This is a genomic window from Cryobacterium sp. (assembly GCF_026786305.1).
Taxonomy (GTDB): domain Bacteria; phylum Actinomycetota; class Actinomycetes; order Actinomycetales; family Microbacteriaceae; genus Cryobacterium.
Genome location: NZ_JAJAYI010000089.1, coordinates 1 through 57,671, shown reverse-complemented (window position 1 = coordinate 57,671; position 57,671 = coordinate 1). Strand labels below are relative to the sequence as shown.

General features: G+C 65.4%; 56 protein-coding genes, 1 tRNA gene and 1 pseudogene (1 of these 58 running past the window's edge). 38 read left to right on the top strand and 20 right to left on the bottom strand.

The window, feature by feature from the left end:
• The 5 genes from LH475_RS11610 to mfd all read left to right on the top strand — a co-directional run.
• On the top strand, positions 1-662 hold the 3' portion of the coding sequence (locus LH475_RS11610; RefSeq protein ID WP_196843188.1) for a sugar kinase. The gene continues 298 nt to the left of window position 1, outside the view; 662 of the gene's 960 nt are visible here — the last part of the coding sequence; its start codon lies off the left edge, out of view; it ends in the stop codon at positions 660-662.
• 54 nt (positions 663-716) lie between these two features.
• The gene (gene manD, locus LH475_RS11605) at positions 717-1,946 is read left to right on the top strand and encodes a D-mannonate dehydratase ManD (RefSeq protein ID WP_196843189.1); all 1,230 of its coding nucleotides are present in this window, start codon (positions 717-719) and stop codon (positions 1,944-1,946) included.
• A gap of 247 nt (positions 1,947-2,193) precedes the next feature.
• Entirely contained in the window at positions 2,194-2,811 is a 618-nt protein-coding gene (locus tag LH475_RS11600) for a 50S ribosomal protein L25/general stress protein Ctc (protein WP_196843190.1), read from the top strand.
• 56 nt (positions 2,812-2,867) lie between these two features.
• Positions 2,868-3,452: an aminoacyl-tRNA hydrolase gene (gene pth, locus LH475_RS11595; protein WP_196843321.1), complete on the top strand. Its 585-nt coding sequence runs from the start codon at positions 2,868-2,870 to the stop codon at positions 3,450-3,452.
• A 42-nt stretch (positions 3,453-3,494) separates the two neighbouring features.
• Positions 3,495-7,139, top strand: coding sequence for a transcription-repair coupling factor (mfd, locus tag LH475_RS11590; RefSeq protein WP_297414147.1), 3,645 nt, complete (start codon positions 3,495-3,497; stop codon positions 7,137-7,139).
• A gap of 77 nt (positions 7,140-7,216) precedes the next feature.
• Here the strand turns inward: mfd and nhaA are convergent, their stop codons facing one another.
• Positions 7,217-8,587 carry a Na+/H+ antiporter NhaA gene (gene nhaA / locus LH475_RS11585; RefSeq protein WP_196843192.1) on the bottom strand — a complete coding sequence of 457 codons (1,371 nt, stop codon included), beginning with the start codon at positions 8,585-8,587 and terminating at the stop codon, positions 7,217-7,219.
• A 174-nt stretch (positions 8,588-8,761) separates the two neighbouring features.
• On the opposite strand from nhaA, the gene LH475_RS11580 reads away from it, so the two are divergent.
• Positions 8,762-9,559, top strand: coding sequence for a MazG family protein (locus tag LH475_RS11580; protein WP_297414145.1), 798 nt, complete (start codon positions 8,762-8,764; stop codon positions 9,557-9,559).
• Positions 9,560-9,578: 19 nt separating this feature from the next.
• Here the strand turns inward: LH475_RS11580 and LH475_RS11575 are convergent, their stop codons facing one another.
• The gene (locus tag LH475_RS11575) at positions 9,579-10,673 is read right to left on the bottom strand and encodes an ABC transporter permease (protein WP_196843193.1); all 1,095 of its coding nucleotides are present in this window, start codon (positions 10,671-10,673) and stop codon (positions 9,579-9,581) included.
• Entirely contained in the window at positions 10,670-11,662 is a 993-nt protein-coding gene (locus LH475_RS11570) for an ABC transporter ATP-binding protein (RefSeq protein ID WP_196843194.1), read from the bottom strand. Before LH475_RS11570 ends, LH475_RS11575 begins: the two co-directional genes overlap by 4 nt.
• A gap of 95 nt (positions 11,663-11,757) precedes the next feature.
• On the opposite strand from LH475_RS11570, the gene hisS reads away from it, so the two are divergent.
• The 7 genes from hisS (at position 11,758) to LH475_RS11535 (ending at position 18,645) form a co-directional block, all read left to right on the top strand.
• Positions 11,758-13,011, top strand: coding sequence for a histidine--tRNA ligase (gene hisS / locus LH475_RS11565; protein ID WP_196843195.1), 1,254 nt, complete (start codon positions 11,758-11,760; stop codon positions 13,009-13,011).
• Between the two features lie 142 nt (positions 13,012-13,153).
• Complete coding sequence (gene eno, locus LH475_RS11560) at positions 13,154-14,434, top strand: phosphopyruvate hydratase (RefSeq protein WP_196843196.1); 1,281 nt, start codon at positions 13,154-13,156, stop codon at positions 14,432-14,434.
• 125 nt (positions 14,435-14,559) lie between these two features.
• Positions 14,560-15,090: a septum formation initiator family protein gene (locus LH475_RS11555; protein WP_196843197.1), complete on the top strand. Its 531-nt coding sequence runs from the start codon at positions 14,560-14,562 to the stop codon at positions 15,088-15,090.
• Positions 15,087-15,659 (top strand): DUF501 domain-containing protein, encoded by a 573-nt coding sequence (locus LH475_RS11550; RefSeq protein ID WP_196843198.1) that lies wholly within the window; start codon positions 15,087-15,089, stop codon positions 15,657-15,659. Before LH475_RS11555 ends, LH475_RS11550 begins: the two co-directional genes overlap by 4 nt.
• Complete coding sequence (locus LH475_RS11545) at positions 15,656-16,972, top strand: S8 family serine peptidase (protein WP_297414141.1); 1,317 nt, start codon at positions 15,656-15,658, stop codon at positions 16,970-16,972. Before LH475_RS11550 ends, LH475_RS11545 begins: the two co-directional genes overlap by 4 nt.
• A 22-nt stretch (positions 16,973-16,994) precedes the next feature.
• Positions 16,995-18,494, top strand: a complete 1,500-nt coding sequence (locus LH475_RS11540; RefSeq protein WP_196843200.1) for an FAD-dependent oxidoreductase — start codon at positions 16,995-16,997, stop codon at positions 18,492-18,494.
• Between the two features lie 74 nt (positions 18,495-18,568).
• Positions 18,569-18,645 (top strand) — tRNA-Leu (locus LH475_RS11535).
• Positions 18,646-19,102: 457 nt separating this feature from the next.
• On the opposite strand, the gene LH475_RS11530 is transcribed toward LH475_RS11535, so the two are convergent.
• Complete coding sequence (locus LH475_RS11530; RefSeq protein WP_196843201.1) at positions 19,103-19,936, bottom strand: bacteriorhodopsin; 834 nt, start codon at positions 19,934-19,936, stop codon at positions 19,103-19,105.
• Positions 19,937-20,365: 429 nt separating this feature from the next.
• Between LH475_RS11530 and LH475_RS11525 the strand changes: the two genes are divergently transcribed.
• The 11 genes and pseudogenes from LH475_RS11525 (at position 20,366) to LH475_RS11475 (ending at position 29,143) form a co-directional block, all read left to right on the top strand.
• Entirely contained in the window at positions 20,366-21,565 is a 1,200-nt protein-coding gene (locus tag LH475_RS11525; protein WP_196843202.1) for a lycopene cyclase family protein, read from the top strand.
• A gap of 59 nt (positions 21,566-21,624) precedes the next feature.
• A complete protein-coding gene (locus tag LH475_RS11520) occupies positions 21,625-22,518 on the top strand; it encodes a Brp/Blh family beta-carotene 15,15'-dioxygenase (RefSeq protein WP_196843203.1) in 894 nt (297 codons plus the stop codon).
• Positions 22,519-22,904: 386 nt separating this feature from the next.
• Positions 22,905-23,618: a phosphatase PAP2 family protein gene (locus LH475_RS11515; protein WP_297414137.1), complete on the top strand. Its 714-nt coding sequence runs from the start codon at positions 22,905-22,907 to the stop codon at positions 23,616-23,618.
• The gene (locus tag LH475_RS11510) at positions 23,608-24,282 is read left to right on the top strand and encodes a response regulator transcription factor (RefSeq protein WP_297414135.1); all 675 of its coding nucleotides are present in this window, start codon (positions 23,608-23,610) and stop codon (positions 24,280-24,282) included. Before LH475_RS11515 ends, LH475_RS11510 begins: the two co-directional genes overlap by 11 nt.
• On the top strand, positions 24,279-25,286 hold the full coding sequence (locus tag LH475_RS11505) for a HAMP domain-containing sensor histidine kinase (RefSeq protein WP_196843205.1): 1,008 nt from the start codon (positions 24,279-24,281) through the stop codon (positions 25,284-25,286). Before LH475_RS11510 ends, LH475_RS11505 begins: the two co-directional genes overlap by 4 nt.
• A gap of 149 nt (positions 25,287-25,435) precedes the next feature.
• The gene (locus LH475_RS11500; protein ID WP_196843206.1) at positions 25,436-26,239 is read left to right on the top strand and encodes a hypothetical protein; all 804 of its coding nucleotides are present in this window, start codon (positions 25,436-25,438) and stop codon (positions 26,237-26,239) included.
• Between the two features lie 73 nt (positions 26,240-26,312).
• A complete protein-coding gene (locus LH475_RS11495; RefSeq protein WP_196843207.1) occupies positions 26,313-26,966 on the top strand; it encodes a DedA family protein in 654 nt (217 codons plus the stop codon).
• Positions 26,967-27,110: 144 nt separating this feature from the next.
• Complete coding sequence (locus LH475_RS11490) at positions 27,111-27,779, top strand: response regulator transcription factor (protein ID WP_297414131.1); 669 nt, start codon at positions 27,111-27,113, stop codon at positions 27,777-27,779.
• The gene (locus LH475_RS11485; RefSeq protein WP_297414129.1) at positions 27,779-28,171 is read left to right on the top strand and encodes a histidine kinase dimerization/phospho-acceptor domain-containing protein; all 393 of its coding nucleotides are present in this window, start codon (positions 27,779-27,781) and stop codon (positions 28,169-28,171) included. The genes LH475_RS11490 and LH475_RS11485 overlap by 1 nt, the downstream gene beginning before the upstream one ends.
• Before the next feature lie 9 nt (positions 28,172-28,180).
• Positions 28,181-28,731, top strand: a pseudogene (locus tag LH475_RS11480) (HAMP domain-containing sensor histidine kinase).
• Between the two features lie 103 nt (positions 28,732-28,834).
• Positions 28,835-29,143 carry a hypothetical protein gene (locus tag LH475_RS11475; RefSeq protein ID WP_297414125.1) on the top strand — a complete coding sequence of 103 codons (309 nt, stop codon included), beginning with the start codon at positions 28,835-28,837 and terminating at the stop codon, positions 29,141-29,143.
• 233 nt (positions 29,144-29,376) lie between these two features.
• On the opposite strand, the gene LH475_RS11470 is transcribed toward LH475_RS11475, so the two are convergent.
• From LH475_RS11470 to LH475_RS11460, 3 genes are read right to left on the bottom strand one after another with little or no spacing between them, the layout of a single operon-like run.
• Positions 29,377-29,541 (bottom strand): hypothetical protein, encoded by a 165-nt coding sequence (locus tag LH475_RS11470; RefSeq protein WP_297414123.1) that lies wholly within the window; start codon positions 29,539-29,541, stop codon positions 29,377-29,379.
• 46 nt (positions 29,542-29,587) lie between these two features.
• Positions 29,588-30,514 (bottom strand): Ppx/GppA phosphatase family protein, encoded by a 927-nt coding sequence (locus LH475_RS11465; protein ID WP_196843213.1) that lies wholly within the window; start codon positions 30,512-30,514, stop codon positions 29,588-29,590.
• 26 nt (positions 30,515-30,540) lie between these two features.
• Positions 30,541-32,865, bottom strand: coding sequence for a hypothetical protein (locus LH475_RS11460; RefSeq protein WP_297414116.1), 2,325 nt, complete (start codon positions 32,863-32,865; stop codon positions 30,541-30,543).
• A gap of 187 nt (positions 32,866-33,052) precedes the next feature.
• Between LH475_RS11460 and LH475_RS11455 the strand changes: the two genes are divergently transcribed.
• A complete protein-coding gene (locus tag LH475_RS11455; RefSeq protein ID WP_196843215.1) occupies positions 33,053-34,519 on the top strand; it encodes a family 1 glycosylhydrolase in 1,467 nt (488 codons plus the stop codon).
• A 41-nt stretch (positions 34,520-34,560) separates the two neighbouring features.
• On the opposite strand, the gene LH475_RS11450 is transcribed toward LH475_RS11455, so the two are convergent.
• Positions 34,561-35,295 carry an ABC transporter permease gene (locus LH475_RS11450; protein ID WP_196843216.1) on the bottom strand — a complete coding sequence of 245 codons (735 nt, stop codon included), beginning with the start codon at positions 35,293-35,295 and terminating at the stop codon, positions 34,561-34,563.
• Complete coding sequence (locus LH475_RS11445; protein ID WP_297414113.1) at positions 35,292-36,041, bottom strand: ABC transporter ATP-binding protein; 750 nt, start codon at positions 36,039-36,041, stop codon at positions 35,292-35,294. The genes LH475_RS11450 and LH475_RS11445 overlap by 4 nt, the downstream gene beginning before the upstream one ends.
• Before the next feature lie 161 nt (positions 36,042-36,202).
• Here LH475_RS11445 and LH475_RS11440 point away from each other — a divergent pair, with 161 nt between their 5' ends.
• The 4 genes from LH475_RS11440 (at position 36,203) to LH475_RS11425 (ending at position 39,092) form a co-directional block, all read left to right on the top strand.
• Positions 36,203-36,739 carry a GNAT family N-acetyltransferase gene (locus LH475_RS11440; RefSeq protein ID WP_297414111.1) on the top strand — a complete coding sequence of 179 codons (537 nt, stop codon included), beginning with the start codon at positions 36,203-36,205 and terminating at the stop codon, positions 36,737-36,739.
• A gap of 49 nt (positions 36,740-36,788) precedes the next feature.
• Positions 36,789-37,373 carry a heme-binding protein gene (locus LH475_RS11435; protein ID WP_196843219.1) on the top strand — a complete coding sequence of 195 codons (585 nt, stop codon included), beginning with the start codon at positions 36,789-36,791 and terminating at the stop codon, positions 37,371-37,373.
• Between the two features lie 252 nt (positions 37,374-37,625).
• Positions 37,626-38,192, top strand: coding sequence for a LemA family protein (locus LH475_RS11430; protein WP_196843220.1), 567 nt, complete (start codon positions 37,626-37,628; stop codon positions 38,190-38,192).
• A gap of 12 nt (positions 38,193-38,204) precedes the next feature.
• Positions 38,205-39,092 carry a M48 family metalloprotease gene (locus LH475_RS11425; protein ID WP_196843221.1) on the top strand — a complete coding sequence of 296 codons (888 nt, stop codon included), beginning with the start codon at positions 38,205-38,207 and terminating at the stop codon, positions 39,090-39,092.
• A 162-nt stretch (positions 39,093-39,254) separates the two neighbouring features.
• Here LH475_RS11425 and LH475_RS11420 read toward each other — a convergent pair whose 3' ends face one another.
• A complete protein-coding gene (locus LH475_RS11420) occupies positions 39,255-39,482 on the bottom strand; it encodes a hypothetical protein (RefSeq protein WP_297414108.1) in 228 nt (75 codons plus the stop codon).
• Between the two features lie 200 nt (positions 39,483-39,682).
• Between LH475_RS11420 and LH475_RS11415 the strand changes: the two genes are divergently transcribed.
• Together LH475_RS11415 and ilvA are read left to right on the top strand one after the other, a co-directional pair.
• A complete protein-coding gene (locus LH475_RS11415; protein WP_297414106.1) occupies positions 39,683-41,089 on the top strand; it encodes an AI-2E family transporter in 1,407 nt (468 codons plus the stop codon).
• 3 nt (positions 41,090-41,092) lie between these two features.
• A complete protein-coding gene (ilvA, locus tag LH475_RS11410; RefSeq protein ID WP_196843223.1) occupies positions 41,093-42,328 on the top strand; it encodes a threonine ammonia-lyase in 1,236 nt (411 codons plus the stop codon).
• 30 nt (positions 42,329-42,358) lie between these two features.
• Here ilvA and greA read toward each other — a convergent pair whose 3' ends face one another.
• Together greA and LH475_RS11400 are read right to left on the bottom strand one after the other, a co-directional pair.
• On the bottom strand, positions 42,359-42,850 hold the full coding sequence (gene greA, locus LH475_RS11405; protein ID WP_196843224.1) for a transcription elongation factor GreA: 492 nt from the start codon (positions 42,848-42,850) through the stop codon (positions 42,359-42,361).
• Between the two features lie 97 nt (positions 42,851-42,947).
• Entirely contained in the window at positions 42,948-43,424 is a 477-nt protein-coding gene (locus LH475_RS11400; RefSeq protein WP_196843225.1) for a DUF4307 domain-containing protein, read from the bottom strand.
• 100 nt (positions 43,425-43,524) lie between these two features.
• On the opposite strand from LH475_RS11400, the gene mca reads away from it, so the two are divergent.
• A complete protein-coding gene (mca, locus tag LH475_RS11395; RefSeq protein ID WP_196843226.1) occupies positions 43,525-44,373 on the top strand; it encodes a mycothiol conjugate amidase Mca in 849 nt (282 codons plus the stop codon).
• The gene (locus tag LH475_RS11390; RefSeq protein WP_196843227.1) at positions 44,370-44,633 is read left to right on the top strand and encodes a hypothetical protein; all 264 of its coding nucleotides are present in this window, start codon (positions 44,370-44,372) and stop codon (positions 44,631-44,633) included. Before mca ends, LH475_RS11390 begins: the two co-directional genes overlap by 4 nt.
• A 12-nt stretch (positions 44,634-44,645) precedes the next feature.
• Here the strand turns inward: LH475_RS11390 and LH475_RS11385 are convergent, their stop codons facing one another.
• Positions 44,646-45,347, bottom strand: coding sequence for a hemolysin III family protein (locus LH475_RS11385; protein ID WP_196843228.1), 702 nt, complete (start codon positions 45,345-45,347; stop codon positions 44,646-44,648).
• A 69-nt stretch (positions 45,348-45,416) separates the two neighbouring features.
• On the opposite strand from LH475_RS11385, the gene LH475_RS11380 reads away from it, so the two are divergent.
• The 3 genes from LH475_RS11380 (at position 45,417) to LH475_RS11370 (ending at position 48,985) form a co-directional block, all read left to right on the top strand.
• Positions 45,417-46,202, top strand: coding sequence for an isoprenyl transferase (locus LH475_RS11380; RefSeq protein ID WP_196843229.1), 786 nt, complete (start codon positions 45,417-45,419; stop codon positions 46,200-46,202).
• 73 nt (positions 46,203-46,275) lie between these two features.
• Entirely contained in the window at positions 46,276-47,397 is a 1,122-nt protein-coding gene (locus tag LH475_RS11375) for an aminotransferase class V-fold PLP-dependent enzyme (RefSeq protein ID WP_196843230.1), read from the top strand.
• 277 nt (positions 47,398-47,674) lie between these two features.
• Entirely contained in the window at positions 47,675-48,985 is a 1,311-nt protein-coding gene (locus LH475_RS11370; protein ID WP_297414177.1) for a PhoH family protein, read from the top strand.
• Positions 48,986-49,229: 244 nt separating this feature from the next.
• On the opposite strand, the gene LH475_RS11365 is transcribed toward LH475_RS11370, so the two are convergent.
• From LH475_RS11365 to xseA, 5 genes are read right to left on the bottom strand one after another with little or no spacing between them, the layout of a single operon-like run.
• Positions 49,230-50,654 carry a class II fumarate hydratase gene (locus LH475_RS11365; RefSeq protein WP_196843231.1) on the bottom strand — a complete coding sequence of 475 codons (1,425 nt, stop codon included), beginning with the start codon at positions 50,652-50,654 and terminating at the stop codon, positions 49,230-49,232.
• A 55-nt stretch (positions 50,655-50,709) separates the two neighbouring features.
• The gene (locus tag LH475_RS11360; protein ID WP_196843232.1) at positions 50,710-51,360 is read right to left on the bottom strand and encodes a carbonic anhydrase; all 651 of its coding nucleotides are present in this window, start codon (positions 51,358-51,360) and stop codon (positions 50,710-50,712) included.
• Positions 51,357-52,010, bottom strand: a complete 654-nt coding sequence (locus LH475_RS11355) for a DUF4245 domain-containing protein (protein ID WP_196843233.1) — start codon at positions 52,008-52,010, stop codon at positions 51,357-51,359. The genes LH475_RS11360 and LH475_RS11355 overlap by 4 nt, the downstream gene beginning before the upstream one ends.
• The gene (locus LH475_RS11350; RefSeq protein WP_196843234.1) at positions 52,007-52,276 is read right to left on the bottom strand and encodes an exodeoxyribonuclease VII small subunit; all 270 of its coding nucleotides are present in this window, start codon (positions 52,274-52,276) and stop codon (positions 52,007-52,009) included. The genes LH475_RS11355 and LH475_RS11350 overlap by 4 nt, the downstream gene beginning before the upstream one ends.
• Positions 52,277-52,281: 5 nt before the next feature.
• On the bottom strand, positions 52,282-53,529 hold the full coding sequence (gene xseA / locus LH475_RS11345) for an exodeoxyribonuclease VII large subunit (RefSeq protein WP_297414097.1): 1,248 nt from the start codon (positions 53,527-53,529) through the stop codon (positions 52,282-52,284).
• A 135-nt stretch (positions 53,530-53,664) separates the two neighbouring features.
• Here xseA and LH475_RS11340 point away from each other — a divergent pair, with 135 nt between their 5' ends.
• The gene (locus tag LH475_RS11340) at positions 53,665-54,717 is read left to right on the top strand and encodes a 4-hydroxy-3-methylbut-2-enyl diphosphate reductase (protein ID WP_196843236.1); all 1,053 of its coding nucleotides are present in this window, start codon (positions 53,665-53,667) and stop codon (positions 54,715-54,717) included.
• Positions 54,718-54,726: 9 nt separating this feature from the next.
• Here LH475_RS11340 and LH475_RS11335 read toward each other — a convergent pair whose 3' ends face one another.
• The gene (locus LH475_RS11335; protein WP_196843237.1) at positions 54,727-55,302 is read right to left on the bottom strand and encodes a DUF6264 family protein; all 576 of its coding nucleotides are present in this window, start codon (positions 55,300-55,302) and stop codon (positions 54,727-54,729) included.
• A 4-nt stretch (positions 55,303-55,306) separates the two neighbouring features.
• Entirely contained in the window at positions 55,307-56,332 is a 1,026-nt protein-coding gene (gene fbaA, locus LH475_RS11330; RefSeq protein ID WP_196843238.1) for a class II fructose-bisphosphate aldolase, read from the bottom strand.
• 211 nt (positions 56,333-56,543) lie between these two features.
• On the opposite strand from fbaA, the gene glpX reads away from it, so the two are divergent.
• Positions 56,544-57,476, top strand: a complete 933-nt coding sequence (gene glpX, locus LH475_RS11325) for a class II fructose-bisphosphatase (RefSeq protein WP_196843326.1) — start codon at positions 56,544-56,546, stop codon at positions 57,474-57,476.
• The last annotated feature ends 195 nt before the right edge of the window (positions 57,477-57,671 follow it).

The following is a 57,671-nucleotide window of genomic DNA, read 5'->3' as shown; positions in this document are numbered from 1 at the left end:
CGCGGGTGAACTATTACCGCAGCGATTCGGCCGGTTCGGCGCTCGGCCCAGCGGATGCCGTCGCCTGCCTGGCCGCGGCCCCGCGGCTTCTGCACGTCACCGGTATCACCCCGGCGCTCTCGAGCTCAGCCGCGGAGGCCGTGACCGAGGCCGTGCGGCTCGCCCGCGCGGCCGGCGCCCTCGTGTGCGTCGACGTGAACTATCGAGCCACACTCTGGAGCACGGACAGGGCCAGGACGAGCCTGTCGGCCCTGGCTCGCAGCGCGGACATCGTCATCGCCTCCGACGACGAGCTCGCACTCATTGCAACCAGCGCGGGTTCTCCCGAAGCGGAGGGCTGGGCAGCGGCCGAGCTTGCAGCATGTGGTGTCAAGGCGCTCATCATCAAACGCGGCGCCGACGGCGCCAGCGCCTTCACCGACGGGCAGGTTGTGCACGCGCCGGCAGTTCCGGTCACCGTGCGCGACACCATTGGCGCCGGTGATGCCTTCACCGCCGGTTACCTGTCCGGAGTGCTCGACGGGCTCCCTGTGGCCGCGGCGCTCGCTCGCGGCACCGTTACCGGTGCCTTCGCGGTCGCCGCCGTCGGTGACTGGGAGGGCGCACCGACCCGCGCCGAACTGGCCCTGCTCGCCGCACCGGCCGGAGCCACCCTGCGCTGACTCGGCATCCGCTTTCCGCGCATTCCCATCGCGTGTACGACCAAGGAGAACCCCATGAAGATCGACAGAGCAGAAGTCATCGTCACCAGCCCGGATCGCAATTTCGTGACGCTGCGGCTCACCACCGACGACGGGCTCGTTGGGCTCGGCGACGCCACCCTGAACGGCCGCGAACTGGCCGTTGTGGCCTACCTGCAGGAGCACGTCGTGCCGCTGTTGCTCGGCGCCGACGCGCACCGCATCGAAGACACCTGGCAGTTTCTCTACCGCAGCGCTTACTGGCGTCGGGGCCCGGTCACCATGGCAGCGATTGCCGCCGTTGACGTCGCGCTCTGGGACCTCAAGGCGCAGGCTGCGGGAATGCCGCTGTACCAGCTGCTGGGCGGAGCCAGCCGGGACAAGATCCTGGCCTACGGCCACGCCTCCGGGCGGGACCTGCCCGAACTGTTCGACTCCATCCGCAAGCACCAGGCGCTCGGCTACCGCGCGATCCGGGTGCAGACCGCCATTCCCGGACTCAAGGCCATTTACGGCGTCGCCGCGCAGACCCAGACCAGCGGCAAACGCTACGACTACGAACCGGCCCAGCGCGCTGCCCGACCCGCCGAAGAAGACTGGGACACGCACGCCTATCTGCGGCACCTGCCGACCGTGTTTGAGGGCGTGCGCGCCGAGTTCGGTGCCGAACTGCCCCTGCTGCACGACGGACATCACCGGATGACGCCGATCCAGGCCGCGAAACTCGGCAAGTCCCTCGAACCCTACGACCTGTTCTGGCTCGAAGACTGCACCCCGGCCGAAAACCAGGATGCTCTGCGCCTGGTGCGTTCGCACACCGTTACCCCGCTTGCGATTGGCGAGGTCTTCAACACGGTCTGGGACTACCAGACCCTGATCAAGGACCAGCTCATCGACTACGTTCGGTCGGCGGTCACCCACACCGGCGGTATCTCACCGATGAAGAAGATCCTCGACTACGCCGCCCAGTACCAGATCAAGTCCGGTATTCACGGTCCGACCGACATCTCCCCGGTGGGTATGGCTGCGGCGCTGCACCTCGACCTGGCCATTCACAACTTTGGAATCCAGGAGTACATGCAGCACGGTGACGCCACCAACAGTGTCTTCGAGCAGTCCTTCAGCTTCTCCAACGGCTACCTGCACCCCGGAAACAAGCCCGGTCTGGGCGTTGAGCTCAACGTCGACGAGGCTGGCAAGTTCCCGTACCAAACGGCTTATCTGCCCGTCAACCGGCTGGCCGACGGTACCGTGCACGACTGGTAGTCGTACCGATGCGACACGCCCGGGCTGCAGACGCGGCTCGAACTGTGTAAGCTTGGGAATCGAACTTCGGCGAGGGATGGTGCTGGGCCAGATCAGTGGACCGGCGGCATCCGTTATCGACGCGGCGGACGAGACCTTGGGCTTTTCCTCACGCTGACATGCGTTCGAGTTGAATCAGTACCCCGCTTTCTCGGGCTTCGGCCCGCGAACCACGACCTGGGCCTCACGCCCCGCAAGGAGAAATACCATGGCTAGAGAAGTTACCGCCGTCGCCGCTGAACTGCGCGAAAGCTTCGGCAAGGGCGCGGCCCGTAAGCTGCGCGTTCTCGGCAAGATCCCGGCCGTCATCTACGGCCACGGCACCGAGCCGGTGCACGTGTCGCTGCCCGCCCACCGCATCGCCCTGCTGCTGCGTCGCGCCAACATGCTCCTCGAGCTTGACATCGCCGGCGCCAAGCAGCTCGTGCTGGTCAAGGATGTGCAGAAGGACCCGGTGAAGGCCGTCATCGAGCACATCGACCTGGTCGTCGTGCGCAAGGGCGAAAAGGTGCAGGTTGAAGTTCAGGTGCACATGTCGGGCGAGTCCTTCGCCGGCACGGTCGCCGACTTCGACACCAAGACCCTGCTGCTCGAGGTGGAAGCGACCGACATTCCCGAGAACGTCACCGTGTCGATCGAAGGCCTCGAAGACGGCGCTCAGATTCACGCCAAGGACGTTCCGCTGCCCACCGGCGCCGTGCTCATCTCCGACGAAGACGCCCTCGTCGTGTACATCCACACGCCGCGTGGCGAAGACGAAGAAGAGGCCGAGACCGAGACCGAGGTCATCACGGCCGGCACCCCCGCCGCCACGCCCGACGCGTAGCACTCATTCTCAACTGGTTCCGTCTGGGCTATCACCCTCGCAAACGGAGGATTCCCCTGGATACGAACCTGTGGCTCGTAGTCGGGCTCGGTAACCCCGGGCCCGACTACGCCGGCAATCGGCACAACGTCGGACAAATGGTGGCGGCACAGCTCGCCGGCCGTCTCACGTCAAACTTCAAGCGTCACAAGACGGCCGCCCTCGTCGCCGAGGGGCGCTTCACGCCCGGCGGACCACACCTGGTGCTGGCCAAGCCCACCACCTTCATGAACGTCTCCGGCAGCCCGGTCGCCGCGCTGCTGAGGTTCTACTCGCTGCCCGTCTCGCAGCTCATCGTCGTGCACGACGACCTCGACCTTCCCTTCGACACCCTCAAAATCAAGGTCGGCGGCGGTCACGGCGGCCATAACGGCCTGCGCGACATCATCGCCGCCACCGGAACCAACGAATTCATTCGCATTCGCATGGGCATCGGCCGCCCGCCCGGCCGCCAGAATGCGGCCGACTTCGTGCTGCACGACTTCGTCGCAACCGAGCGTAGCATTCTGCCCAATCTGATAGCGGATGCCGCCGACGCGATTGAACTGATCGCCTCCGACGGTGTCGTGGCGGCGCAGCAGAAGTTCCATTCGCCGTCCTGAGGCCAGTTCGGCGCTGTCGGTGCCAGTGCGTAGACTCGTTCAGTGATCCTTCAGGGCTTAATCGCAGCGCTCGCGCGCGCCTCCACGTTCGACAACGCCCTCGCGTACGCCAGCCGGGACGCTGATTTCTCGCTGACCGAGGGCCTGCGAGCGCCGCTTCTCGCCGCGCTCCTCGACCTGCGTCGGGATGACGCCGAGGCTCTCTTCGTCATCACCGCGACCGGCCGGGAGTCCGAGGCGCTGCGCGAGAACCTCGGTTGCTTCGCCACGAGCGCTGAGATCATCGACTTTCCGGCCTGGGAGACCCTGCCGCACGAACGCCTCAGCCCGAGCGCCGAGATCGTCGGCAAACGCCTGCACGCCCTGCGTCGCATGCGCGAATGGCAGGAGGCGGACCCGGCCACGCGGCATCCGCTCATCGTCGTCGCCTCGGTGCGGGCCGCGTTGCAGCCGGTCGCTGACAACCTCACCGACTACGAACCGATCGAGCTCACCGTTGGCGGGCGCGGCCATGACCTCTCGGCGATCGTGCTGCAGCTCGTCAATGTTGCCTATGCCCGCGTCGACATGGTCACCCGGCGCGGGGAGTTCGCCGTGCGCGGCGGCATTCTGGACGTGTTTCCACCGGTCTCCTCCCACCCGTACCGGGTGGAGTTCTTCGGCGACGAGGTCGAGCAGATTCGACTGTTCAGCGTCGCCGACCAGCGCTCGCTGCCCGAACCGGTCGAGTCCGTCAGCCTGCCGCCGAGCCGCGAACTGCTGCTCAGCCCCGCCGTTCGGCAGCGCGCCCGCGAGATGCAGCACGAATTTCCGAGCCTGGCCGGCCTGCTCGCCAAGATCGCTGAGGGCATCCCGGTCGAGGGTATGGAAAGCCTCGCGCCGGCACTGGTCGACCGGCTGGTACCGGTCACCCACTACCTGCCGAGCAACGCCGCCGTCGCCGTGATCTCACCGGAACGGGTCGCGAGCCGCGCGATCAGCCTCGCCGAAACCAACCGCGAGTTTCTCGGCGCCGCTTGGAGCGCCGCCACTGTCGGCGCCGACGCTCCGATCGACCTCGAATCCGGCGATTTCCTCACGCTGGGCCGCCTGCGCGACAGCGTGAAGTACTCGGCACCGGGCGCATCGGCCTCCGGTCACAGCTGGTGGACCCTGAGTTCGTTCCAGGCCGCGCCGACCGCCGCGCCGGACGTGCCCGTGTTTCGACAGGCTCAACAACCGCTCGAGCTGAACGAACTGCTCACCATTCGCATCGAAGCGGATGCCGTACCCACTTTCGCCGGCAGCGTCGACGGCGCCGTGGGTCACGTCGCCTCCCGGCTGCACGACGGCTGGGTCGTCGGCATCGTCGCCCAGGGCGCCGGTCTGGTCGAGCGGGCCGCCCAGGTGCTCGCCGAGCGCGAGCTGCCGGTGCGCGTGGTGGACGTGTGGCCGCTGGAGCCGGAACCGGGTATCGCCTACCTTCTGAAGGCATCCGTCGATCACGGTTTTGAGCTGCCGCAGAGCAAGCTCACGCTGATCAGCGAGTCTGAGTTCTACGGCCGTACCGTCGGCTACTCCGAGCGGCAGATCAAGAAGCTCGCGAGCCGCCGCAAAAACGTCGTCGACCCGCTGCAACTCGTTTCCGGCGACCACGTCGTGCACCAGACGCACGGCATCGGCCGTTTTCTCGAACTGACCCAGCGGGAGGTGTCAGGCGGAGGCCGAAACCCGGTCAAGACCACCCGTGAATACCTCGTGCTCGAATATGCGCCGTCGAAGCGTGGGCACGCCGGCGACCGGCTGTATGTTCCGACCGACCAGCTCGACCTCGTCACCCGCTATGTCGGCGGTGAAGCGCCGACCCTGAGCAAGATGGGCGGCAGCGACTGGTCGAGCGCCAAGACCAAGGCACGCAAGGCGGTGCGCGACATCGCCGTTGAACTCGTCAAACTGTATTCGGCGCGCATGGCCAGCAAGGGGTACGCCTTCGGGCCGGACACCCCGTGGCAGCGTGAGCTCGAAGAGGCCTTTCCGTTCGTGGAAACGCCCGACCAGCTCACTACGATCGACGAGGTCAAGGCCGACATGGAACGGCCCATTCCGATGGACCGGCTGCTCAGCGGTGACGTCGGCTTCGGCAAGACCGAGGTCGCCATTCGCGCCGCGTTCAAGGCGGTGCAGGACGGCAAACAGGTCGCCATGCTCGTGCCGACCACCCTCCTGGTCAGTCAACATATGGAAACCTTCAAGGAGCGCTTCGCCGGATTTCCGATTCACCTGCGCGCCCTGTCGCGGTTCCAGACCGACAAGGAGTCGCGGGAAACCATCGCCGGCATGCTCGACGGCACCGTCGACGTCGTTATCGGCACGCACCGGCTGCTGTCGCCGTCGATCATTTTCAAAGACCTCGGCCTCGTCATCATCGACGAGGAGCAACGGTTCGGCGTCGAGCACAAGGACGCGTTGAAGAAGCTCAAAACCAACGTCGATATTCTCGCGATGAGCGCGACGCCCATCCCGCGGTCGCTCGAGATGGCGGTCACCGGCATCCGAGAAATGTCGATCTTGGCCACCCCGCCCGAAGATCGGCATCCGATTCTGACCTTTGTCGGGCCGTATTCGCAGCGGCAGGTGGCCGCGGCCATCCGTCGTGAGCTGCTGCGTGAGGGCCAGATCTTTTTTGTGCACAACCGGGTCACGAGCATCAATCGCATTGCCTCGCAGCTCGCCGAGCTCGTGCCCGAGGCACGCATCGCCATCGCGCACGGGCAACTACCCGAGGCGCAATTGGAACAGGTGGTCGGCGACTTCTGGGAGCGTAAGTTCGACATTTTGGTCTGCACCACGATCATCGAAACCGGCCTCGACATCAACAACGCCAACACCATCATCATCGACCGCGCCGACAAATTCGGTCTGAGCCAGCTGCACCAGTTGCGTGGCCGGGTCGGACGTGGGCGCGAGCGGGCCTACGCCTACTTTTTGTACGACGAGAACAAGCCGCTGTCGGAGACCGCGCACGACCGGCTCGCCACGATCGCAGCGAACAACGAGCTCGGCGCGGGCATGCAGGTTGCGCTCAAGGACCTCGAAATTCGTGGCGCCGGCAACCTGCTCGGCGGCGAGCAGGCCGGCCATATCGCCGGTGTCGGCTTCGACCTCTACCTGCGCATGATCGGTGAGGCCGTGAGCACGTTCCGCGGCGACGTCGCCGAGGGGCAGACGGAGCTGCGCCTTGAACTGCCAGTCGACGCGCACATTCCGCACGACTTCGTCGACAGCGAACGGTTGCGTCTCGAGGCCTACCAGAAGCTCTCGAGCGCGAGCTCGCCCACAGCGACCGTCGACCAGATCGACCTCGTGCTCGACGAACTCACCGACCGATACGGCGAACCGCCCGTGCCGGTGCAGAATCTCGTGGCCGTGTCGAGGCTGCGCTGGCAGGCGCAGCAGGCGGGACTCGGCGAGGTCGTGGCCATGGGCTCGAACCTGCGCGTCGCTCCGGCCGATCTGGCTGACTCGATTCAAGTGCGCTTGCAGCGGATGTATCCCGGCTCACGTTACGTCTCGTCCACCGGAGCGCTCAGCGTGCCGATGCCGCGCCCGAACGGCGAGCCACTCGACGACAACGCCCTGATCGAATGGACCAAGACGCTGCTGACGGCGATCTTCCCCCGCCCAGTGCCGGTCCCTGCCGCGTCCTAAAAAACCCGGTGGTCGAGTTTGTCGAGACCATATTTCCTGCACGCAGGGGGTCGCGACAGGCTCGACCGACGGATGTGCTAGTTGGACTGCGTCTTCGGCTCGGGCTCGAATACGTCGGGCACGCCGTCGTTGTCGGCGTCGAGCGCCTCTTTTTCGGCGATGAGACGGTAGTGGCGGTTGCGTGCGCGCAGAATCGCAGTGGCCAGCAGTGCAGCGAGCAACGAACCAACCAGGATGGCGATTTTGGCGTGGTCGTCGTGAGGGCTGCCCTGGCCGAAGCCGAGTTCACTGATCAGAAGCGACACGGTGAAGCCGACACCGGCCAGTGTTGCCACACCGATGACGTCGATCCAGGCAAGATCGGGGTCGAGTGTCGCCCTGGTCGTCTTGGTGACGATCCAGGTCGCCAGCAGTACCCCGATTGGTTTGCCGATCACGAGGGCGACGACGATTCCGACGGCGACCGGGTCGGTGATAGCGCGGAACAGGCCGTCGACGCCACCGATGGTGACTCCGGCCGAGAAGAAAGCGAAGACCGGAATGGCGATGCCGCTCGACAGCGGGCGGATGCGATGTTCGAGGGTCTCGGCGAGGCCAGGTCCGGCGTCCGGCCCGCCACCGCGCTTGCTACGCAGCACCGGGACGGCAAAGCCGAGCAGCACACCGGCGACGGTCGCGTGCACACCCGAGCCGTGTACCAGAGCCCAAACGATGAAGCCGAGCGGCAACAGGATCAGCCAAGCGCTCCAGGCGCGGGTGCCAAAGAAGTACGAGAACTTGTGCGTCAGGATCCAGAACAGAGCCAACGGAATGAACGCCACAATCAGCAGGATGAATGAAATGTCGGTGGTATAGAAGAACGCGATGATCGCAATCGCCAGCAGGTCGTCGACCACTGCCAGGGTGAGCAAGAAGATACGCAGCGCGGCCGGTAGACGAGAGCCGATGACGGCGAGCACAGCCACGGCGAAGGCAATGTCGGTCGCGGTGGGAATGGCCCATCCGCGCAGGGCATCCGACCCCGAATTGATGTTGATCAGCGTGTAGATGAGCGCGGGAACGATGACGCCGCCGACCGCGGCCGCGACCGGGACGATGGCCCGGTTGACGGTGCGCAGGTCGCCGGCGACGAATTCGCGTTTCAGTTCGAGCCCGGCCAGAAAGAAGAAGATAGCGAGCAGCCCGTCGGCGGCCCAAGTGCCGAGGCTGAGGTTCAGGTGTAGGGGTTCAAACCCGATCTTGAAGTCACGGGCGGCGTAGTAGGCATCGGCGAGTGGCGTGTTCGCCATGATGAGCGCTGCGACGGTTGCCACGAGCAGAATGGCTCCGCCGACGGTCTCCTTGCGCAGGATCGCCGAGATACGCACGAATTCGAGGTAACGGCCGCGGCGAAAAACGGGTTCGGCCGGCGGGCGAGGAGTGGTGGGCAAGCGTGCAGGTTTGGTCACAGGGATCCTCTGGTTCTGGGGCGCGACTTCTGGAGGCGCAGCGAAATTGTGCCGACCAGACTTCCCGGCTCACCATCAAGCAGGATACACGACCCGTCTGGGTGGGGCCCAGCGGGGGAGGAGGCCGCAGCCTACGATTGTGTGTGACCAGCCGATTGTTCTTGAGGAGTGCTTGTGACAAACCCCCTGTTCTCGAATCAGCCCGGCCCGTCGAATCAGCCCCGCATTCCGAGCCAGCCTGCTGGTGCCGCCGAGCCTCGTGTTGTCGCACCGCCGGCATCCGCTACCCCGCTTGAGACGGTGATCGCGACGGTCGCCCGGCTGCGCGCGCCCGGCGGATGCGCGTGGGACGCGGACCAGACGCACGCCTCGCTCGTTCGCCACCTGGTCGAGGAAACCCACGAACTGATCGAGGCGATCGAGGAAGGCACCCGCGACGATCTGCTCGAAGAACTCGGCGACGTTCTCTATCAGGTGATCTTTCACGCCGATCTCGCCGCGCACACCGCCGAGGAGAACTTCGATATTCAGGATGTCGCCGCACGCCTGACCGAGAAAATGGTGGGGCGGCATCCACACGTGTTCGGCGATGTGACCCTCGACACCGCCGCCGAGGTCTCGGCCGCGTGGGACGGTTTCAAAGCAGCAGAGAAGCCAGGGCGCACGAGTGTGCTCGACGGTATTCCAGCCGGAATGCCGGCGCTCGCCCTCGCCGACAAGGTCCTCGGCCGAGCCGAAAAGATCGGCCTGCTTGAAACGGATGCCGGCTTCCCGCTTCCGATCGAATCCGAAGCCGATCTGGGCCCCCTTTTATTGGCCATCGTCGCCTCGGCCCGGGCGCAAGGCCTCGACGCCGAGCGTGCCCTGCGCGCCGCCGTGCGGGACCTGCAGGGCGAAATTCGCGGCGCTGAGGCGCCGGATCATAACGACCCCGACGCCTTTGACGCCGGAATAATCGGTCTCCCCTCCTAACGCGGGCCGGGCAGAGCGTCTACGCGATGCGACTGCCAACGGGGAGTTTGGTGGCGGGGGTACGGGTGCGCCGCCACGCCCAGGCCAGGGCGCCCGCGCCGAGCAGCAGGTGCATCGCGAGCCCGATGAACCAACTCGGCACCGCGCCGTCGTAGGTCTCCTGCAGGGTGGGACCGTCTGAGAAGGCCTGGTCGCTGTACCCCTTGGCGGCGTCGTCACAGCCGTTGTACTCTTGGTACAACTCCGGCGGTGCCTGCGCGCTGCGCACGCCGACGGCGATCTGACCAAACAGGTCGGTCGGGTTGCCGCCGTCGTCGAAGCTGCCGGGCGCGGCATCCGCTACCACCACGTAGGGGTTCGCGGCGAGGATCCACCAGTAGGAGTCGAACCGCGGCACGTTATACGTCGAGGTCTGGGCCGTGGAGCAGACGATGTCCGACTGCTTTCCGGTCTGCTCGTCGTAGGTCGACGACACGACCTGGTAGTTCACGCTCGTGGCCTGCTGCTGCGTGGCAGCGCCGAGCAGGGCGAAAGCAATGAGCGTGCCGAGGCTGAGCGCCGCGACCACGAGATAGGTCAGCACGATGGAAAACAGCGGCCTGGTCAGAATGCCGGACAGCCCTACTCCCACGGCCGCAATGACACCCAGCTCGGCTGCCAGCACGAGTACCGACACCGCGATGGTACCGCCGGATACCTCGCCGAGAACGACCGCGAAGATAAGAAACGGCAGCGCCGCGGCGAGAAAGGCCAGCGCCGTGATCCACGCGGCCAGGAACTTGCCGAGCACCAGTTGCCCGGTGCTGATGAGCGTGACCTGCGTGGTGGCCAGGATGCCGGCATCCCGGTCGCCGTTGACAGCGTTGCCTGACAGCGCCGGCGACACCAGCGTGCCGAGCAGCAACACCAAGAAAATGATGGTCGAGAACACGCCGCCGCCGCCCGACAGCCAGGCCGAGGTGGCCAGCCAGAGCAAAAACGTGGCGATGCCCACGAGCAGCATGAAGACGCCGAGCAGCACGTACCACGAGACGCCGCGCACCCGCTGGCGCAGTTCGAGGGTGACGATCAGCCAGAGTCCGGTCAGGAAAACCCGGTTGCGGGAGTCGTTCATTTCGTGGCCTCCGAGTCGTTCGGGGCGATACCGTGGCCTGTTTCCCGCGTGAGGTCAAGAAAAGTGTGCTCGAGGTTGCCAACGGCAGGGCCGAAATCGCACACCGGAACCCCGCGCAGCACGAGATTGTGCAGAAGAGCGGCGGCGGAGGCTTCGTTCTCCACCCGCACGAGGGTGCCGAGCTGGTCGACGCCGAGCACCTGCACGAGCGCGCCGACCACGCCGGCCGCCGCCAGCGCACGTTCCAGCGCTGCCTCGTCCAGTGAGCGGATGCGCCAGGCCCGGGCGCTCGCGCCCGCCGCCGCCACCTGTTCCGGGCTCGCGGTGCGACCGTCGGCGAGGAACACCGCGGCATCCGCCATTTCGTCGAGTTCGGCGAGAACGTGGCTCGACACCAGAATGGCGGTGCCGTCGCCGGCCAGGCGGCGCAGCAGCTGGCGCAGCGAGGCACGAGCGGCGGGGTCGAGGCCGGAGGCCGGCTCGTCGAGCAGCAGCACGCCGGGGGAGTGCACGAGCGCCCGGGCCAGGCTCAGGCGTTGTTTCTGGCCGCGCGACAGCACCCGCGACGGCCGGTCGGCGAAATTATCGAGGTCGGTCAGGGCGATCAGCTCGTCGGCGCGCACGGCGGCCTGCTCACGGGTCATCCGGTACATGCGCCCGGTGGTCTGAAGGGCTGCGCGGGCGCTCAGGCTCGGCCAGGAACCGAGGGTGTCGGGCATCCATCCCATGATGGCGCGCACGCGTTCAGGCTCGGTGACCGGGTCATGACCGTTGATGCGGATGGTGCCCGTGGAGGGGGTGAGCAGCGTGGCGAGCATGAGCAGCAGCGTTGTCTTGCCCGAGCCGTTCGGTCCGATCAGGGCCGTGACCGAGCCGGCGGGAACGGTCAGCGTGGCATCAAGCAGCGCGAACACACTGCCGAACGCCCGGCTGACCCCGCTCACCGCGATACCGCTCGGCGTCCTGGCCGCCGAGTCTGAAACTGTCATGAATGACATACGTACTCCCCTTTGTCCCGAGTCTAGGGGGTGGGTTTTCGGTGCGGGCGGTGAATCGCGCCGAGAGCAACTGAGAGAATTACCCCATGGCTATTGCAGTGACCCCGCCGCGCGGCATGCGCGATTTTCTCCCCGCCGACAAGGCCGTGCGCGAGCGTTCCCTCGGTATCATCCGTGAGAGTTTTCGTGCGCACGGCTTTGACGAGATCGAAACTCCGGTCATGGAAGATTCCACCCGCCTGCATTCCGGGCTCGGCGGCGACAACGAGAAGCTCGCTTTTGCGGTGCTCAAGCGCGGACTCAGCGCAGCGGATGTTGCCGCCGCCGCCGAGCGGGACGACCTGCTGTCCCTGGCCGACCTGGGACTGCGCTTCGACCTGACGGTGCCGCTCGCTCGTTTCTACGCCACCCACCGCGCCGCGCTTTCGCCCGTGTTCCGGTCAATTCAGATCGCCCCGGTCTGGCGGGCCGAACGCCCGCAAAAGGGGCGCTACCGCCAGTTCATGCAGTGCGACATCGACATCATCGGTGAGGCCGGCCCGCTCGCCGAGATCGAACTGATCACGGCAACGGCCGCGACGTTGACCAAGCTCGGCCTCACAGGCTGCTCCATCCGCGTCAACGACCGGCGCATCCTCTCCGGCCTGCTCGCCCACTGGGGCGTCGCTCCAGGCCTGACCGAGCGGGCGCTGATCGTGATCGACAAGCTCGACAAGATCGGCGTCGACGGCGTGGCTACCGAACTGGGTACCCTCGGTATCGTCGCTCCCGGTCTGGCCGAGCTGCTCACCCGGCTCGGCAGCGGCGGCTGGACCCTCGGTGACAGCGCGCCCGCCTGGCTCGACCCGGAGGCATTCGCCGGCCTCACGGCACTGCGCGCCGCCCTGCCCGGCGTCGACCTCGAGTTCGACCCGACGCTGGTGCGCGGCATGGGTTATTACACCGGAACCATTTTCGAGATCTCCCACCCCGACCTGGGCTATTCCCTCGGCGGCGGCGGCCGCTACGACGGCATGATCGGCCGGTTCCTCGGCACCGACGTGCCAGCCTGCGGGTTCTCGATCGGCTTTGAACGCATCGTTGACCTGCTGCACGCGGATTCCGCATCCGCTGAGCAGGCGGTCGTGCTCGTGCACGACAAGGACGCCGATCCCGCCAGCCTGGTCGCCCTCAAACGCGACCTCGTGGCCGGGGGACTGCGTGTGCGGCTGGAACGCCGCACCAAAAACCTCACGGCCCTGCTCGACCGGGCCGGTGCGGCCGGCTACGGACGCTTCGCGTTCGTGACGGCCGACACCGATGCGGCCAGCGACCTCGATTTCAAACCGCTCGGCGCCTAAGCCAGCCGGGCCGGCTCAGCGGATCCGACGATGGGTTTGGCTAGACTGACATCGCCCGGATCACCCGGCACCCCCCACCTTCATCCCGCCCCATACCCCGGCGTCTACCCAGACGTCCACCCCGACAAATCAGGAGACAGTTGTGGCCCTAATTGAGGCAGTAGACGCACGCGAAATTCTCGACTCCCGCGGCAACCCGACCATCGAGGTCGAGGTTTTGCTCGGCGACGGTACGGTCAGCCGTGCCGCGGTGCCGTCCGGCGCGTCTACCGGCGTGTTCGAGGCGTATGAGCTGCGCGATGGTGACAAGGCTCGCTACCAGGGCAAGGGTGTGCTGAAGGCCGTCGAGGCCGTCATCGACGACCTCGGACCCGCGGTCGAAGACATCGACGCGACCGACCAGCGCATCGTCGACCTCGTGCTCATCGAAGCCGATGGCACCGATAACAAGGAGCGCCTCGGCGCCAACGCCATCCTCGGCGTGAGCCTTGCGGTGGCCAAGGCCGCCGCGAGCTCGGCCGGCCTGCCGCTGTTTCGCTACCTCGGCGGCCCGAACGCCCACACCCTGCCGGTGCCCCTGATGAACATCATCAACGGAGGGTCGCACGCCGACAACGATGTCGATATTCAGGAATTCATGATCGTTCCGCTCGGTGCCGAGTCGTTCAGTGAGGCCCTGCGCTGGGGCGTCGAAACCTACCACTCGCTCAAGGCGCTGCTGCAGTCCAAGGGCCTGTCCACCGGTCTCGGTGACGAGGGCGGCTTCGCCCCCAACCTGCCGAGCAACCGGGCCGCGCTCGACCTCATCGTTGAAGCCATCACGAACGCCGGCTACGTTCCCGGCCGGGACATCGCCCTCGCTCTCGACGTCGCCGCGAGCGAATTCTTCAAGGACGGCAGCTACAACTTCGAGGGCAAGAAGCTCTCCGCCGAAGAGATGAGCGCCTATTACGCCGAGCTCGTCACCGACTACCCGCTCGTCTCCCTCGAAGACCCCCTCGAAGAAGACGATTGGGACGGCTACGTGCACCTCACCGCGTCGCTCGGCGACAAGGTGCAGATCGTCGGAGACGATCTGTTCGTGACCAACCCGGTGCGCCTGGCAAAGGGCCTCGAGCGGGGGGCCGCGAACTCGATCCTGGTCAAGGTCAACCAGATCGGCACCCTGACCGAGACGATGGATGCTGTCTCCCTCGCCCAGCGCGCCGGCTACACCGCGATCATCTCGCACCGTTCCGGTGAGACCGAAGACACCTTCATCGCCGACCTCGCCGTGGCGACGGATGCCGGCCAGATCAAGACCGGTGCCCCCGCACGCAGCGAGCGTGTGGCGAAGTACAACCAGCTGCTGCGCATCGAAGAGGAACTCGGCGAGGCCGCGGTCTACGCCGGCCGCACCGCGTTCCCCCGCTTCACCGCGTAACAACAGCACAACAGCACAACCGGGCTCCCGACCACCGAACCTTCGGCTGGTCGGGGGCCCACAGCTACACTCGGTACCATTTTCGAGCGACAGCCGAACACGACCAGCCAGCGAAAGGAGTTGCCGTGAACCAGAAACGCCCGGGTTCCGCACCGCAGAAGTCCCAGCAGCGGCAACCCGCCGTCTCGGAGGCGGACACGCCCGCCGGCGGCTGGCTGCGCAGCATTCGCTTTTCGGGCTTTTCGCTCGCAATGATGGTCGTTCTCGTGCTCGCCGTCGTCGTGCTCGCCCCGAGCCTGCGTACCTACGCCGAGCAGCGGCAGCAGATCAGCCAGCTCAGCGCGATCGTCGCCGACCAGAAGGCCGAGGTCGATCAGCTCACCAGCCAGCGGGAACGCTGGAATGACCGCACCTACGTCACAACGCAGGCACGCGAGCGACTGTCCTACGTGCTGCCCGGCGATATCAGCTTTCTTGTCATCAACGACCTTCCGGTCGCCGCCCCGCTCGAAGCGGATGCCGCACCGGTCAGCACCAATATTCAAAGCACCACAGTCGATTGGCTGAGTTCCTTGTTCGCCTCCACCATGACCGCTGGCCTCGCTCAGCAAGCCGCAGCGCCCGAGAAGTCAGAGCCAACGACGGTGGCCCCGTGACCCGGCCGCCGTTCCACCCGTTCACCCCGGCCGATATCGACCTCGTCTCAGCCCAGCTCGGTCGCCCGGCCCGTAACGTCGTCGGAATCGCCGCCCGCTGCGTTTGCGGCGCGCCGACCGTGGTCGCCACCGCGCCGCGTCTGGCCGACGGCACCCCGTTTCCCACCCTGTACTACCTGTGCCACCCGGCGGCGACCGCAGCGATCTCCTCGCTTGAGGCCACGCAAGTTATGAACGAGTACAACGACCTCCTGGCCGACGATGACGGCGTGCGCGCCGCCTATGAGCGAGCGCATGACAGTTTTCTGTTCGACCGCGAGCAGCTCGGCAGTGTACCGGAAATCGCCGGCATCTCCTCGGGCGGCATGCCGAGCCGGGTCAAATGCCTGCACGCCCTCGCCGCACACTCCCTGGCTGTCGGGCTGGGCGTGAACCCGATCGGTGACCTCGCGCTCGAGCGCGTGGCCTGGTCACCCACGGTCTGCGTCTGCGTGGACTACTCCATTGATGCGCCTGTGAAATCGACAGCCGTGCACCCGACAGCCGAGCTCGGGTCGGTTCCCGAGTGAGCGCGACCGCCCGCCGAGTCAGCACCGGCGTTGCGGTGGCACTGGCCACGGCACTGTTCGGCAGTACCATCGCTGGCTCCGTCGCGTTCGACGCGTCCGCCGCCCACGCCGACCAGATTCGCGACCTGCAATACTGGCTCACCGACTACGGTTTCACCGGGGCCTGGAACACCACCCGCGGCGCCGGCGTCACCGTCGCCGTCATCGACTCCGGAGTCGACGGCAGCGTCGCCGAGCTGAACGGGGTCGTGACCGGGGGAACGGATGTCTCCGGCCTCGGCTCCGCCGACGGCCAAACTCCGGTCGCCGGCGACGACGATAACGGCGAACACGGTACCCTCGTGGCCTCGCTTCTGGCCGGTCGGGGCACCGGGGACGGTACGGGCCTCATCGGAGTGGCCCCGGAAGCGTCAATTCTGGCGGTCTCGGTCGGGTTTGGCAGTACCCGTTCCGCGGTGAGCAACGATGACCAGATTGCGCAGGGCATCCGTTGGGCTGTCGACAACGGGGCCGACGTGATTAATATGTCGCTGACCCGCAACACGCTGTACTGGCCGAAGAGTTGGGACGACGCCTTTCTGTACGCCTTTGAAAACGATGTCGTCGTCGTAGCCGCAGCCGGTAACCGGGGGAGTGGCACGACCGAGGTCGGCGCTCCCGCAACGATCCCCGGCGTGTTGGCGGTCGGCGGCGTGGATCGCAACAAGACCGCGAGTTTCGATGCCTCCTCGCAGGGCATCACGATCGCCGTTTCAGCGCCCAGCGAGAAACTGGTCGGCGTCATGCCCGATTCGTCCTATGTGCAGTGGGACGGTACCAGCGCGGCTGCGCCGATCGTGTCCGGGCTCGTTGCCCTGGTGCGGGCCGCGTATCCGAACCTGGATGCGGCGGGCGTCATGAACCGCGTCGTCGCCACCGCGAACCCAAACGGGCAGTCCGTGCCGAGTCCGATCTACGGAAACGGCCTGATCGATGCCACCGCCGCCGTGACCCGCTATGTCGCTCCGGCGACCGGAGCCACCCCCAGCGAGCTGCTCACGGAGTGGATCACGCTGCACCGCCGCGCCGAGATCGAGGTCGTTCCCACCGAGGTGCCCGTCGCCGAGGCCCCGGCCGCTGCTGACGCCGACCCGGCGCTGCCCGCCGAAAATATGCTGACCGCCTGGCTGCCGAACCAGCTGACCTTGACTTATATCAGCCTTCCGCTCGCTCTCCTCGTAGGGTTTGGTATCCTAGTAACGCTGTTCGGCATTGGGGCCACTCGGCATATCAAGCGAATTCGCGGAAACCCCAAAGATTTCGCACCATCATAATCATGTAGGAGGCCTTCTTATCGTGCCCAAAATTCTCATTGTTGGTGGCGGCTACGCCGGTTTTTACACGGCATGGAAGCTCGAGAAATGGCTGCGATCCGGCGAAGCCGCGGTCACCATGGTTGACCCGCTGCCGTACATGACCTACCAGCCCTTTCTGCCGGAGGTCGCGGCGGGGTCCATTGAACCGCGTCACGCGGTCGTGTCGCACCGTCGCCACTTGAAGAAGACCAACGTCATCTCCGCCAAGGTCAGCTACGTGAACCACGCCGAAAAGACCGCCACGATCACCCCGCCGATCGGCGAGCCGTACGAGTTCAAGTACGACATCGTCGTGGTCACCGCCGGTTCGGTGTCGCGCACGTTCCCGATCCCGGGCGTCGCCGACCAAGCCATCGGCCTCAAGACCATCGAAGAGGCTGTCGCCATCCGCAACCGCGTGCTCACGAACTTCGACAGGGCTTCGGCGCTGCCGGCCGGACCCGAGCGCGAGCGTTTGCTCACTTTCGTCGTGGTTGGTGGCGGTTTTGCCGGCATCGAGGTCTTCGCCGAGCTGCGCTCCTTCGCCACCTCGCTGCTCACCCTGTACCCGGAGATCAGCTTCGAAGACACCACCTTTCACCTCATCGAAGCCATGGGCCGCATCATGCCCGAGGTCTCGCTCAAGACGAGCCTGTGGGTCATCGATAATCTGGCCGGTCGCGGTGCGCAAATTCACCTTGACACTCAGCTGACCAGCGCGGTCGACGGCAAGATCGAGCTTTCCAGCGGAGAGACCTTCGAGACCGACCTCATCGTCTGGACGGCCGGCGTCATGGCCAACCCGACGATCGTGCGTCACACCGACCTGCCCATCGAAGAGCGCGGTCGCCTGCAGGTTCGCGCCGACCTGCGCGTCGGAACTGAAGATGACATCGTCGCTGACGCTTGGGGCGCCGGCGATGTGAGCGCCGTTCCGGACCTGAGCGGTGGCGGCGTTGGCGGCAACTGCGTGCCCAACGCGCAGAACGCTGTGCGCCAGGGCAAGCTCCTCGCCAAGAACCTTGTTGCCGTGCTGCGCGGTGAAGCCCCGACGCAGTACCTGCACAAGAACCTGGGTGCCGTCGCCGGCCTCGGCGTCGGAGTCGGAGTGTTCCAGTCCGGTAACCTCGCCATCACCGGCTTGCCGGCGTGGTTCGCACACCGCGGCTACCACGGACTGGCCATGCCGAGCTGGGAACGCAAGCTGCGCGTCATCGGGGGCTGGATCAACAACGTGTTCCTCGGTCGCGATGTCGTCTCGCTGAGCGCCACCGCCAACCCGCGCGCCGTGTTCGAAGAGTTCGTTTTGCGTCCCAAGCCGACGGTCCCGGCCGCCGCCCCCGCCGCCAAGGCGCCGAATGCCCCGCGTGCACCCCGCGCGCCGCGCAAGCCCACCGTTGAAGCTGCTGCACCGGATACCGCCGCTCCCGTCACCAAGGCGCCCGCCGCCCAGGCTCCCGTCGCGGAGAAGGCGGCCGCTGAAGCATCCGCTTCGAAGTAGCGTTCTCTGTAGGTGCTGCCGGGCGATACCCTCGCCCGGCAGCACCTACGCTGTAACTGCCCGTTATCGGGCGCGCCCCCATAGCCCAATTGGCAGAGGCAGACGACTTAAAATCGTCACAGTCTGGGTTCAAGTCCCAGTGGGGGCACCACTTCTTAAACCTCTGCAGCCCAGCGTTTTCAACGGGTCCATAATGTTCAACCGCGCAATTATTCTGCCTCTGCCCACATGTGCATAAGCGCGCGCCCGATTCAAGGCCGTTGCGACCGCGCCGAGGTCAGCATCGAAGAGATCAGCCTAGACGTCCAGGTCATCGCAGTGGGGGTCGTGGCCACGTAGTCGTTCTATGGCTTTAGCGGTGTGCGCTATGTTCGCCGTGCCCGCCACGACGAGACCGCCACGACGAGACCGCCACGACGAGACCGCCACGACGCGACCGCCACGACGCGACCGTCACGACGCGACCTGAACGACGCGATCAAGAAGACGCGCCCAGAGCCCCTGGGCAGTTAACCCAGCGCGAGCGGATGCGGAGCACCCACGCGAAACGGGGGCTGTACGATCGGATTTCCGATCGTACAGCCCCCGTTACGGTGCCGCTAAGCGAACTAGTTGTTGATGGTGGAACGCTTGAGACTCGTGGCGTCCTCGAGGGACAACTCGACGTCGGCAAAGGCCTGGTCATCCGCGAAGGACTTCGAGCGCGCGATGCGGTAAATGATCAGTCCGTAGAGGCACTTGGCGAGGATGTCGGCCACGGAGTAGCCGATTTGCAGGCCGACCCAGGCGTTGGCGCCGTCAATGCCAATTCCGGGCAGGAGGTAGGCGATCGGGTAGACGCCCCACGTGGCCAGCAGCAACAACCGCAGCAGGCTGATGGTCTTGCGGACCGTGGCGGGCTGGCGATCCAGCGACCGGGTCAGCTCCACGAAGAGCACGTACAGGATGTACGCGAACGGAATCGAGGAGAGCGCGCCGAAGATGCCACGGGTGAGGTTGTCCGCGGCCATCTCGCCGGGGTAGCCGAGGGCGATCATCAGGGCTGCGGCGGGAATCAATCGTGTAAGCAGGCTGCTTTGCACCTTGCGGGCCAGCGCCAGAACCGCCACGAGCTCAAGCAGCAGCAGGGGCACAGTGAGCAGCCAGTCCACGTAGCGGTAGCCCTCGTTGAAGGAGGCTCCGGCGACCTGAACATAGTCTCCGCGGCCGCCGACGGCCTCGGTCACGAACGCTTCGGTGAAGGAGTTGAAGATGCGGAAGTAGTGGTACGCCGCGATGCCACAGACGATGGCCGCGACGGTCAAAGCTTGGCGGTACCGCGGCAGCACCCGCTTGAGACAGATGACGAGAAAAACAGACGTGAACAGCTGCGAGGCGATCACGAGGGAGAACACGTTGTAGATGGTGTTGTACTGGATCTGGGTTAGGGAGTCAGGAATCATGATGTCCTCTGGTGTCCAAGAGCATTCGCTGAAATTACAGGGATCGAACCGAAAATGAGGCAAGTAGCTGTGTGATTTGCAAAAACCTGCTCATAACGTAATGCTACACGGCAGATGTCGTAAAGAGAGCTATCTAAACCCGACAAATGATTCGAGTCTGAGAATGTCCCCTGTTAGTGAGCCACGGCATGCGCCAGCCCGTGAACCAGTATGGCCAACGACGGCATTGCCGCTGTAGCGGCGGTTCTCGAATTGCGCTGGTTGACCGGTATTTGTCCTCTCAAGATAAGACCGGCCGATGCCTGACTCCTCCCGCCGCAGTTCCGGTTCAGCCCGGTGAGCGCCCGAAACGCACGCCGCGTCACCGCTAGGCTGATCGCATATCTTTCGATCTGCACCCCGCACGTGATCGAGTGAGAAGGAGCAGACATGACGCCCGCCGTGGACGCTCCCCTCGTGGTGCTGGGCGCGGGACTGGCCGGGCTCACGTTGGCGGCCCGACTGGCCCGAGAGCGATCCGGCCCACGGGTTGTGGTGCTGGAACCGCGCACGGCCTATCAGGACGACCGCAGCTGGTGTTTTTGGCGACCGGAACAGCACGATTTGTCGCACCTGGTGTCGCAACGCTGGAAAACATGGACTTTTTCAGATGCCGCGGGCGTCACTGTTCGCCATCAAGTGCCCGGACTGGCCTACCAGTACGTTCGGGGCAGCGATTTCTACGCGAGCGCGCAGGCCGACATCGCCGAGTCGCCGCGCGTCGACCTGCGCCTCGGTGTTCGTGCCGGGACGGTCGCTGCGGTCTCGGGCGGCGTTCGGGTGGAGACCAGTGAGGGTACCCTGCTGGCCTGCCAGGTGATTGACACCCGGCCACGGGCTGCCGAGGCGATGCTCTACCAGAGCTTCGTGGGCGTCGAACTTGAACGTGACCATCCGCTGCCGTTCGACCCTCGCGAGGTGACGTTGATGGGGTCCCTTGCCGCCGACTCCGAGGGCTTGCGTTTTGTGTACGCCCTGCCGCTCGGACCGAACCGCGCGATCGTGGAGTGGACCCGTTTCGGTCTGGTTCCGATCAATCGGGAGCGCTTGGTCGGCGAGCTGGACCAACTGCTCACCGGGCTCGGCCTGGCCGACGCTCGCCGGGTGCGCACCGAGGGCGGCGTGTTGGCCATGGGACTGGGCCGGCAGGCCGCACCGCCGATCGCAGGCGTGTTGCCCGCCGGTAACGCCGGCGGGGCGCTGCGGGCCGCCTCTGGCTACGGTTTCCTGCGCATTCAGCGTTGGGCCCAGCTGTGCACGGAGCGCTTGCTCGCGGGCCGCGAGGCGGTGGGACACCCGGAAGAACCTCGACTGCGACGCACCTTCGATCGCATTTTTTTGCAGGCCGTTCGGGCGCACCCGGAGCGCACCGCGGAGTATTTTCTCGCCCTTGCCCACGGCGTTCCTCCGGCCGGACTGGTGCGTTTTCTCAGTGATGGAGCCCGGGCCGCGGACTACGCGCGCATCATCTCGAGCCTGCCGTGGAGCCCGTTCATAGCCCAGCTGGCCGCGCCCACCGTGTTCAGCCCGGCACCGACCGCGACGGCCGCCACCGCGACGCCAAGCACGAGCACGAGCGCAAAGCGATGACCGGCCAGGCCGCTCCGCCCCGCTCGGGGGCCGCACGTATCACGCCGCGGCGGCATCGCGTGCCCATCGAGACGCTGGTGTTCTCCAGCCTGGCCCTTGCCACCCTGGCCGTGCTCGGGCTGGGCCTGCCACTGCCCTCGCCCACGGTTCAGGTCGTGCTCCTGGGCGTTCTCGTGGGCGTTCTGGGCCTGCCCCACGGCGCTCTCGATCCGCTGATCGCGCGCCGTGTCGGCCTATGGCGCACCCCGCTGGGCTTTGCAGGGTTTAACGCGGCGTACATTCTTGTCGTGGTCGGCGTTGTCCTGCTCTGGCTGGTGGCCCCGGTGGCGAGCCTGGTCGTGTTCCTGCTCGTGTCGGCCCTGCACTTCGGGTCCGATTGGAACGCCGACCGGGCACTTTGGCTGCGGTTTCTCGCCGGGTTCGGGCTGCTCAGTGTGCCGGCGCTGTCGCATCCCGAACAGGTGAGTGCGGCCTACGTCGTGCTGGCGGGTGACGGAGGCGCGATGGTGGCCAGAGTGCAGGAGTGGCTGGGGCCGCTCGCCCTGGCCGGTCTGCTTCTGGCGGCACTGGTCGCCCTGCGGCACCGGGCACACGAAAGCGTCGAAATCGTGCTCGCGACCGTGCTCGCCCTCGCAACGGAGCCGCTGGTCTTCTTTCTGCTGTACTTCTGCGCCCTGCACAGTTTTCGGCACCTGAAGGCGGGGTTCCACGCCGAACGTGGCGGCGGACGGCTGCCTGCCCTGATGGTGGTGGTCTACACCGTTGTGCCCCTGCTCGTGGTGGGAGTGTTGCTGGTCAGTCTCGGCACCGGCGGTGCCATGAGCGAGCAGATTCTGCAGGTTGTGTTCATCGGGTTGGCGGCGCTCACCGTGCCGCACATGATCGTGGTGGCCCGCGAAAACCGTCACCGACGGGCGGCTGTTGCCGGTCAGCAGGAGACGTCACCGATCTGACCCGAGCGAGCTTTTCACAATTTCTGCGCCTCGTCCCGCTAAACGATGAACGGCAGCGCGAACGTGTTCAGCGCGGTGGCCAGCCGCGCTCTCAGGGACCCATCATGCCGGGCCGACGTCCGTCACGGTGAACGATCCATAGACGAGGACTCACCTCCCTCCAACATGCAGAAAACGACAGCAATGCGCCACTCTCTGGCGAGACATCGATCGTGGCTGACTTATGACTGTGCCAGGGGAGCCAGTGCGTGCCTCGGGGGCGTCGTCCACTCGGTGAGTGTGGATTCCACTATCGCGGTGGCGTTGTCCGAGTCAGCCGAGAAGCTGAGACCCGGCGGGGGCCATTTCTTAGAAGGTCCTGTGTCGGCAGGCGTGACTCTGGGGGCATGGGCACAGACATCCGACCACGCATCCTTTTCGCACGAACCGCTATCCCCGCCGTCGGCGTCATCCTCGCAGTCATCGTCAGCGGGTTGGTGTTGAAATCATCGGCCGGCTGGACGTCCATGGAAATGGATGTGCTCCGCCAGGTGAACAGTGCGCACACCCCGCAACTCGACTGGGTTGCGCTCGGGATCGACTGGCTGTTCGAATCGGCCGTGGCGACGATACTGGTGCTGCTGGGAACCGGCTCGATCCTGCTGGCTACCCGGCGACCGCACGCTGCGATCCGCTTCCTGTTGATCGTGGTGATTCCCACGTTGGGCGCCGATGCCATCAAATTACTCGTGCACCGTGCACGTCCCGACATCCCGTCCCTGTCCCACGTCTTGGTGCTCGAACCGGGCGGGCTCAGCTTTCCCAGCGGACATACCAGTTTCGCCGCCTGCTTCTTTCTGGGCTTCATCGTCGCCACGGCCGGTCAGAGGTGGCGCCCGTTTTTGATAGCAGCGGCTGCGGTTGTCGTGCTCGGGACGGCAGCCTCCCGGGTGTATTTGGGGGTGCATTACCCGTCCGACGTGGCGGCATCGATCGTGTACTCGATCGCCGCCGTGACGCTGGTTGAAGCTGCATGGCTGCTGGTGATGTCAGACTGGAACGAACGTCGATCCGGCCTCCACGCTGGACCCGCCAACGGAGGAGCCTCGGATGCCCGCTGAGATCATGACTCGCGCCCGACTGCTGCTGATTGAGGACGATGCAAAGCTCGGTCCAATGATTCAGGACGTGCTCACAGAAATCTACGATGTCACCTGGGTCACCGACGGTGCCGAAGGCTTGGCCGTCGGCCTCGCCAGCGAGTTCGAGGTGATGGTCATCGACCGACGCCTTCCCGCGCTGGACGGACTGGGCGTCGTCGAAGCCCTCCGCCGCAAACTGATCACCACCCCCATCCTTCTTCTCACTGCTCTCGGAACCACCGGCGACAAAGTGGCCGGGCTGGACATCGGCGCCAACGACTACCTCGTCAAACCGTTCGAGTTCGATGAACTGTTCGCCCGGTTACGAGCCATCCGTCGGGTGTTCACCGGTGAGGGCCGCGCGTTGCTCGTGGGTGGTTGGGAGTACTATCCGGACAGTCGCACAATCTATTCCCCGTATGACGGGCGCATCCTTCTCACGGCCAAGGAGAACGAGCTGCTCAAACTCCTGGCTGAAGCCCCGCAGCGCACGTTCTCCCGGCAGCAGATCCTGCATGCCGTCTTCAGCGCCGCGGACACCGCCGGAACGGTGGATACCTACGTGCATTACCTTCGGCGCAAGACAGATACCAACATCGTCCTCACCGTGCGCGGCCAGGGCTACCGCCTGGGACAACCATGACCCGCAGGAAACTCCCCATCGTCGACAGCGACACCCTGGCCATTCGTCGGGCGTCACGTATCGTCGGCACCCGAATCGCGATCGCCTGCGCCGCCGTTGTCGCGGTCGTCATCGTTGCCGTGTTCGTTTACATCCTGTCCGAAATCTCGCCCGGTGAGCTGTTTGAACCGGTGCCGGACACCGACAACCTGCAGGTCAGCGCCATCGGGCTTCTGCGCGCTGCGACGGTATTGGGCGTGGCCCTGATCATTCTGGCCGGCGTGATGAGCTGGCTGGTCACCGGGCGGGCCGTGCAACCCCTCGGCGAGGTGCTACGCATCCAGCGGGCCTTTGTCGCCGACGCGAGCCACGAACTCCGAACCCCACTCGCTGTGCTCGACGCCCGCCTGCAAATTCTGCAACGCGCCCTGTCTGCAGGCGACCCGTCCTCCGCGGTCGTCGCGGAGCTGCGCCACGATGCGAAAGACCTCATCCACATCGTGAACGATCTTCTCGAATCGGCGGAAATCGGCGGCGCTGCGGTGAATGACACTGTCGTCATCAATGTACCCGCTGCGGTTGACGCCGCCGTGCAGTCAATGGCGCTCATTGCTGTCGAGAAACACATCACCATTGAATTGGATGCTCCGGAGCCCGCGTTCGCGCGTGTGCCAACATCCGGCATGACCCGGTGCGTTGTGGCCCTACTGGACAACGCTGTGCGGTTCGCTCCCAGTGGATCGGTCATCTCTGTGGACGTATCCGTGACCAAGAAGACAGTGTCGGTCACGGTGCGCGACCGCGGCCCCGGAATTCAAGGTATTGACCCCGCCCGTATTTTTGATCGGTTCGCGCACTCCGGAACTGCTGTGGATGGCGGTGGCGATGCCCGAACCGGTTTTGGTATCGGCCTGTCTCTCGTGCGGGAAATCGCGGTGCGCTACGGCGGATCCGTGAACGTCGTCGACAGTTGCGACGCTGGCACAGCGATCAGGCTCACCATTCCGCGGTCGAAGCAGGCCTGAACCTTAGCCGCGATCTACGAGTACGTTCTCACCGGGACCGCGAAATGACCGCACATTCGTGGATCCCGGTGCCCGTGGATCGCTTCTGTGAGAAGTCTTAGACGTCGACGTGTTCGCTGGTTCTACCGACCCCATCGAAGGAGGAACACTTGTCCACGACCTCAACCCTTTCCATCACCGTTTCACCGTTGCGGCACATTCTGACCAAGGTGCCCGAGGTGACCCTCATCTTCTGGGTGATCAAAGTGCTCGCGACCACCGTGGGGGAGACCGCAGCGGACTTCTTGAACGTTGACCTCGGTCTGGGCCTCACGATCACCTCGATCATCATGACGGTACTGCTCGTCGCCGCACTGGGCGTGCAGTTCACACTGCACAAGTACACCCCGGCCATCTATTGGCTGGCGGTGGTGCTGATCAGTGTCGTGGGCACCCTCATCACCGATAATCTCACCGACAGCCTCGGCGTACCCCTGTGGGTCACGACGGTCGTCTTCGCCGTGGCCCTGGCCGCGATATTCACCGTCTGGGCTATCTCGGAGAAGACCCTCTCCATCCACTCCATCTTCACGCTTCGCCGGGAGGCGTTCTACTGGCTGGCCGTGTTGTTCACGTTCGCCCTCGGCACAGCGGCGGGTGACCTCGTCGCCGAGGGGTTGAATCTCGGTTTCTTCGTCGCCCTTCTCGTCTTTGCTGCAGCCATCGCCCTGGTCGCCGTGGCGTACTTCGTCTTTCACCTCAACGCCGTGCTCGCCTTCTGGATCGCATACATCCTGACCCGCCCGCTGGGCGCGTCCACGGGCGACCTGCTCTCCCAGCCCCTCGCCGACGGCGGGCTGGGGCTCGGGACCACAGCAACGAGTGTGCTCTTTCTGGCCGTGATTCTCATGCTGGTGATCGCCCTCACCCGCCGCTCTCGCACGGCGGACGCACAGCTGACGACGACCGTCTAAATCCAGAGTGCGGGCAGCGGATCCCCGGCCCCTCCTCAGGAATTTCATAGAGAGCCCCTGCAGCATGAAAACTATGATCGTTACCGCACTCTCCGCGTCTGGATTCCTTGATCCACAATCGGTGATCGCGGGTGCCGGCGTCTGGGGCCTCGCTGGCGTCTGCGCCATCGTCTTCGTGGAGACCGGCCTGCTCGTCGGGTTCTTCCTCCCCGGCGATACCCTGTTGTTCTTCACCGGTGTTCTCACTCTCAGCGGTGTTATCAGCCAGCCGCTCTGGGTTGTCATCCCGGCCATTGCCCTGTCCGCCGCGATGGGCGATCAGCTCGGCTACATCATCGGGCGCACGTCGGGCCGGAGGATCTTCGACCGTCGCGATTCCGGTCTCTTCAGCCGCAAGAGCGTCGCACGAACCCAGGGCTTCTTTGATCGGTTTGGCCCGGCGGCCGTCACGATCGCCCGCTTCGTGCCCGTCGTGCGCACCTTTGCTCCCGTCGCGGCCGGTGTCGGCAAGATGCCGCGGCGCGTGTTCACGATGTTCAACATCGTCGGCGCTGTGCTGTGGACGAGCGCGGTCGTGCTCCTGGGCTTCGGGCTGGCTCACGTCCCCGGAGTCGCTGCATTCGCGGCACGGTACATTGATCTCGTGCTGATCGGGATCGTCGTGATCTCTGTGGTTCCGGTCCTCATCAGAGCCACCGTTACTCACCGACAGAAGTCTCGCGCGTGACCATCGACCTACCGTTCTGCGGCAGCGGTTCTGAGGCGTCTCATCCTGGTGTCATCGACGGCACCCCAGGGTCGAGGACATGACCGTCAATGTGCTCACGATCCGTCTACAACGGGTCACGTCGGTCACCGTGTGAAGGTGCTCGTGACTGAGGATGACGTGCGCATCGCGGATGTCATCCGTCGCACCCTCACGGAATCCGGCTATGCCGTGGATATTGCCCACACAGCCCCGGACGGGCTGCAGGCCTTCGAAATTGAAACGTACGATCTGGTCATTCTCGACCTAATGCTCCCGGGACTGCCGGGCGGAGGGATGGACGTGTGCCGACGCATCCGCTTGATAGATAAGAACGTGCCGGTGCTGATGCTCACCGCACTGGATTCCATGCGCACCAAGGTGGAGGGCCTCGACGCCGGCGCTGACGACTATATCGTCAAGCCGTTCCACCTCGTCGAGCTGCTGGCCCGCGTGCGCGCACTGCTTCGACGATCACCGCGCGCACACGCACCCATGCTCCAGGCGCAGGGAGTCACCCTCGACCCGGCCACCCGCACCGCAAAGCGTGCGGGACGCACGATCGAATTGACGGCGAAGGAATTCGCCGTTCTCGAATATCTGATGCGCAACGCGGGCACCATTATCAGCGCCACCGAGCTGATAGATCATGCATGGGACAGCAACTACGACGGGTTCAGTAACGTCGTACAAACCTACATCCGCTACCTCCGGCAGAAGCTGACCGCACCGGGTGAAGCCGACATCATCGAAACCCGGCGCGGCGCCGGATACCTGATCCATGCGGATCGTTGATGTTTCGCCGCGCGATTGTTCGACTCACCGTGACCTACACGGTGGTACAGCTGGTGCTGTTCGCCGCTTTTGCCGTGGGAATTTACGTTTTCGTCACGGGTACCTTTGATTTCGACGCGGCCGAATCCGATGGTGCCGGCGCGCTCAACGCGGCGGAGCAGGGCTTCGCCAACCTCCGTGCCGGTTTGCTCGTGCTCTACGCCGTGCTCATAGTTCTGATACCCATTTCCAGCTTTGTCATGGCACGCGCAGCCCTCGCGCCGGTGCAGAAAAGCTACGATCTGCAGCAACGCTTCGTCGATGGCGCTTCCCACGAGATGCGCAGCCCGCTCAGCATCATTCAGGGCGAACTGGAACTCGCTCTGCTCACAACCCGCACCCCCGCCGAGTAGGAGCCGGCGATGCAGACCGCCCTGGAAGCCGTCGACGGGCTGACCCTACTCGCCAACGACCTGCTGTTACTTTCCCGCGGCGCCGGAACCGAGCTCAAGAAAACCTACGAACTCGTCGACCTGAACGAGGTCGTCCGGCACGATATCGACGCGCGCGTAAGCAACCCCGCGGATGCCGCTCGGCTGGTTGCTGGCCGGGGAAGGGCCACGGTCGTTCTGGGCTCCCCGGCGTTGCTCGCGCGAGCGATCGGCAACGTCGTCGACAACGCCCTCAAGCTCACCCCGACGCCGGGCACCGTCACCGTCGGCACCGACACCCAGAACGGCACCGGCAGGATCACCGTGCGTGACACCGGAATCGGCATGACGACAACGACCTGCAGCACGTCGTCGACCGTTTTTGGCGATCCGACCGGGCCCGATCCCACCCCGGGCACGGCCTCGGCCTCGGCCTCGGCCTGGTGCAGCAGATCATCCAGGCACACGATGGCCGCATCACGATCACCTCGCAGGCCGGCGTCGGTACGAGTGTCACGGTGAACCTTCCACTCCGCCCGTAATCCGACTGCGCCGGACTGGCTCTCACGCTCATCTCACCTGCCCCGCTCTAACGTCGAAATATGGCCCCGCAGTCGCGGAGCCCACTCTCGAAAGGCACACACCATGCAGAAGAAGATGAAAATTGGCAGCGGCGCAGCACTGGCCGTGGCGCTGGCCGTCGTCGGCGGCATCACCCTCACCGCCGGAGCCCAGGCCACTCCCGCCAGCCCGTCCTCCTCGAGCGTTGAACCCGCCGCGACGTCGGCCGACACCGGCAACGTGCAGAACGAGGTCGAAGACGGCAGCAACGACGGCGAAACCGCCGACGAAACCGGCGTGGAGTCCACCACGGAATCTGGCACCGGGTCTGGTACCGACAACACGAGCGACGACATCAACGGCGTCGCCGTCGAAGACGGCACACAGGACTGACCAATCAATGAATGGTGGCCGGGGCACACGTGCGCCCCGGTCACCGGCGAGGCCGCGTTGCAGCTGTTGCAGCTCGATCGGCCTGGGGTACGCGGTTATGGCGGTGTCCCGTCTCTCAGATTCTGGGCAGCGCCGCGTCAGTCGATGCGCAGGCCGTCGGTGAGCAGGGCGTTGCCCTCATCGATGAAGGCGCCGAACGGATCGTCGTACTCGGTGTGCGGCCAAGGGCCGGCTCACTGTTCGTAGCCGACCCGGCCGAGTAACACCCTGTCGACGCGATGCATCATGGCCGTCATTTCAGTGCCCAGTTCCGCGTCGACGCTGTCGAATTGCCAGAGGTTGGGTGATTCAACCACGCCATCAATCGATATGAACAGGCCGGCGGTCAGTCTTCGCATCAGAGTTCCTCCGGAAGGTCGGTGTGACCGGAAATGCTCGTGCCGATCAGCGCAGGCGGTCGAGGTACCGCAGAATAACGCCCTCGCGCAATGCCCAGGGTGATACCTCGAGCTCCGCAGCCCCGAACGCGGCCATCGCCGCGCCGAGCACGATGCCGCCGGCCACGATCTGAAAGGTGCGGTCGGCGGTGATGCCGGGCAGCGCCGGTCTTGCTTCGGCCGGAATGCGGGCCAGACGCGGCACCCAGTCTTCGAGCCCAGCGCGACCGAGGCGCAGTCGGTCGGCGGCACCCACGCCGTCCGAGGTCGTGCCGGCCAGTCGGGCCAGCGAACGGATCGCCTTCGACGACCCGACAATGTGTTGCGGGGTCGGCAAATGCACGAACGCACCGACCGCATCGCGCAGGACGGATGCCGCGTGCTTGCGAAGCGCCGCTACCTCTTGCGGCAGTGGAGGATCGTGGTGCAGAAAGCCGATCGTACTGCGTCCGGCGCCGAGCGGGAGCGAGAGGGCGACCTCAGGAAATTCGCTGCCACCAGCGGCGATCTCGAGAGACCCGCCGCCGATGTCGAACAGGAGGATATTGCCGGCCGACCAGCCGTACCAGCGCCGCACGGCCAAAAAGGTCAGTCGGGCCTCGTCTTCGCCCGACAACACCTGCAGGGCGACACCGGTTTCCCGTTCGACCCGGTCCAGCAGTTCGGGTCCGTTGGTCGCGTCGCGCAACGCCGAGGTGGCGAACGGCAGCAGTTCGTCGATGTTGTGCTGCTGGGCGACATTCGCTGCGTGTTGCACCGCGGAAAGAACCGCCGCGACACCCTCGTCGTTGATGGCGCCCTCGGGAGTGATGTAGCGCATGAGGCGCAGCACGCTCTTGTCGGCAGCCATCGGCACCGGCGGGGCGCCTTCGTGCGCGTCGACAACCAGCAGGTGGACGGTATTTGAACCGACGTCGAGAACTCCTAGGCGCACATGTGTACGATACAGCCTGCGGCGGCCTAGCGCTGGGTCGGCACGACGAACCGCTGCCAGGCCCACGCACTCGCGCACAACGCGGCAAAGGTTCCAGCAGAGATCCCCAGCGCCAGCCCGGTGCCCTCGCTCCGCAATTGCTCGACCATCGGGGCGAGTGCCGCGAACAGAATTCCGTAGGTGACGACGGTCAGGCCGGTCCACACGGGCGGCGACCAGGCCAGAATGCGGCGCCCGCTGGTGTGCCCGATGGGCACCAGAATCAGCACCGCCGAGCCGATGGCAGCGAGCACGATCGTGTTGCCCGTCTCGGCCGCGAGCGAGGTGACGAAATCGCTGGCGCCGGGCAGTAGCGACCCGAGCGACCAGGCGAGCACGGCTAATGCCGCGAGAGCGCCCACCCGCACGGCAGCGAGCTGGCCGCGCTGCGCCGGTGTGGGGTGCTGGGGCGTGGGATGCGCGCCGGCCAGGCCCGCAGCATCCGTTTTGGCAAAGAGGGTGACGCTGCCGAGTAGCCCGAACAGCAGTGCGGGGTGCACGTCGAACAGGCGGGATGCGATTGCTGCGGCCGCGATGAGCAACAGATAGCTCGGCAGAAATATGACCGTTCCGTGCAGCCGCAATACGCGCGAACTCCACCACAGCGGAACCAGCATGGCCACCGCGTTGACCAGCACCAGCCCGATGATCACGGCGACGAGCAGGCGCAGGTAAGCCGGCTGGTCAATGACCGGGCCGGACAGCATGACAAACGTTGCCGCAGCAAGCAGTGCCGCGCCGCCGCGCACCCACCGGTTGAGATGCATGGTCGGTGCGACCTCGAATTCTTCGCGCACGCGGTTGCGTCCCGCCAGTGCTGGCAGCGCCCGAGGGGGTCGGCCGCTGCGGGTGCGTGAAATGGTGCCCGCGAGCATGCGCAGGGGCACCGCAATCAGCACCAGCGCACCGAGGGCGAGCAGACCGGCCTGCAACCAGGGAAACCGTGAGCCGTTGCCGCTCGGGCCGATGGCCGCGGCAAACCGGGTCGGGTCATTCCACTGACCCGGAAAAACGGAGGCCCCCTCCGCCGCTTCTGGCTCCGCAGCTTCCGGGTCGGGCGCGCCGGCACCCGGCGTCGGCGTCGGCGTCGGCGTCGGCGAAGGCTCGGTCGTCGCACCGGGCACGGCCACCGAACCGTCGGGTGACGGCGAGGCCTCGGCGCTCGGGGTCGGTGCGACCGGTGGCGTTGCAGAGGCGGACTCAGAAGGCGTCGGGGTCGGTGTCGTCTCGGAGACGTAGCTGACCGACGCGGGCGTGCTGCCTGCACCGACGTTGCCGGCGGCATCCTTCTGCACGGCGATGATCGAGTACGATCCGGCGGCCACTCCGCCGGCCGAGCAACTCCAGGATCCGCCGGTCACCGGGGCGGAGCAGACCGAGTAGGCGCCGGCGAACACCGTCACCGTGGCGCCGGTTTCCCCGGTGCCGGTGTACCGGGCGCCAGCGACAGAAACCTGGGCGCCAGCGCTTGGAGCCGTCAGGACCGGGGCATCCGGTGCGGTGACGTCGAACACGATCGTGACCGGCGCGCTCGAGTTCGACGATGACGGGCCGCTGAACGATGAACGCTGGCTCGCGGTCACGTCCCGGCTGCCGTTCGTGAGGGGGCCCGAGAACAGACAGGCCCAGGCGCCGGACCCGTCGGCGGTGCTGGAACAGGTGTCACCCTTCGGCAGCAACGCGGTCACGGTGGCTTGGGGATGCCCGGTTCCGCGCACCCAGCCGTTGGAGTCTGAGCCGCTCAGTCCGCCGAGCACCGTCGGTGCGCCGAGCACAGCGACGGTCATCTCATCGCCGAGGCTCGAATCACCGGTGACGACGACGTGCAGCGTGATCGCCGGACCGTTTTGCAGGTAAATATTGTCACAGGTCCAGGTCGTTGCCACCTCGGCAACGATGCACAGCGGGTCCCCGCCGCGCGGAGATAACAACTGAATCTCCTGGTTGGTTTGCTTTGACCCCGACACGCTCGTGCGATTGCTGCTGATGAATTGGCCGCTACCCGGGCTCACAATCTGAGGACTCGTTGCCGGAGGGGTGGTCGAGTTGGGGATGGGGAGAGGGTTCTCGGTGGCCGAGGGGGTCGATTCGGCGTCGGTTGCCAACGGTGCCGCCAACGGTGCCGCCACCGGTGCCGCCAACGGTGTCGTTTCGGGCGTCGAGGTCGTCAGCAAATCCGCAGCGTGCACCGGCGACAGGACCGGGGCCGCCAGGGTGATGGCGCAGCCCAGCAGTAGCGCAACGACGGTCGTCCGGGCGCGTGGAGACCGCGCCCAGACGCCCCGGACTGCGATACGAGCTGATTCGGACACAACTCACCCCCTGAACAATTTGACGGGCAGTAGGCGGTAAAGTCAACCTCCCACGCCCCGAGAAAAGTAACAAACCAGAGGAATTCTTCGCGGCACCTCCTGGGCTGCCTCCGAGCGGCCGCAAACGTGACACCCTTCATACGAAGCGGATGCCCCCGCGTCGCCCGCCGAAAAGAGTCTCACCCCCATGAATCCCACGCCTCGCACCCCTGGATCAACGTCGACGCGCGCCGTCGCAGCCCGGGACTGGGAACACCGCGCTGGCGAGCTTGGCGATCGTCTGCCGACGGGGTTCGAGGTAGCCGTTGCCACTTCCGCTTTTCAGATCGAGGGCGCCGCCCGCGACGGTGGCCGCGGCGATAGCGTCTGGGACGCCTTCAGCCAGATGCGCGGGCGCATCCGCGATGGCTCGAATGCCTCCGTCTCGGCCGACCACGTGAAGAACTATGCCGCCGACGCCGCCCTGCTACGTGACCTCGGTGTCGATTCCTACCGGTTCTCCCTCGGCTGGACCAGACTGCAGCCGGAGGGTCGCGGGGCGCTCAACCGCAATGGACTCGCGTTCTACGATCGCGTGCTCGACGCGCTGCTGGCCGACGGCATCCGTTCGACGGCCACTCTCTCGCACTGGGACATGCCCGCGGCCCTGCGCGGCGGCTGGCTGAACCGCGACACGGCGGGCCGCTTCGCCGACTATGCCCACGCGGTGGGGGAGGCGTTCGGCGACCGCATCGACGCCTGGGCCACCCTCACCGAGCCGGCCACGGTCACAACGAAGGGCTATGCGCTGGGCACCCACGCGCCTGGGCGTACCCTGCTATTCGATGCGCTGCCGAGCGCGCACCACCAGCTGCTCGCGCACGGCCTCGCCGTGCAGGGCCTGCGCGCCGCCGACGTGCGCGGACGCATCGGCCTCGTCAACTCCCACACCCCGGTGCAGTCCGCGACCGACCGTGACCAGGACCGCTCCTATGCGGCCCTGTACGACCTGCTACAGAACCGCCTCTTCTCCGACCCGGTGCTGCTCGGCCACTACCCCGACCCGCTCGAACCGTTCGCGCTCGAGCTGCGCACCCTGCTCGAGGCCGACCCCGACGACCTGCGCACGATCCACCAGCCGCTCGACTTCTATGGTGTGAGCTACACCGAGCCCAGCCGCATCGCTTCCGGCCCGACCACCCTCACCGCACCCGACGGGCAGCCGATCCCGGTCACGTCGTGGCCGTTCCACCTCGAGCCGTTACGCGAGCACGCCACCACCTCGGCCGGCGCCGTCAACGCCCCCGAGTACGTCGCTGTAGCGCTGGCCGAACTGGCCGGGCGCTACAGCGACCTACCGCCGGTCTACCTGTCGTTGGCCGGCGGCGCCTTCTTCGACCACGCGGATGCCCGCCACTTCGTGCACGACCCGGCCCGTATCGACTACCTCGCCGAACACCTCGTCGCCGCCCTCGACGCGACCGCCGCGGGAGCCCCGGCCGCCGCCGTCGATCTGCGCGGCGTTGCCTTCTGGTCCCTGCTCGACGCGTTCGAGTGGGACGGCGGTTACACCCAGCCCACCGGCCTCGTGCACGTCGACTTCAGCAACGACCGACGCACGCGCACCCCCAAATCCAGCTATCGCTGGCTGCAACACGCCCTCACCAACCGCTGAGGCAGTAACCGCTGAGGCAGTAACCGCTGAGGCAGTAACCGTTAAGGCGTGCGCCGGCGCAGCGTCACCGATCCGAGCACGACGGCTCCCACGATCCACGCGCCGATGATCAGCAGCTCCCCGCCGACATAGGCGGCGTCCTGCGAATCCGTCGCGACCGCCTGCAGTGCGTCGATCGCGTGCGACAGCGGCAACCAGTCGCTGATCGCGCGCAGCACATCGGGCAGTTGCTCGCGAGGCAGAAAAATGCCGCCGAGCAGAATTTGCGGAAAAACCAGCGCCGGCATGAACTGCACGACCTGAAACTCCGTGCGGGCGAACGCGCTTGCGAGCAGGCCAAGCGTCGTGCCGAGCACCGCATCCGCGACCGCGACGGCGAGCAACAGCCAGATCGACCCGGAGATCTCCAGCCCGCACACCCACACCGCAAACGCCACGGCCACCGAGGACTGTGCCACCGCGAGTAAGCCGAACGCGAGCGTATAACCCAGGATCAGGTCACCCTTGCCGAGCGGCATCGACAGCAGACGCTCGAGCGTGCCGGTGCGTCGCTCTCGCAGGGTCGTGATGCTCGTCACGAGAAACATCACGATGAACGGAAACAGCGCGATCATGCCCGGCCCGATCGTGGCGAACACCGGGGTGTCCGAGAAGATCCAGGCCAGCAGCCCGATCAGCAGGCTCGGCACCACGAGCAACAGAACGATGGTACGCGGGTCGTGCCGCACCTGGCTGAGCACCCGGCCGGCCGTAGCGAGGGTGCGTTGCGGGTTCATGAGGCGCTCCCGCTCGGTTCGGCAAGCGGATGCTGGGCGATCAGCGCCAGAAAAGCTCCCTCGGTATCGCTGGTTCCGGTCGCCGCGAGCAACCCCTTCGGGGTGTCATCGGCCAGAATCTCGCCGTCCCGCATGAGTAGCAGCCGGTCGCACCGGCTGGCCTCGTCCATCACGTGACTGGAGACGAGCAGGCTCGTTCCGGAGGCGGCGAGCTGATGGAACAGGGTCCACAGCTCGACCCGCAGCACGGGGTCAAGGCCCACCGTCGGTTCGTCGAGCACGAGCAGGTCAGGGGAGCCGAGCAAGGCTCCGGCCAGAGACACCCGACTGCGCTGCCCGCCGGAGAGTGACCCGACGAGCTGACCCGCTTGGGCGCTGAGGTCTGTCAGGGCGAGCACGCGGTCGACGTCGCTGCGCGGAGCGCCGAGCACGGCACGAAAATATTGCAGGTTCTGCCGCACGGTGAGGTCGTCATACACACTCGCGTCCTGCGTGACATAGCCCACGCGGTGGCGAAGCGACGCCGATCCGGCCTCCCGGCCGAGCACCGTCACCGTGCCGGACTGCACCACCTGTGCGCCGACGATCGTTCTCAGGAGTGTGGTTTTACCGCATCCGCTCGGGCCAAGCAGCCCCACCACGACTCCGCGGGGAACGCTGACCGACAGCCCATGCAGCACCGGATGCTTTCCCCGACGCACATGCAGATCGGTAACCTCAACCGCGGGGACGGATTTGTTCACCATGTGCGAACTCTTCGCCGCCGCACCCGCCGTGTCAAGCTCATAAAGGGTGATCCTGTAGCCGCTCCGATTGCCCAGAGGCTAACCGGACTGGGTTCAGGCGCAGTCGCGGAAGGTGCCTGTCTCGTCGTCTGAGCTCGGTGCATTCAGCGCGGGATCCGCTGATGGGCGCCCAATACCTCGCTCGCTCGGCAAGTAGTGTGGAACGCATGATGTTTGCGTTGCCGATCCTTGTCTCTGCGGCATCGCCGACATCCGCCGAAGCCAAAAACGTATCGCTTCGGTACTACGAGGACATCGTGAGTCGCTACCACGGTCGTCCCGCGCTTCGGCAGGAGATTCTGGCCGCCCAAGCCGGGTATCCCAGCGATGACCTCGTTTCTCCCACGGGGCTTCTCCTGCTCGCCCGCGAGGGGGACACCGTGCTCGGCTGCGCCGGGATGCGGATTCGCCCCGGCGAGATCGGCGAGGTGACCAGGGTCTTCGTTGAACCGGATGCCCGCGGTCAGGGCGTGGGCCGGCTTCTCATGGAGACACTGGAACGGGAATGCCGCGTGGTGGGGCTCACCGCATTGCGGTTGGACACGCGAACCGACCTCGTCGAGGCGCGAAGACTTTATTCTTCGCTGGGCTTCATCGAGGGCGAAGCGCACAACACGGACCCCTACGCGAACCATTGGTTCCGAAAAGAACTGCGGTGATGCCCAGGTCTGGGAGCGCACACCCAGCCAGCTGGAGTACGTTCAGGTCGTGACTGAGCAACAGCCCTACCACGTCGTGCACAGCTACGACGACTTTGAACTGCGCCGGTACCCGGAACACCTGCTGGCCGAGGTCACAACGGACGGCCCATTTGAGGACGCCGGCAACAGGGCCTTCCGGTACCTGTTCTCGTATATCACCGGGGCGAACCAGTCACGCCAGAAAGTCGCCATGACAGCGCCCGTGCTGCAATCAAATGCTGCAGAAACGATTGCGATGACCGCGCCAGTTCTGCAGCAGAGCCCTGGCGATGCGTCCGGTCCGGGAGACCGTGAAAAGTTCCGCGTTGCTTTCGTTCTGCCGGAGGGCATGACGGCCGAAACTGCGCCGCAACCCACCGACCCCCACGTTCAACTACGCACGGTGCCCGCCAGCATGGCCGGTGCGATCCGCTTCAGCGGACGCTGGAGCCAAGCACGCTACCAACGGCAACTCGCACAGTTGCGTGCGGCGCTCGCCTCTGCCGGGCTCACTGTCGTTGGGCCACCGAGATCTGCCCGATTCGATCCGCCATTCAAGCCGTGGTTTCTGCGTCGAAATGAGGTTTTGCTCGACGTCGAATCGTCGAACTAAGGCGACTGACACCCCGCTCGAACTCGCTCTAGCAACGATTTCTGGACAGGACCACCGAGTTTCTCAAGCTCTTGGATCGTTCCCGTCGCGAGTTCCCCGCGCGCCTTGAGCTTGCTTGGAGTGTTATGGGAAGCGGGTGGGAGCCTCCGGGGTCGCGGTTAGTATTGGCAGGTACGCACGGGGGGTCGTTTTGGCCAGTCAATGTCTCCGTGCCAACGTACACATCGTGCCAATTTGCAAGGAGACGCTGCCATGGAATGGCTCATCCCGGTTTTGATCGTTGTCGCACTCGTCGCCATCGTGGGTATCTATCTCTGGTCGACGTACAACTCCCTCGTAACGCTCAACGTGCGCGTCGACGAAGCGTGGAGCGACATCACGGTGATGCTCAAGCGTCGTGCCGACCTGCTGCCCAACCTGATCGAAACGGTCAAGGGCTATGCAGCACACGAGAAGAGCGTGTTTGAGAACGTGACTCGTGCTCGGGCCGAGACCCTGTCGGCACAAGGCCCGGCCGATGCATCCGCTGCGGAAAACCACATGCAGACCGCGCTGAAGAGCATCTTCGCCGTCGCTGAGGCCTACCCGCAGCTTCAGGCCAGCCAGAACTACCTGCAGTTGCAGGGCGCCATCGTCGACACCGAGGACAAGATCCAGGCCGCGCGTCGCTTCTACAACGGTGGCGTGCGCGAAATGAACACCAAGATCAAGGTGTTCCCGAATCACCTGTTCGCCGTCAACCTCGGTTTCACCGAACGCGAATTCTTCGAGGTGGCCGATTCCGCAGCGATTGCGGAGCCTCCCCGCGTGCAGTTCTAACGGAGCGCATCGATGTACAGCGCGATAGCTAAGAACAAACGCAACACCGTCTTCATCATGATCTTCTTCTTCGCGCTGATCGTGGGGCTCGGCTGGCTGGCCAACTATTACGTCTCCGGCGGGCAGAGCTACGGGTTGTTCATTACCGTGATCATCGTCACCGGCCTGTACGTGCTCATTCAGTACTACGCCGCAGGCCGCCAGGCGGTTGCGATGAGTGGTGGAATCAAGGTCAACAGCCAGGCCGATCACCCCCGGCTGTGGCGCATCGTCGAGAATCTGTCGATCACGACCGGCACTCCGATGCCCGAGGTCTACATCATCAACGACCCGGCACCCAACGCATTCGCCACCGGCCGCGATCCCAAGCACGCGATCGTCGCCGCGACCACCGGCCTGCTCGACATCATGGATGACGCCGAACTGGAAGGTGTCATGGCCCACGAGATCGGCCACGTGCGCAACTATGACATCCGCGTCTCGATGGTCGTGTTCGGCTTGGTCGTCGCGATCGGATTCATTTCCGACATTTTTCTGCGCATGGCTTTCTTCGGCCGCAACAACAACAGCAACGGCAACCCCGTCGTCATGGTGTTCGGCATTGTCGCCATGATCGTGGCCCCGCTCATCGCCACGATCGTGCAGCTCGCCGTGAGCCGCCAGCGCGAGTATCTAGCGGACGCCACGAGCGCGTTAACGACGCGCCACCCCGACGCCCTCGCCAGCGCCTTGGCCAAGCTTGGCGAATACGGCCGCCCGATGAAGAAGCAGAACACGTCGATGGCGCACCTGTGGATCTCTGACCCGCTCAAGCCCGGCGCCATGAGCAAGCTGTTCGCGACGCACCCACCGATCGCCGACCGCATCGAACGCCTGACCGCGATGGGCCGCAAGTTCTAACTTTTTTTAGTCGAGCTTGTCGAGCTTGTCGAGCTTGTCGAGCTTGTCGAGCTTGTCGAGCTGGTCGAACTTGTCGAACTTGTCGAGCTGGTCGAACTCGTTGGTCGTGCTTGTCGAGACCATAACCCTCCGTGGTCTCGACACGCTCGATCAACGGATTGGTTACTTCCGTTCTGCAGCCAGTCCGGACGCGAGCGGGCTGCGCGGCATGACCTCGAACTCACCGAGCCCCTGCCAGAGCGCAGCGTCATGCAGTACCGCGGCGAGCCGCCCCGCAGCGTCGACCGGGGCACCGTTTTCAGCCTCGGCCGCCTGCACCCGCAGCACGCCCGCCTGCCGGTCGTTCTTCAGGTCGACGCGGCGCAGCGCGCGGGCGCGCTGCCAGACCACCGGTCTGACGGCGACAAAATCGTCTGCGCGTCGATGGCGCGGGCCAGGGCGGGCGAGACTGTCGCGGGGCGCCCGTGTGAAGTATCGATGCGACTCTATCCGGCGCGAAGGCACTCTGCCGTGCACCGAAAAGGAATCGCACGTTTAGACCCGAAGAGTGGCGACGACGATGGGCCCGGTGGCAGTCTTAGACTGAGCGGGTGAGTGAATCCACGGGCAATCCAGGTGCACGGGCGCTGCTGCGGCTGCGCCGCCGACGAACCAATGAGCAGGAGCGCGAAGCCCGGGAGCTGTCGCGGTCCGAACTGCTGGTCACACCGGTCGAGGGGCGCGCGCCCGCACCGAATGGTGTTCACGAAAACCTGCCAGCCAGCGTCCGCTTGGCCGCAGCCTGGTCGTGGCGACTGATCGTCATTGCTGCTGGTATCGCAGTTCTCATCTTCCTAATCATTCAATTGCGCCTCATCATCATTCCGTTGCTCGTCGCAGTGTTGGTATCGGCGCTGCTTGTTCCCTTCGTGGCCTTTCTGGTACGTCATCGGTGGCCGAAGGGACTCGCCGTGGCCACGGCGATGGTGGGCACTCTCGTGCTCGTCGCCGGGTTGGTGACCCTCGCGTCCACGCAGATCGCCGAGGGCACCGTCGGGCTGAGCGACCGCCTGACAGCGAGCTTTGACAGCCTCAAGTCGGTGCTCGCGGCGTCGCCATTACAGCTGTCGGACACCGAGATCACGAACTATCTGCAGCAGGGCTGGACGGCGATCCAAAACGACAGCGCTGTCTTTATCAGTGGAGCCCTGTCGGTCGGTACGACCCTCGGACACCTGCTGACCGGGCTTCTGCTTGCCCTGTTCAGCCTGCTGTTCATCCTCATCGACGGCAAGTCAATCTGGGACTGGATCGTGCGCTTCTTTCCGAAGCGGGCGCGCGCGGCCGTGGATGGCGCTGGTATCGCCGGCTGGACAACTCTGGGTAATTTCGCCAAGGTGCAAATCCTGGTGGCATCGATCGATGCCGTCGGCATCGGTGTGGGCGCAGCCCTGCTCGGGGTGCCGATGGCCATCCCGATTGGCATCCTGGTCTTTCTCGGCTCGTTTATTCCCATTGTCGGTGCTGTCGCCACCGGATCGGTCGCCATCGTGATCGCCCTGATCTTCAACAATTGGGCCGTCGCCCTCGCCATGCTCGGCGTCGTGCTGCTCGTTCAGCAGGTTGAAGGACACGTTCTGCAGCCGCTCATCATGGGAACCGCCGTCAAGGTGCATCCGCTTGCCGTTGTGCTCGTGGTCGCCGCCGGAGCGCTGCTCGCCGGAATTCCGGGCGCCCTGTTTGCCGTGCCGATTGCCGCGGTGTTGAACGCGATGACGAGCTACATCGCCGGCGGATCGTGGCGGTCGAGTCCGCCGACGGCGGTGCCGGCGATGGGCTCGGTGCTGTGGCAGACTGTGCCGCAAAGCCGACCGGGCTACCGGTCGACTGGCGCACCCGCGCGCGAGGCACGGGTGGTGCGGCCGCGCAGCATCCGCACCACCCGTGACGGGTCCGCCCGCAGCACACCCTCGGATTCCCGCGCACCTCGCGCCACGCACGACAGTTCGGAGAACTAAGACATGCCTGAGACCACCCTCGTCACACCCACCCTCGCTGAATTCGAGGCTGCGCGTGCGGTTGTCGCCCGTGTCGCCGATGTGACCCCGATGGAGAGCTCACGGTACCTGACCGATGTTTTGGGGGCACCGGTCTACCTCAAGTGTGAGAATTTGCAACGCACCGGCTCATACAAGATTCGGGGCGCCTACAACCGGCTGTCCAAACTCACCGACGAGGAGAAGGCTCGTGGAGTCGTCGCGGCCTCTGCCGGTAACCACGCTCAGGGGGTGGCGTTCGCCGCGCGCGAGCTGGGCATCAAAGCCACCATCTTCATGCCGGTCGGGGTTGCGCTGCCCAAACTGTTGGCGACGCGCGATTACGGTGCCGAGGTCATTCTGCGCGGTACGACCGTGACCGAACCGCTGCTCGCTGCGGCCGAATATGCCCGCGAGACCGGTGCGATCCTCATTCCGCCTTTTGATCACGCGGATGTTGTCATCGGGCAGGGCACGCTCGGTCTCGAAATTCTCGACCAGGTTCCCGATCTTCAAACGGTCATCGTGCCCATCGGTGGCGGCGGGCTGATCTCCGGTGTGGCCAGTGCGCTCAAGCAGCGCGCCGCCCGCGACGGGCGCCGCATCCGGGTCATTGGGGTGCAGGCTGAGAATGCGGCCGCCTACCCACCCTCCCTCGAGGCTGGCGAGGCCATGATGATCAGCATTCTGCCGACCATCGCCGACGGCATCGCGGTCGCCAAGCCGGGACTGCTCAACTTCGAGATTGTGCGCGACGCCGTCGACGAGATCGTCACCGTCAGCGAGGACGACACCGCCCGGGCGCTGCTCGTGCTGCTGGAACGCGCCAAGCTCGTCGTCGAACCGGCCGGAGCGGTGGCGGTCGCCGCCATCCTGGCCGGCAAGGTCACTCCGACAGGGCCGACCGTGGCGATCCTCTCGGGTGGCAACATCGATCCCCTGCTGATGCAGCGTGTGATCAGCCACGGCCTCGCCGCGTCGGGTCGTTACCTCACGCTGCGAATCATGCTGCCGGACCGCCCGGGCCAGTTGGCTCGCATCTCCGAGCTGCTCGCCGAGGCGACCGCCAACGTCGTCGAGGTGCTGCACACGCGGCACGGAGTCGGCCTGCGGATCAGCGAGGTCGAGCTCGACGTCAGCGTCGAGACGCGGGGGCCCGAACACAGCCAGCACGTCGTCGACACGCTGCGCGCGGCTGGCTACGACCCGCAGATCGACTAGCCGAACACGAAGCAGGCCCCGCGACGACGGTCAGGCTCCGGTGAAAGTCTCCACGTTGGAGATGTGCACGGTGATCTCTTTGCCGTTCGGCGTGGTGTAGCTCGTCTTCGCGCCAACCTTGAGGCCGATGATCGCCGCACCGAGCGGGCTTTGTTCGCTGAAGACGTCGAGGTCGCTATTGGCGCCGATTTCGCGGCTGCCGATCAGAAAACGGCTCTCGTCGCCGGCGATCGTGGCGGTGATGACCGTGCCAGGAACGACGATGCCGTTACTTTCGGGAGCGTGGCCGACTTCAGCGGTGCGCAGCAACACGGTGAGGGTGCGGATGCGCGCCTCCATCTTGCCCTGCTCTTCTTTGGCCGCGTGGTAGCCGGCGTTCTCCTTGAGATCGCCCTCTTCCCGGGCGGATTCGATTTTCTTTGCGATGTCGCCCCGGCCGAAGTTACTCAGTGCTGCCAGTTCCGTTGCGAGGCGATCGTGGGCCTCTTGGGTCAGCCAGGTCACCGTTGTGTCGGTTGTCACGAGTGATCTCCTTTATTACGCTCAAGCGCAGAAAGGCCGGTTGTGGCCGCGCGGATAAAGTTGATGCCCCGACGAATGCCGAGGCGAATACGTCAGTTTAGGTCAGCCAGCACTGGTAAATCAAACCCGTGTTACTCAGGTCGGTGGTGCGCAGAATCTCGGTGAATGACCGGTTGTACAGCGTTGACGGCGGCAGATCGATGATCTTCCAGCCGACCACAGAATAACTCTCGTTCAGGGCCTGAACCGCGCAACTCGCCGTGCGGTTCACCGGAAGCGACACCTCGAACGTGACGCTCACCGTGTGCTCATCGATGATGGTGTGCCCAATATCACGCGCTTCGATTTGAGTGGATGCCCCATCCAGCCCGGTCCACAGCACCCAGGCTCCCAACACCAGCACGAAAATGCCACCCAGTCCCCACAGGATTCGGCGGTCACGCCGTTTGCGAGTGGGCGTGCGCCCGTAGCGCGATTGGATCACGTCGCTCTCGACCGGCGGAGGCGCAGCCGAGACCTCAGATTCGTCGAGACGGTAGGGCTCGCGGCTCTGCTGAACTCTGTTTACGGGCACTGGTGATTTCACACTTTCGATGGAGCGATTAGGCTGGTATCTAGGTTATCTGGCCTAAGGTTATCCGGCATTCCTGAGGAGTATGGTGACGCTGCGACTGATGGCTGTGCATGCCCATCCTGACGACGAGTCGAGCAAGGGCGCCGCAACGTACGCCTACTACCGCAGCCTCGGCGCTGAGGTGCTCATCGTGAGCTGCACCGGCGGTGAACGGGGCAGCGTCCTGAACCCTGCCCTCACCGCCAACGCCATGGCTGAACGCGATATGACCGGTCTTCGCCGCATCGAGATGCGAGGTGCGCAGCAGGCCCTGGGCGTGCAGCACCGCTGGCTCGGCTTCGAAGATTCCGGCATGAACGACGACAAGTCGGTGCCGGCGAACTCTTTCGCCGACATTCCGCTGGAGTATTCGGCCGAACCGCTCGTGTCGATCGTGCGTGAGTTTCGCCCCCAGGTCTTGATCACCTACGACGAAAACGGCGGCTACCCGCATCCCGACCACATCCGCTGTCACGAGGTCTCCCTTGAAGCGTTTCGTGCGGCCGCCGACCTGGATCGGTACCCGAATTCGGGTGCGCCGTGGCAGATCGATAAGCTGTACTACGACCGCATCTTCAACCTGGAGCGCGTCGACGCGATGTACCTCGCGCTCAGCGTGAAGGAGCCGGACTCCCCGCTTTTGGAACCACTCGGTGAAGCCCGAGAGTGGATGAAGAACTACCCGAAGCTGGCCACCACCCACGTTCCCGCCGGAGAGTTCCTGGAGGCGCGCGATGCGGCCCTCCGCTCGCACGCCAGCCAGGTTTCCCCCGAGAGCAGCTTCTTCTTCTGGCCCAATGACCTCATTCGTGAGGCCTGGCCCTACGAAGACTTTCAGCTCATCGAATCGAAAGTAGACACCGAAATGCCCGAATCCGATCTTTTCGCTGGAATTCAGGACGACGAATGATCACTCTGATCACCGTCGTGCTCGCCGCCACGCCGACCCCCGACCCGGACTTCGACCCGAACACCGTTACCCCGGGTGTTGTCGGATTCATCGTATTCTTTCTGGTGGCCTTCGCGACCCTGCTGCTGTGTTTCGACGTGGTTCGTCGCATCCGTCGCACCACCTACCGCGCCGAAATCAAGGAGCGGCTCGACGCCGAACTCGCGGCGCGCGACATCGACCCGAACGCACCCCGCACGCCGGGCGACAAGCCCGAATAATCACGCTGTCCGCTACGGGTAGAGCGGATGCGTGGCGATCAGCAGAATCGCCACGAAATGACACAGAAACGCCACGACCGTGAGGGTGTGGAAGATCTCGTGAAAGCCGAACACTCCCGGAACCGGGTTGGGCTTCTTCAGCCCGTAGACGACCGCGCCAACCGTGTAGCAGAGTCCACCGACCAGAATCAACGTCATCATGGTGGCGTTGGCCTGAAAAAAATCCACGATGAACAGCAGGGCCCCGTAGCCGAGCAGCAGGTAGAGCGGCACGTACAGCCAGCGCGGGGCGTGAATCCAGAACACTCGAAAGATGGTGCCGAGCCCGGCTCCGCCCCACACCAGCCACAGCAGCAGCGCGGCTTTCTCCGGCGGCAGCGCGAGCACGGTGATCGGCGTGTACGACCCGGCGATCAGCAGAAAAATGTTGGCGTGGTCGATGCGTTTAAGAATAATGCGGGTGCGCGGCTGCCAGTTGAAGCGGTGGTACAGAGCCGAATTGCCAAAAAGCAGCATCGAGCTGAGCACGAACACGGCCGAGCTGATCTTGGCCGCGGAGCCCTCGGCGAGCACGAGCAGCACGATGCCGGCCACGATCGTCACGGGAAAAGTCCCGGCGTGAATCCAGCCGCGCCAGGTCGGCTTGACGTCCTCCGGATGGGCGTCAGCCGCCTCGATCAGTGGCAGATTGGTACTGGAGTGCTCGGTAGCCATGGTGCAAGGATACGACAGGGCGCGGCCCGCGTGCCCTGAACGCTTGTCGGAGTGGACTAGCGTAAATGTGTGCAGAAACCCCAAGTTCCCTCAGCGCGCGGCCTCCTCTACAGGCTGTATCAGCGCCGCTTGAGGCGCGGACTCACGCCGGCGCATCTGCCCCATCACGTCGCCATGATCATTGACGGCAACCGGCGCTGGGCCCGGCAATTGGGGTTTCAGACGGCCGCACACGGGCACCGTGCCGGTGCCGCCAAGATGCTTGAATTTCTAAAATGGTGTGACGACCTCGAAATTTCGGTGGTCACCCTGTACCTGCTCTCCTCCGACAATCTCACACAACGCCCGAGTGATGAACTGGCCGATCTGATCGAGATCATCGCTGATCTCGCTGAGGAGCTCTCGCACTATCGCAACTGGCGGGTACAACAGGTGGGGTCGAAGACCGGCCTGCCCCTTCCGCTCGTTGCAGCGCTTGATGCAGCGGATGCCCGCACCAGCGAGCGAACGGGACTGCACGTGAATCTCGCGGTCGGCTACGGCGGGCGCACCGAGATCACCGACGCGATGCGCAGCATTGTCGCCACCCATCACGCGCACGGTGGCACGCTGGAGGATCTCGCGGAGACCCTCACGCCCGAGCTGATCGGCCAGCACCTGTACACCGGCGGTCAGCCCGACCCCGACCTCGTCATCCGTACGTCGGGCGAGCAGCGGCTCAGCGACTTCATGCTGTGGCAGAGCGCGCACAGCGAGTTCTACTTCGTCGAAGCCCTCGGGCCTGACCTGCGGCAGATCGATTTTCTGCGAGCCCTGCGTGACTTCTCCCGTCGCCAGCGTCGCTTCGGCGGCTAGCTCGGTTCTGGCACCGGGTGGGGTTCGACCAGCAGGGGGGGAGTATTTGTTCGACAACCGATTGGACCCGAGCATGAATTCTTTTCAGAGCTTCACCGATGGCTTTCGTGACGAACCCGGGTACCTCGACTTCGGCCGGGTCGGCCCGCTCTCCGAGGCCGTCGTGGCAGAGACCCTGGGCCAGACCGAGGTGCTTTCCCGTGCCCGGTACGGCAGCCTCGACCACCTCGTCGAACAAGACCTGCGGGCCCGCACCGCTGTCTCCGAACTCACCGGTTTCACCCCCGACCAGATTGTGCTGCAGCCCAACACCAGCTCGGGCCTGATGCAGGCCATGTTCGGTCTGACCGGTGCCGTGCTGCTCTCTGCCGGGGACTTTCCCAGCGTGCCGTTCGCGGCCGTGCGGGCCGCTGAGGCCCTGCACGTGGTCACTCCGCTCTGGTTGGAAACCGACCACGGCCGCGTCACCCCGGGGGAGATCCGCGACCAGCTCACCCCGGCGGTTGTGGCCGTTGCGGTGTGCCTCGTCGATTCCCGCACGGGCTATCGCACCGACCTCGACGGCATCCGTCAGGTCATCGGCGATCGTTTGCTGATCGTTGACGCCATCCAGGGCTTCGGCGTCGTCGACGCCGTCTATGAGGCAGCGGATGTCGTCGCCTCCGGTGGTCAGAAATGGATGCGGGCCGGCTGGGGCACCGGTTTTCTCGCCCTGAGCGAGCGGGCGCTCGAACGCCTCGTGCCGGTCTACTCCGGCTACGTCGGCACCGACATCGACGACCCGTGGGATGAAGTCACCCCGCCCAGCCACGGCGCCCGCGCGTTTCGGGTGACCAACGGCGACGCCATCGCGCAGGCCCGGTTCGCTGCAGCCCTCGAGCAGACCGCTGATGTCGGTGTCGACGTCATTCAGACCGCCGTGAACGACAACGTCTCCCAGATCATCGAACTCGTCGACGAATTCGTCATCGACATTGTCTCGCCTCGGGACACCAAGGAACGGGCGGGCATCGTCGTACTGGAGCCTCCGGCGGAACTGCTGACCACCCTCGTGGCGAGCCTGCACAACCACGGCATTACCGCGACCACCCGCGACACCACTGTTCGCCTGAGCGTGCACGCGGCCCTCGACCCCGACACGGTGACCATGCTGAGGGGCGCCCTCACCGACTACGCGCTCGCCACTACCTACTAGACAGTCTCGGCGGCGGTACCGGCAGCGCCATCCGGTGAACCCGGCGTCTGCCCCAACGTCAGGTGAACGTCACATTTCAGTGGGCGTGTCGGGTTCCTTTTTGCGTCCGTTCGTCGTAGCGTCACTTGCATCAGGTACGGCACCTGATCGAGACGGCCATATAAGTACGGCTCGAGAATTGCTTGATGGCCAGCTCGCCAATGTGATCCGCGTCTCGTGACGCAGGGTGGGAGTGGCTGTGACCGCTAATCGAACCGACGCCAACGCGACTGACCGGGTGGAGGCATCCGTTTCGCAATCCGAGCGCACCTTCGTGTTGGACACCTCGGTGCTTCTGTCAGATCCGAAAGCGATTTTCCGCTTTGCCGAGCACGCCGTTGTATTGCCGGTGGTGGTGATCAGCGAACTGGAGTCCAAACGCAACGACCCGGAAATCGGGTATTTCGCCCGGCAGGCGCTGCGCAACCTCGACGAGCTGCGGCTCAAGCATGAGCGCCTCGACTTTCCGATTCCGGTCGGCGAGGGCGGCAGCCTGCGGGTGGAACTGAACCACTCCAACATGTCGGTACTGCCGTCGGGTCTGCAACTGGGCGACAACGACTCGCGCATCCTCGCCGTGGCCCTCAACCTGGCCAACGACGGAATGACCGTGACCGTCGTCTCCAAGGACCTACCGCTGCGGGTGAAGGCCGCGTCCCTCGGCCTCGCTGCCGATGAATACCGGCACGAACTCGCCGTCGACTCCGGTTGGACCGGCATGGACGAGATCACCCTCAGCGCCGAGCAGATGAGCGTGCTCTACGACAAGGAGACGCTCGACTCGCGCACGGTGCAGGACATGCCCATCAACACGGGCCTCGTCATTCATTCCGACCGCGGGTCAGCCCTCGGCCGGGTGACCAGCCGGGGCACGCTCAAGCTCGTACGCGGCGACCGCGACGTCTTCGGACTGCACGGCCGGTCGGCCGAGCAGCGCCTCGCGATTGATCTGCTGCTCGACCCGGAGATCGGCATTCTCTCGCTCGGCGGGCGGGCCGGAACCGGGAAGTCGGCGCTCGCCCTGTGCGCGGGACTGGAAGCCGTGCTGGAGCGTCAGCAGTATCGCAAGATCATGGTGTTCCGGCCCTTGTATGCGGTTGGCGGCCAGGACCTCGGCTTTCTGCCCGGTGACCAGGGCGAGAAAATGGGGCCTTGGGCGCAAGCGGTGTTCGACACGCTCGGCGCGATCGTGTCGGAGAATGTGGTCGAGGAGGTGCTGGAGCGGGGCATCCTCGAGGTGCTCCCGCTCACCCACATTCGCGGCCGGTCCCTGCACGACGCCTTCGTGATCGTCGACGAGGCACAGTCGCTCGAACGCAACGTGCTGCTGACCGTGCTGAGCCGCATTGGTCAGAACTCGCGCGTGGTACTCACCCACGACGTCGCCCAGCGCGACAACCTGCGGGTCGGCCGCTTCGACGGCGTGGCCAGCGTGATCGAGACGCTGAAGGGGCATCCGCTGTTCGCACACATGACACTGACCCGGTCGGAGCGCAGCGCTATTGCGGCACTGGTCACGGAGATGTTGGAGGGTAACGAGGTTATGTAGTTGCCTTGAGCGGATGCCTGTCGTCTTGTCGTAGTCGACCGCCTGAGCGACAGGTCATTCGGCTTCAGCTCAAACAATGGCTGGTGGGGGCCAGCTCTGTGGTCGCGGCATCGGGAATTATTCGAGCCAGTCGCATTCCGCGGGGGAGCCGGCCCCACCAGCCATAACTCGGCACCCCGCGAACAACCTGCCGCCCCGGCTCGTTTTCGAGGCTGGGGCGGCAGTTCTGGCGGGGTGGGGCTGGTTACTTCTTCTGCGGGGGGCGCGTCATGCTCAGGACGTCGAGGGCCACGTCGAGCTCGGCGAGCGTGAGGTCGCCACGTTCCACGTGACCGAGCGCAATGACAGCCTCGCGCACGGTGAGGCCCTCGGCGACGGCCTTCTTGGCAACCTTGGCGGCGGCTTCGTAGCCGATGACGCGGTTCAGCGGCGTGACGATGGAGGGCGACTTCTCGGCCAGTGCGCGAGCGTGCTCGAGGTTGGCAACGAGACCGTCGACGGTCTTGTCGGCAAGCACGCGGGTCGCGTTGGTCAGCAGACGGATCGACTCGAGCAGGGCGGTTCCCATCACCGGGATACCGACGTTGAGCTCGAACGAGCCTGAGGCGCCGGACCAGGCGATGGTGGCATCGTTGCCGATGACGCGCGAGCAGACCATGAGCACGGCCTCCGGAATAACCGGGTTGACCTTGCCGGGCATGATCGACGAACCCGGCTGCAGGTCAGGAATGTTGAGTTCGCCGAACCCGGTGTTGGGGCCTGAGCCCATCCAGCGCAGGTCATTGTTGATCTTGGTCAGCGAAACTGCGATGGTGCGCAGGGCGCCGGAGGCGTCGACGAGGCCGTCGCGGTTGGCCTGGGCCTCGAAGTGGTCGCGCGCTTCGGTGATCGGCAGTTCGGTTTCGGCCACGAGCAGTTCGATGACGAGCTGCGGAAAGCCGTACGGGGTGTTGATGCCGGTACCGACAGCGGTGCCGCCGAGCGGAACCTCGGCGACGCGGGGAAGGGCCGTGCGGATGCGCTCGATACCGAGGCGCATCTGGCGGGCGTAGCCGCCGAACTCCTGGCCGAGGGTGACCGGGGTGGCGTCCATCAGGTGGGTGCGGCCGGCCTTGACAGCCTCTTTCCAGAGTTCCGCCTTGGTCTCGAACGAGACGGCGAGGTGGTCGAGCGCGGGGATGAGCTCGTCGATCAGCGCGCTCGTGACGGCGATGTGCACCGAGGTGGGAAACACGTCGTTCGAGGACTGGCTCGCGTTGACGTGGTCGTTCGGGTGCACCGTGCGGCCAAGGGCGCGGGTCGCGAGGGTCGCGATGACCTCGTTCATGTTCATGTTCGAGGAGGTGCCGCTGCCGGTCTGGTAGACGTCGATCGGAAACTCGGTGTCGTACTGGCCGGTGATGACCTCGTCGGCGGCTGCGGCGATCGCGTTGGCAATGTCCTGGTCGAGCACGCCGAGCTGGGCGTTGGCGAGGGCTGCCGACTTCTTGATGCGGGCGAGGGCCGCGATCTGCGCAGACTCAAGGGTGGAGCCGGAGATCGGGAAATTCTCCACGGCTCGCTGTGTCTGGGCGCCGTAGAGTGCGTCCGTTGGAACCCGGACCTCACCCATCGTGTCGTGTTCGATCCGGTAGCCGGCGTTTGCGGAGGTGTCCACCACTATGTGCATTCCCTTTCGGTGCTGTATGAGAGTCGTGCTGTGCGCAACGGGTGCGCGGGCGGGTCTAAATGACGCCCACCACGATGTTGGGGTCGGCGTGTCCTTCGAGAAGGACGTAGTTCGCGCCAACGATAGCCAATGTACCTTCTGCGATGGCCGCGCTGATCACCTCGGACTGTTCGAGTAGTTCGGTGACCGTGTGTTTGAGATGTTCCCGGCCGACGTGGCCGGCATCGACCTTCGTCGGCTCCACGAACGTGGATGCCCTCAGCCCGTTCACTTGACGCACCGCCGGCACGATCTTCTCGATCAGATGCGCGATGTGGGCGGGCAGGGCCGGGGCATCCGCTGCTTGAGAATCGATGGCGGCGCGCACCGCACCGCACTCGTCGTGGGCGAGCACGAGAATCAGCGGAACATGCAGCACAGCGACCGCATATTCGAGCGAGCCGAGTACGGAATCGGAGATGACCTGGCCGGCGTTGCGCACGACGAACAGATCACCGAGGCCCTGGTCGAAGATGATCTCGGCCGCGAGGCGGGAGTCGCTGCAGCCGAACAGCGCTGCGTGCGGGGTCTGTTGGCCAACGAGCTCGGCCCGCCGGTCGACGTCCTGCCGGTGCCGGGGGGTGCCGGCGACGAAGCGCACGTTTCCCTCGCGCATTTCGTTCCAGGCCTCGGCCGGAGACGGAACAGCATTCGACGCCGGGTTCATTCGGCCGCGTTCTGCGCCACGTTTTCGGCCAGCGCGGTGGCGAGGGTTTCGAAGTCGCCGGTGGGCGCCGTACCGATCAGCACGTAGGTGCTGGCACCGGCAGCTGTCACGAGGGCATAGTCGAAGTTGCCCCGGTCGCCGGCCGCTGCGCTGTTGCGGTACACGTCCCAGGTCACTCCAGCGATGCTGACGCTGTCGACGACGGGCGAGTCGGGCAGTTTCTGGGCGAGCCAGGTGGGGTTGGCGTTGAAGGCCTGGCTGAATCCGATGTACTGGTTGCCGGGCGTGAGTAGCCCGATGTACCAGGACGGTACCTGGCCGTTGGTTCCGGCCTGCCACTCGGTGTCGTTCGCGCTCCAGCCGTCGGGCAGCTCGGGGATGGCGAGGGCGTGGTCAACGACCGGCTGCAACTGGGCGGCAACGCTCGCGTAGTCGACGTCGCGGTTTATCGGGTTGTCGCTGCGCGGTACCAGGAGCACGAGAACAAGCACGGCGCCGACGGTCACCAGCAGTGAGAGCACGAGATTGTTGACGGTTTTGTGCGACCGGTATTTGCGCGAGTTCTCGGCGAGTCGTTCGGCGGTCTCCTGCGGAGTCTCCGGCCGACCCAGCTCGGCGACGACGCGCGGCTGCTTGGGGGCGCGGCTCATCTGGTGGGTGTGTCGTCGGTACTGGTGTCGGTGGCGCCGGCGGGCGCCGTCGCGGCCAGTCGGGCGGCGTCGAGGCGGGCCTTGGCTCCGATCAGCCATTCCTCGCAGCGGCGGGCGAGCGCTTCGCCGCGTTCCCACAGCGCGAGCGACTGCTCGAGCGTGCTCGAACCCTGCTCGAGTTCGTTCACGACGCGGATGAGTTCATCGCGGGCCTGTTCGTAGCTGAGATCACTGATGGCGGGGGCAGGCGAGGTCATGGCATCCATTCTAATTATTTCGATACGCTCGCGGGCGCGGCGAGCACGGCGGGCACGGCGGTGTTCGCGGTGGCGGGCACTGTTCCGCTGGCCAGGGTGAGCAGAAGCTCGGTGCCGGCCGGGGCATCGTGTGAGCTGCGCAGCACGTGCCCGTCGGACAGCTGGGCGATCGCATAGCCGCGATCGAGGGTGCCCTGGGGCGATAGGGCGCGCAGCTGGGAGCGCAGCTCCACCACGGTGGCCCCGGCGCGCTCGAGAATTCGCCCGGTGAGTTCGGCGCCGCGCGCAACGTAACGGGTGAGGTCTTCGCTGCGAGAGTCGATGATCCAGCGCGGGTCGACGAGCACCGGTCGACTGCGCAGCTGTGAGATTCGGTCAATTTCCGAGGAGAGGATGCCGGTGAGTCGACCGCTGAGACGCGCCCGGGCCTGCTGCACCCGGTTCAGCTCGTCGCTGACGTCGGGAACGACTCGCTTGGCGGCATCCGTCGGGGTGGATGCCCGCAGGTCGGCCACCTCGTCGAGCAGCGGACGGTCGGCCTCGTGCCCGATCGCGCTCACCAGCGGCGTCACGCAGGCAGCCGCGGCGCGCACGAGGCTCTCATCGCTGAAGGTGAGCAGGTTTTGAAAGTCGCCGCCACCGCGGGCGACCATGATCACGTCGACCTCGGGGTCGGCGTCGAGCCGCTGGATCGCGGTCGTGACCTCGCCGACGGCCCGATCGCCCTGCACGGCGGCGTGAGCGACCCGAAAGTTGACGGCCGGCCAGCGCAGTTGCGCGTTGCGAATGACGTCTTTCTCGGCGTCGGAATCTTTTCCGGTCACGAGGCCGATGCAGTGTGGCAGAAACGGCAGGCGCTTCTTTCGCGAGTCGTCGAACAGGCCCTCGCCCGCGAGCTGTTTGCGCAGCCGTTCGAGCCGTTCGAGCAGGTCGCCGAGCCCGACGTGGCGCATTTCGAAGGCCTGCATGGTGAGGGTGCCGCCCTTGACCCAGAAGTTGGGCTTGACCAGGGCGACGACGCGGTCACCCGCCTTGAAATCAGCGGTGAGTTTGGCGCGCACCGACGACCAGATCGTGAAACTCACGGTGGCGTCTTCGGAAAGATCCTTGAGCTTGCCGTAGACGTTGCCACCGCTCGCACCCCACTGGGTGATCTCGCCCTCGACCCACACCATGCCGAGACGTTCGATGTAGCCGCGAATCTTGTTGGAGAGCAGGGCGACCGGCCACGGTGTTTCGACGGTGGCGGGGGCATCGGTCACGTGGTGGTCCTTGGCGATGCGCTGGCATGGGGCACAGGCGGGTCCTCCCAGAGTTCTTCGGGCGTGCGTGCGTAGACTGAGCTGGTGAACACCAGCATGCAAACCACGAGCAGTCCGCCCGTCATCGGCTTGGGCATGCCGCGAATTCCCAGCGCGCGCAACAGGCTTAAGGATACCCCGGTGGTCGGACATAAGCGGGTGCTGCTCGCCGCCCCGCGTGGCTACTGCGCCGGAGTCGACCGTGCGGTCATCGCCGTCGAGAAGGCGCTCGAACACTACGGCGCCCCGGTATACGTGCGCAAACAGATCGTGCACAACATTCACGTGGTTTCCGAGCTCGAAAATTTGGGTGCCATCTTCGTTGACGAGGTCGACGAGGTACCGCACGGATCGCACATCGTCTTCAGCGCCCACGGAGTATCACCGGCCGTCGTCAACGCCGCCGCCGAGCGTGGCCTGCAGGCCATCGACGCCACCTGCCCGCTCGTGACCAAGGTGCACCGTGAAGCCGTTCGTTTCGCCCGCGATGATTTTCAGATTCTGCTGATCGGCCACGAGGGCCACGAAGAGGTCGAGGGCACCGCCGGTGAGGCCCCCGAGCACACCACCCTCGTCGGCAGCCCCGATGAAGCCGATACCGTCGTCGTGCGCGACCCCGACCGGGTCGTCTGGCTGTCGCAGACCACGTTGAGTGTCGACGAGACCATGGAAACCGTGCGCCGGTTGCGGGCGCGTTTTCCCAACCTGCAGGATCCGCCGAGCGACGACATCTGCTACGCCACCCAGAACCGTCAGGTCGCCATCAAGAAGGTTGCCCGCGACTCCGACCTGGTGATCGTCGTCGGCTCGGCCAACTCGTCCAACTCGGTGCGCTTGGTCGAGGTGGCCTTGGAATACGGCGCGAAGGCGGCCTATCGCGTCGACTTCGCGAGCGAGGTCAAACAGGAGTGGCTCGACAATGCGGCGACCGTCGGGGTGACGAGCGGGGCATCCGTTCCCGAAGAACTCGTCGATGAGCTGCTCGAAGCCCTCGCCGACGCCGGCTACGTCGACGTCGTGCCGGTGAAGACCGCCGAGGAAGATCTCATCTTCTCGCTGCCCAAGGAGCTGCGCAAGGATCTGTCGGGCGAAACGGATACCCGTGCCTTCGGCGGCCGCGCCGCCACGGCCGAGCAGACGGTGCAGTAGTCGGCTCGACTACTGGCGGCTCAGAAACTCAATGAGGGTCGGGTCGATGAACAACGCGGCCATGGTGAAGGCGAACAGCACCACGAGCGACACGGCACCACCGACGATGGGCACGAAAAACGCACGTCGATGCGGCACGAGCAGCCGGACCGATACCGCCGCCGTGGCCAGCCAGACAAAAACCAGCGCTATTGCCCCGACCGTCGTGATGGCGCCGATAGATGCTCCTGGAGTGTACGTGCCCAGACCTTCCTGGGTGTAAAAAATCTGCATGGCGACCGGGAACCCGCCCAACGAGAAGACGCCGTAGACAGTGGCGAGGAGTCCGAAGGTCAGTAGCCCGATGGTCCACGGGCGGTCCCATCCGGGAACGGCGCGCGTTGCCGTGGCGGACTGAACGGTCGGGGTGGTCGCGTAAAGTGGAGTGCCCGATGCCGCCCCGACAGTGGGGGCGGGAGCGGGATCAACCCGGTCTTTTTCCTGCGGTGGCTGCCACGTCCAGCCCTCAGGGGCCAGTTCGCCGTACTGGGGGCGGGGGCGTGGGTCTGGCGCGGGGGGTGGAACGGAGTCCGGGGTCTCTGACATTGCTCTAACTGTTTGAGTGCCCGGCGGAGCCGAGCTGACGGGTGGAATCAACGACGCGAGCGGCCATGGCCGACTCGGCCACCTTGCCCCAGGCGCGCGGGTCGTACACCTTCTTGTTGCCGACTTCGCCGTCGACCTTGATCACGCTGTCGTAGTTCTTGAGCATGTAGTCGGCGATCGAGCGGGTGAAGGCATACTGGGTATCGGTGTCGATGTTCATCTTGACGACACCATTGGCGACGGCCTCGGCGATCTCGGCATCGGTCGAGCCGGAACCGCCATGAAAGACCAGGTCGAGGGGCAGCGCTTCGAGCTCGAACTTTGCGGAGAGGCCGGTCTGGATCTCCCTGAGCAGTTCCGGGCGCAGCTTCACGTTGCCGGGCTTGTAGACGCCGTGCACATTGCCGAAGGTGAGGGCGGCCATATAGCGGCCCTGCTCACCGAGGCCGAGGGCTTCGACCATTTTGATCGCGTCGTCAAGGGTCGTGTACAGGTTCTCGTTCACGTCGGCCTGAACGCCGTCTTCCTCGCCACCGACGGCACCGATCTCAACTTCGAGGATGGCGTTGATCGCGCGGGTGCGCTTGAGTATGCCGGTGGCAATGTCGAGGTTTTTGTCGAGTGCGATGGCCGAACCGTCCCACATGTGCGACTGAAAGATGGGGTGGCCGCCATCGGCCACCGCCGACTCCGAGGCTTCGATGAGCGGAATGACGAAGTCGCCGAGGGCGCCCTCGGGGCAGTGATCGGTGTGCAGCGCGACGGTGATCGGGTAGTTGTCGGCGACCGAGTGCGCGAAGCGGGCAAAGGCGAGCGCGCCGGAGGCGCGGTTCTTCACAGTGTGGCCGGCGAAGTAGTCGCCGCCGCCGGTGGTGACCTGAATGATGCCGTCGGATCCGGCTTCGGTGAGGCCCTGAAGAACGGCGTTGATGGTCTGCGACGACGACACGTTGAACGCCGGGTATGCGAACCCACCCGTCTTGGCTTTGTCGAGCATTGCGGCGTACTGGTCGGGGGTTGCGATGGGCATTGCTTCTCCTCGAAAGTGTGCGGGGGTGTGATCCCGAGTCTAGCGACGCCCGCCGTCGTGTGGTCTGCCGCGATAAGGTGACTCGGGCGGACAATCCGCGCGACCCGCCGCGCATCCGTCGTTATCGAAGTCGAACTAACGTCCGGGAGGACCTTTCGTGAACAGCACTGAGACCGCCACCCTCTTTCAACATCCCGACCGCAACCTCGCCATGGAGCTCGTGCGTGCGACCGAGGCCGCCGCTATTCGTGCCGTACCCTTCATCGGTCGCGGCGACAAGAACGCCGCCGACAAGGCCGCCGTCGACGCCATGCGCGCCTTCCTCGGCACCGTCAACTTCGACGGCCTCATCGTCATCGGTGAGGGTGAAAAAGATGAAGCCCCCATGCTTTTCAACGGCGAGCACGTTGGCAACGGCCGTGGCCCCGCCTGCGACATCGCCGTTGACCCCATCGACGGCACGAGCCTGACGGCCGCCGGCCGCCAGAACGCCGTCTCCGTCATCGCCGTGTCGGACCGCGGCACCATGCTCGACGCTTCGTCGATCTTCTACATGGACAAGATCGTCACCGGTGCGGCCGGTCGCGGCGTCGTCAGCCTCGACCAGTCGATCGCCGACAACATTCGTGAACTGGCCCAGGCCATGAAAAAGCCGATCGGTGAGATGACCATCGCCGTGCTCGACCGCCCTCGCCACGCCGGCCTGATCGACGCGATTCGCAGCGCCGGCGCGGGCACCCGCCTCATGCTTGACGGCGACGTGGCCGGCGGCATCAACGCTGCCCGCTACGAGACTCGCATTGACATGTGCGTCGGCATTGGCGGAAGCCCGGAAGGAATCACCACGGCCTGCGCCCTCAAGGCCCTCGGCGGCTATATGCAGGGACGCCTCGCCCCGAAGGATGACGCCGAACGCGCTCGCGGCGTCGCGGCCGGGCTCGACATCGACAAGCTGCTTGAGATCAACGACATGGTCAGCGGTGACAACACGTTCTTCGTGGCGACCGGTGTGACCGATGGCGGACTCGTCGACGGTGTCCGTCGCAAGGGCCCGATGATTCGTACCGAAAGCATCGTGCTGCGCTCGCGTTCGGGCACGGCCCGCCGTGTCATCGCGGAACACCTCGCCGAGAAGTGGCTGTAGCCGTTCCGATCAACTGTTAGGCCGTCACCGAAACTGCACGACTCGGGTCTGTTCGTTCAGACGCGAGCCGTGCAGTTTTCTGCATCGAAGTACTGTGAAAAGCTGCGAACTACACGCGCAGGTCGGAGTCGAATTCCTCAACGTCGGTCAGGTCTAGCTCGACGGTACCGAGCTCAGTGGTACCGAGCTCGGCCG

Coding starts and splice junctions, on each gene's coding strand:
- LH475_RS11375 (WP_196843230.1), top strand. CDS start 46,276: ATGAATTCTTTTCAGAGCTTCACCGATGGCTTTCGTGACGAACCCGGG.
- LH475_RS11475 (WP_297414125.1), top strand. CDS start 28,835: ATGCAGAAGAAGATGAAAATTGGCAGCGGCGCAGCACTGGCCGTGGCG.
- LH475_RS11365 (WP_196843231.1), bottom strand. CDS start 50,654: ATGCACATAGTGGTGGACACCTCCGCAAACGCCGGCTACCGGATCGAA.
- ilvA (WP_196843223.1), top strand. CDS start 41,093: ATGCCTGAGACCACCCTCGTCACACCCACCCTCGCTGAATTCGAGGCT.
- LH475_RS11355 (WP_196843233.1), bottom strand. CDS start 52,010: ATGAGCCGCGCCCCCAAGCAGCCGCGCGTCGTCGCCGAGCTGGGTCGG.
- LH475_RS11360 (WP_196843232.1), bottom strand. CDS start 51,360: ATGAACCCGGCGTCGAATGCTGTTCCGTCTCCGGCCGAGGCCTGGAAC.
- LH475_RS11390 (WP_196843227.1), top strand. CDS start 44,370: ATGATCACTCTGATCACCGTCGTGCTCGCCGCCACGCCGACCCCCGAC.
- LH475_RS11385 (WP_196843228.1), bottom strand. CDS start 45,347: ATGGCTACCGAGCACTCCAGTACCAATCTGCCACTGATCGAGGCGGCT.
- LH475_RS11430 (WP_196843220.1), top strand. CDS start 37,626: ATGGAATGGCTCATCCCGGTTTTGATCGTTGTCGCACTCGTCGCCATC.
- LH475_RS11515 (WP_297414137.1), top strand. CDS start 22,905: ATGGGCACAGACATCCGACCACGCATCCTTTTCGCACGAACCGCTATC.
- hisS (WP_196843195.1), top strand. CDS start 11,758: ATGGCTATTGCAGTGACCCCGCCGCGCGGCATGCGCGATTTTCTCCCC.
- mca (WP_196843226.1), top strand. CDS start 43,525: ATGGCTGTGCATGCCCATCCTGACGACGAGTCGAGCAAGGGCGCCGCA.
- LH475_RS11450 (WP_196843216.1), bottom strand. CDS start 35,295: ATGAACCCGCAACGCACCCTCGCTACGGCCGGCCGGGTGCTCAGCCAG.
- LH475_RS11455 (WP_196843215.1), top strand. CDS start 33,053: ATGAATCCCACGCCTCGCACCCCTGGATCAACGTCGACGCGCGCCGTC.
- LH475_RS11530 (WP_196843201.1), bottom strand. CDS start 19,936: ATGATTCCTGACTCCCTAACCCAGATCCAGTACAACACCATCTACAAC.
- LH475_RS11495 (WP_196843207.1), top strand. CDS start 26,313: ATGATCGTTACCGCACTCTCCGCGTCTGGATTCCTTGATCCACAATCG.
- LH475_RS11350 (WP_196843234.1), bottom strand. CDS start 52,276: ATGGATGCCATGACCTCGCCTGCCCCCGCCATCAGTGATCTCAGCTAC.
- fbaA (WP_196843238.1), bottom strand. CDS start 56,332: ATGCCCATCGCAACCCCCGACCAGTACGCCGCAATGCTCGACAAAGCC.
- LH475_RS11470 (WP_297414123.1), bottom strand. CDS start 29,541: ATGCGAAGACTGACCGCCGGCCTGTTCATATCGATTGATGGCGTGGTT.
- LH475_RS11600 (WP_196843190.1), top strand. CDS start 2,194: ATGGCTAGAGAAGTTACCGCCGTCGCCGCTGAACTGCGCGAAAGCTTC.
- LH475_RS11510 (WP_297414135.1), top strand. CDS start 23,608: ATGCCCGCTGAGATCATGACTCGCGCCCGACTGCTGCTGATTGAGGAC.
- LH475_RS11505 (WP_196843205.1), top strand. CDS start 24,279: ATGACCCGCAGGAAACTCCCCATCGTCGACAGCGACACCCTGGCCATT.
- LH475_RS11425 (WP_196843221.1), top strand. CDS start 38,205: ATGTACAGCGCGATAGCTAAGAACAAACGCAACACCGTCTTCATCATG.
- manD (WP_196843189.1), top strand. CDS start 717: ATGAAGATCGACAGAGCAGAAGTCATCGTCACCAGCCCGGATCGCAAT.
- LH475_RS11575 (WP_196843193.1), bottom strand. CDS start 10,673: ATGAACGACTCCCGCAACCGGGTTTTCCTGACCGGACTCTGGCTGATC.
- LH475_RS11485 (WP_297414129.1), top strand. CDS start 27,779: ATGTTTCGCCGCGCGATTGTTCGACTCACCGTGACCTACACGGTGGTA.
- LH475_RS11445 (WP_297414113.1), bottom strand. CDS start 36,041: ATGGTGAACAAATCCGTCCCCGCGGTTGAGGTTACCGATCTGCATGTG.
- LH475_RS11340 (WP_196843236.1), top strand. CDS start 53,665: ATGCCGCGAATTCCCAGCGCGCGCAACAGGCTTAAGGATACCCCGGTG.
- LH475_RS11525 (WP_196843202.1), top strand. CDS start 20,366: ATGACGCCCGCCGTGGACGCTCCCCTCGTGGTGCTGGGCGCGGGACTG.
- LH475_RS11570 (WP_196843194.1), bottom strand. CDS start 11,662: ATGACAGTTTCAGACTCGGCGGCCAGGACGCCGAGCGGTATCGCGGTG.
- LH475_RS11335 (WP_196843237.1), bottom strand. CDS start 55,302: ATGTCAGAGACCCCGGACTCCGTTCCACCCCCCGCGCCAGACCCACGC.
- glpX (WP_196843326.1), top strand. CDS start 56,544: ATGGAGCTCGTGCGTGCGACCGAGGCCGCCGCTATTCGTGCCGTACCC.
- LH475_RS11440 (WP_297414111.1), top strand. CDS start 36,203: ATGGGCGCCCAATACCTCGCTCGCTCGGCAAGTAGTGTGGAACGCATG.